General features: G+C 65.9%; 65 protein-coding genes and 1 riboswitch (1 of these 66 running past the window's edge). Of the genes, 17 read left to right on the top strand and 48 right to left on the bottom strand.

The features are described 5' to 3' along the window. Positions 1–75: 75 nt before the first annotated feature. A complete protein-coding gene (locus MARPU_RS03980) occupies positions 76–465 on the top strand; it encodes a VOC family protein (protein ID WP_005224383.1) in 390 nt (129 codons plus the stop codon). Here MARPU_RS03980 and MARPU_RS03975 read toward each other — a convergent pair. Genes MARPU_RS03975 through cmoA form a run of 3 tightly spaced genes read right to left on the bottom strand, consistent with a single transcriptional unit; the run spans position 423 to position 2,866 of the window. Then, entirely contained in the window at positions 423–1,112 is a 690-nt protein-coding gene (locus MARPU_RS03975; protein ID WP_005224382.1) for a helix-turn-helix domain-containing protein, read from the bottom strand. The genes MARPU_RS03980 and MARPU_RS03975 overlap by 43 nt on opposite strands. A 51-nt stretch (positions 1,113–1,163) precedes the next feature. Next, positions 1,164–2,144 (bottom strand): tRNA 5-methoxyuridine(34)/uridine 5-oxyacetic acid(34) synthase CmoB, encoded by a 981-nt coding sequence (gene cmoB / locus MARPU_RS03970; RefSeq protein WP_005224381.1) that lies wholly within the window; start codon positions 2,142–2,144, stop codon positions 1,164–1,166. Further along, entirely contained in the window at positions 2,135–2,866 is a 732-nt protein-coding gene (gene cmoA / locus MARPU_RS03965) for a carboxy-S-adenosyl-L-methionine synthase CmoA (protein WP_005224380.1), read from the bottom strand. The genes cmoB and cmoA overlap by 10 nt, the downstream gene beginning before the upstream one ends. A gap of 118 nt (positions 2,867–2,984) precedes the next feature. Here cmoA and ppk1 point away from each other — a divergent pair, with 118 nt between their 5' ends. Both ppk1 and MARPU_RS03955 read left to right on the top strand, forming a co-directional pair. Then, the gene (ppk1, locus tag MARPU_RS03960; protein ID WP_005224379.1) at positions 2,985–5,216 is read left to right on the top strand and encodes a polyphosphate kinase 1; all 2,232 of its coding nucleotides are present in this window, start codon (positions 2,985–2,987) and stop codon (positions 5,214–5,216) included. Between the two features lie 137 nt (positions 5,217–5,353). After that, positions 5,354–7,057, top strand: a complete 1,704-nt coding sequence (locus MARPU_RS03955) for an FAD-dependent oxidoreductase (RefSeq protein WP_005224378.1) — start codon at positions 5,354–5,356, stop codon at positions 7,055–7,057. Positions 7,058–7,372: 315 nt separating this feature from the next. Here MARPU_RS03955 and MARPU_RS03950 read toward each other — a convergent pair whose 3' ends face one another. From MARPU_RS03950 to MARPU_RS03920, 7 genes are all read right to left on the bottom strand, one after another. Then, complete coding sequence (locus MARPU_RS03950; RefSeq protein ID WP_005224377.1) at positions 7,373–7,660, bottom strand: encapsulin-associated ferritin-like protein; 288 nt, start codon at positions 7,658–7,660, stop codon at positions 7,373–7,375. A gap of 165 nt (positions 7,661–7,825) precedes the next feature. After that, entirely contained in the window at positions 7,826–8,581 is a 756-nt protein-coding gene (phoU, locus tag MARPU_RS03945; protein WP_005224376.1) for a phosphate signaling complex protein PhoU, read from the bottom strand. 94 nt (positions 8,582–8,675) lie between these two features. Further along, positions 8,676–9,539: a phosphate ABC transporter ATP-binding protein PstB gene (pstB, locus tag MARPU_RS03940; RefSeq protein ID WP_025275093.1), complete on the bottom strand. Its 864-nt coding sequence runs from the start codon at positions 9,537–9,539 to the stop codon at positions 8,676–8,678. Positions 9,540–9,581: 42 nt separating this feature from the next. Continuing rightward, on the bottom strand, positions 9,582–10,889 hold the full coding sequence (pstA, locus tag MARPU_RS03935) for a phosphate ABC transporter permease PstA (protein ID WP_005224374.1): 1,308 nt from the start codon (positions 10,887–10,889) through the stop codon (positions 9,582–9,584). Next, positions 10,882–12,273 carry a phosphate ABC transporter permease subunit PstC gene (gene pstC / locus MARPU_RS03930; protein ID WP_005224373.1) on the bottom strand — a complete coding sequence of 464 codons (1,392 nt, stop codon included), beginning with the start codon at positions 12,271–12,273 and terminating at the stop codon, positions 10,882–10,884. Before pstC ends, pstA begins: the two co-directional genes overlap by 8 nt. 97 nt (positions 12,274–12,370) lie before the next feature. Continuing rightward, positions 12,371–13,408 (bottom strand): PstS family phosphate ABC transporter substrate-binding protein, encoded by a 1,038-nt coding sequence (locus MARPU_RS03925; RefSeq protein ID WP_005224372.1) that lies wholly within the window; start codon positions 13,406–13,408, stop codon positions 12,371–12,373. A gap of 98 nt (positions 13,409–13,506) precedes the next feature. Then, positions 13,507–13,899 carry a hypothetical protein gene (locus tag MARPU_RS03920; protein ID WP_005224371.1) on the bottom strand — a complete coding sequence of 131 codons (393 nt, stop codon included), beginning with the start codon at positions 13,897–13,899 and terminating at the stop codon, positions 13,507–13,509. A 523-nt stretch (positions 13,900–14,422) separates the two neighbouring features. On the opposite strand from MARPU_RS03920, the gene MARPU_RS03915 reads away from it, so the two are divergent. Further along, complete coding sequence (locus MARPU_RS03915) at positions 14,423–15,658, top strand: glycosyltransferase (RefSeq protein ID WP_005224370.1); 1,236 nt, start codon at positions 14,423–14,425, stop codon at positions 15,656–15,658. 2 nt (positions 15,659–15,660) lie between these two features. On the opposite strand, the gene MARPU_RS03910 is transcribed toward MARPU_RS03915, so the two are convergent. The 4 genes from MARPU_RS03910 to apbC all read right to left on the bottom strand — a co-directional run bounded on the left by MARPU_RS03910 (position 15,661) and on the right by apbC (position 19,175). Next, complete coding sequence (locus tag MARPU_RS03910) at positions 15,661–15,894, bottom strand: hypothetical protein (RefSeq protein WP_005224369.1); 234 nt, start codon at positions 15,892–15,894, stop codon at positions 15,661–15,663. A 133-nt stretch (positions 15,895–16,027) separates the two neighbouring features. After that, the gene (locus tag MARPU_RS03905) at positions 16,028–16,795 is read right to left on the bottom strand and encodes a queuosine precursor transporter (protein ID WP_005224368.1); all 768 of its coding nucleotides are present in this window, start codon (positions 16,793–16,795) and stop codon (positions 16,028–16,030) included. A gap of 43 nt (positions 16,796–16,838) precedes the next feature. After that, a complete protein-coding gene (dcd, locus tag MARPU_RS03900) occupies positions 16,839–17,405 on the bottom strand; it encodes a dCTP deaminase (protein WP_005224367.1) in 567 nt (188 codons plus the stop codon). Positions 17,406–18,083: 678 nt separating this feature from the next. Further along, on the bottom strand, positions 18,084–19,175 hold the full coding sequence (gene apbC, locus MARPU_RS03895; RefSeq protein WP_005224366.1) for an iron-sulfur cluster carrier protein ApbC: 1,092 nt from the start codon (positions 19,173–19,175) through the stop codon (positions 18,084–18,086). A 400-nt stretch (positions 19,176–19,575) separates the two neighbouring features. Here apbC and metG point away from each other — a divergent pair, with 400 nt between their 5' ends. The 11 genes from metG (at position 19,576) to MARPU_RS03840 (ending at position 32,376) form a co-directional block, all read left to right on the top strand. Continuing rightward, complete coding sequence (gene metG, locus MARPU_RS03890) at positions 19,576–21,627, top strand: methionine--tRNA ligase (RefSeq protein WP_005224365.1); 2,052 nt, start codon at positions 19,576–19,578, stop codon at positions 21,625–21,627. A 299-nt stretch (positions 21,628–21,926) separates the two neighbouring features. Beyond that, positions 21,927–22,508 (top strand): electron transport complex subunit RsxA, encoded by a 582-nt coding sequence (rsxA, locus tag MARPU_RS03885; protein WP_005224364.1) that lies wholly within the window; start codon positions 21,927–21,929, stop codon positions 22,506–22,508. A 17-nt stretch (positions 22,509–22,525) separates the two neighbouring features. Next, complete coding sequence (gene rsxB / locus MARPU_RS03880; RefSeq protein WP_005224363.1) at positions 22,526–23,077, top strand: electron transport complex subunit RsxB; 552 nt, start codon at positions 22,526–22,528, stop codon at positions 23,075–23,077. 16 nt (positions 23,078–23,093) lie between these two features. Beyond that, positions 23,094–24,689, top strand: coding sequence for an electron transport complex subunit RsxC (rsxC, locus tag MARPU_RS03875; RefSeq protein WP_005224362.1), 1,596 nt, complete (start codon positions 23,094–23,096; stop codon positions 24,687–24,689). A gap of 56 nt (positions 24,690–24,745) precedes the next feature. After that, positions 24,746–25,792 carry an electron transport complex subunit RsxD gene (gene rsxD, locus MARPU_RS03870; protein ID WP_005224361.1) on the top strand — a complete coding sequence of 349 codons (1,047 nt, stop codon included), beginning with the start codon at positions 24,746–24,748 and terminating at the stop codon, positions 25,790–25,792. Then, entirely contained in the window at positions 25,789–26,460 is a 672-nt protein-coding gene (gene rsxG, locus MARPU_RS03865) for an electron transport complex subunit RsxG (protein WP_005224360.1), read from the top strand. Before rsxD ends, rsxG begins: the two co-directional genes overlap by 4 nt. Next, positions 26,460–27,164, top strand: coding sequence for an electron transport complex subunit E (locus MARPU_RS03860; protein WP_005224359.1), 705 nt, complete (start codon positions 26,460–26,462; stop codon positions 27,162–27,164). The genes rsxG and MARPU_RS03860 overlap by 1 nt, the downstream gene beginning before the upstream one ends. A gap of 368 nt (positions 27,165–27,532) precedes the next feature. Next, positions 27,533–27,681: riboswitch (FMN riboswitch) on the top strand. A gap of 99 nt (positions 27,682–27,780) precedes the next feature. Then, positions 27,781–28,485 carry a 3,4-dihydroxy-2-butanone-4-phosphate synthase gene (ribB, locus tag MARPU_RS03855; protein WP_005224358.1) on the top strand — a complete coding sequence of 235 codons (705 nt, stop codon included), beginning with the start codon at positions 27,781–27,783 and terminating at the stop codon, positions 28,483–28,485. A gap of 217 nt (positions 28,486–28,702) precedes the next feature. Further along, on the top strand, positions 28,703–29,893 hold the full coding sequence (locus MARPU_RS03850) for an LbtU family siderophore porin (protein WP_005224357.1): 1,191 nt from the start codon (positions 28,703–28,705) through the stop codon (positions 29,891–29,893). A 112-nt stretch (positions 29,894–30,005) separates the two neighbouring features. Then, on the top strand, positions 30,006–30,965 hold the full coding sequence (gene dmeF / locus MARPU_RS03845) for a CDF family Co(II)/Ni(II) efflux transporter DmeF (RefSeq protein ID WP_005224356.1): 960 nt from the start codon (positions 30,006–30,008) through the stop codon (positions 30,963–30,965). A 151-nt stretch (positions 30,966–31,116) separates the two neighbouring features. Continuing rightward, positions 31,117–32,376 (top strand): NAD(P)/FAD-dependent oxidoreductase, encoded by a 1,260-nt coding sequence (locus tag MARPU_RS03840; protein WP_005224355.1) that lies wholly within the window; start codon positions 31,117–31,119, stop codon positions 32,374–32,376. A gap of 13 nt (positions 32,377–32,389) precedes the next feature. On the opposite strand, the gene MARPU_RS03835 is transcribed toward MARPU_RS03840, so the two are convergent. Further along, positions 32,390–32,977 carry a YfbR-like 5'-deoxynucleotidase gene (locus tag MARPU_RS03835; protein WP_005224354.1) on the bottom strand — a complete coding sequence of 196 codons (588 nt, stop codon included), beginning with the start codon at positions 32,975–32,977 and terminating at the stop codon, positions 32,390–32,392. A 398-nt stretch (positions 32,978–33,375) separates the two neighbouring features. On the opposite strand from MARPU_RS03835, the gene MARPU_RS03830 reads away from it, so the two are divergent. Together MARPU_RS03830 and MARPU_RS03825 are read left to right on the top strand one after the other, a co-directional pair. After that, positions 33,376–33,621 (top strand): DUF2835 domain-containing protein, encoded by a 246-nt coding sequence (locus MARPU_RS03830; RefSeq protein ID WP_005224353.1) that lies wholly within the window; start codon positions 33,376–33,378, stop codon positions 33,619–33,621. Positions 33,622–33,675: 54 nt separating this feature from the next. Then, entirely contained in the window at positions 33,676–35,037 is a 1,362-nt protein-coding gene (locus tag MARPU_RS03825; protein WP_005224352.1) for a DEAD/DEAH box helicase, read from the top strand. An 18-nt stretch (positions 35,038–35,055) separates the two neighbouring features. On the opposite strand, the gene MARPU_RS03820 is transcribed toward MARPU_RS03825, so the two are convergent. The 33 genes from MARPU_RS03820 to rpsG all read right to left on the bottom strand — a co-directional run. Further along, a complete protein-coding gene (locus MARPU_RS03820) occupies positions 35,056–35,793 on the bottom strand; it encodes a tellurite resistance TerB family protein (protein ID WP_005224351.1) in 738 nt (245 codons plus the stop codon). An 80-nt stretch (positions 35,794–35,873) separates the two neighbouring features. After that, entirely contained in the window at positions 35,874–36,617 is a 744-nt protein-coding gene (locus MARPU_RS03815; RefSeq protein WP_005224350.1) for an SAM hydrolase/SAM-dependent halogenase family protein, read from the bottom strand. Between the two features lie 87 nt (positions 36,618–36,704). Then, positions 36,705–37,091, bottom strand: a complete 387-nt coding sequence (rplQ, locus tag MARPU_RS03810) for a 50S ribosomal protein L17 (protein ID WP_005224349.1) — start codon at positions 37,089–37,091, stop codon at positions 36,705–36,707. Positions 37,092–37,147: 56 nt separating this feature from the next. Next, entirely contained in the window at positions 37,148–38,158 is a 1,011-nt protein-coding gene (locus tag MARPU_RS03805; protein WP_005224348.1) for a DNA-directed RNA polymerase subunit alpha, read from the bottom strand. 21 nt (positions 38,159–38,179) lie between these two features. Continuing rightward, complete coding sequence (gene rpsD / locus MARPU_RS03800; RefSeq protein ID WP_005224347.1) at positions 38,180–38,800, bottom strand: 30S ribosomal protein S4; 621 nt, start codon at positions 38,798–38,800, stop codon at positions 38,180–38,182. A gap of 19 nt (positions 38,801–38,819) precedes the next feature. Next, positions 38,820–39,209 (bottom strand): 30S ribosomal protein S11, encoded by a 390-nt coding sequence (gene rpsK / locus MARPU_RS03795; protein ID WP_005224346.1) that lies wholly within the window; start codon positions 39,207–39,209, stop codon positions 38,820–38,822. Between the two features lie 36 nt (positions 39,210–39,245). After that, positions 39,246–39,602 carry a 30S ribosomal protein S13 gene (gene rpsM, locus MARPU_RS03790; protein WP_005224345.1) on the bottom strand — a complete coding sequence of 119 codons (357 nt, stop codon included), beginning with the start codon at positions 39,600–39,602 and terminating at the stop codon, positions 39,246–39,248. A gap of 83 nt (positions 39,603–39,685) precedes the next feature. Beyond that, positions 39,686–39,799, bottom strand: coding sequence for a 50S ribosomal protein L36 (gene rpmJ / locus MARPU_RS16985; RefSeq protein WP_005224344.1), 114 nt, complete (start codon positions 39,797–39,799; stop codon positions 39,686–39,688). Between the two features lie 28 nt (positions 39,800–39,827). Next, entirely contained in the window at positions 39,828–41,180 is a 1,353-nt protein-coding gene (gene secY, locus MARPU_RS03785) for a preprotein translocase subunit SecY (protein ID WP_005224343.1), read from the bottom strand. A gap of 19 nt (positions 41,181–41,199) precedes the next feature. Further along, positions 41,200–41,634 (bottom strand): 50S ribosomal protein L15, encoded by a 435-nt coding sequence (gene rplO, locus MARPU_RS03780; RefSeq protein ID WP_005224342.1) that lies wholly within the window; start codon positions 41,632–41,634, stop codon positions 41,200–41,202. 1 nt (position 41,635) lies between these two features. Beyond that, entirely contained in the window at positions 41,636–41,827 is a 192-nt protein-coding gene (rpmD, locus tag MARPU_RS03775) for a 50S ribosomal protein L30 (protein ID WP_005224341.1), read from the bottom strand. 3 nt (positions 41,828–41,830) lie between these two features. Then, complete coding sequence (gene rpsE, locus MARPU_RS03770) at positions 41,831–42,337, bottom strand: 30S ribosomal protein S5 (RefSeq protein ID WP_005224340.1); 507 nt, start codon at positions 42,335–42,337, stop codon at positions 41,831–41,833. Positions 42,338–42,347: 10 nt separating this feature from the next. Further along, on the bottom strand, positions 42,348–42,704 hold the full coding sequence (gene rplR, locus MARPU_RS03765) for a 50S ribosomal protein L18 (RefSeq protein WP_005224339.1): 357 nt from the start codon (positions 42,702–42,704) through the stop codon (positions 42,348–42,350). Positions 42,705–42,716: 12 nt separating this feature from the next. Continuing rightward, positions 42,717–43,250, bottom strand: a complete 534-nt coding sequence (gene rplF / locus MARPU_RS03760; protein ID WP_005224338.1) for a 50S ribosomal protein L6 — start codon at positions 43,248–43,250, stop codon at positions 42,717–42,719. Positions 43,251–43,264: 14 nt separating this feature from the next. Further along, positions 43,265–43,660, bottom strand: coding sequence for a 30S ribosomal protein S8 (gene rpsH / locus MARPU_RS03755; protein WP_005224337.1), 396 nt, complete (start codon positions 43,658–43,660; stop codon positions 43,265–43,267). Between the two features lie 98 nt (positions 43,661–43,758). Further along, on the bottom strand, positions 43,759–44,064 hold the full coding sequence (rpsN, locus tag MARPU_RS03750; protein WP_005224336.1) for a 30S ribosomal protein S14: 306 nt from the start codon (positions 44,062–44,064) through the stop codon (positions 43,759–43,761). Positions 44,065–44,074: 10 nt separating this feature from the next. Beyond that, on the bottom strand, positions 44,075–44,617 hold the full coding sequence (gene rplE / locus MARPU_RS03745; protein ID WP_005224335.1) for a 50S ribosomal protein L5: 543 nt from the start codon (positions 44,615–44,617) through the stop codon (positions 44,075–44,077). A gap of 14 nt (positions 44,618–44,631) precedes the next feature. Further along, a complete protein-coding gene (gene rplX / locus MARPU_RS03740; protein ID WP_005224334.1) occupies positions 44,632–44,949 on the bottom strand; it encodes a 50S ribosomal protein L24 in 318 nt (105 codons plus the stop codon). Between the two features lie 12 nt (positions 44,950–44,961). Next, positions 44,962–45,330, bottom strand: a complete 369-nt coding sequence (gene rplN, locus MARPU_RS03735; protein WP_005224333.1) for a 50S ribosomal protein L14 — start codon at positions 45,328–45,330, stop codon at positions 44,962–44,964. A gap of 114 nt (positions 45,331–45,444) precedes the next feature. After that, positions 45,445–45,705, bottom strand: a complete 261-nt coding sequence (gene rpsQ / locus MARPU_RS03730; protein ID WP_005224332.1) for a 30S ribosomal protein S17 — start codon at positions 45,703–45,705, stop codon at positions 45,445–45,447. Beyond that, entirely contained in the window at positions 45,702–45,899 is a 198-nt protein-coding gene (gene rpmC, locus MARPU_RS03725) for a 50S ribosomal protein L29 (protein ID WP_005224331.1), read from the bottom strand. Before rpmC ends, rpsQ begins: the two co-directional genes overlap by 4 nt. Then, entirely contained in the window at positions 45,899–46,312 is a 414-nt protein-coding gene (rplP, locus tag MARPU_RS03720; RefSeq protein WP_005224330.1) for a 50S ribosomal protein L16, read from the bottom strand. Before rplP ends, rpmC begins: the two co-directional genes overlap by 1 nt. A 3-nt stretch (positions 46,313–46,315) precedes the next feature. Continuing rightward, positions 46,316–46,993, bottom strand: coding sequence for a 30S ribosomal protein S3 (rpsC, locus tag MARPU_RS03715; protein ID WP_005224329.1), 678 nt, complete (start codon positions 46,991–46,993; stop codon positions 46,316–46,318). 19 nt (positions 46,994–47,012) lie between these two features. Further along, on the bottom strand, positions 47,013–47,345 hold the full coding sequence (gene rplV, locus MARPU_RS03710) for a 50S ribosomal protein L22 (RefSeq protein ID WP_005224328.1): 333 nt from the start codon (positions 47,343–47,345) through the stop codon (positions 47,013–47,015). Between the two features lie 13 nt (positions 47,346–47,358). Beyond that, the gene (rpsS, locus tag MARPU_RS03705; RefSeq protein WP_025275092.1) at positions 47,359–47,637 is read right to left on the bottom strand and encodes a 30S ribosomal protein S19; all 279 of its coding nucleotides are present in this window, start codon (positions 47,635–47,637) and stop codon (positions 47,359–47,361) included. A 19-nt stretch (positions 47,638–47,656) separates the two neighbouring features. Beyond that, a complete protein-coding gene (gene rplB, locus MARPU_RS03700) occupies positions 47,657–48,484 on the bottom strand; it encodes a 50S ribosomal protein L2 (protein ID WP_005224326.1) in 828 nt (275 codons plus the stop codon). 32 nt (positions 48,485–48,516) lie between these two features. Further along, a complete protein-coding gene (rplW, locus tag MARPU_RS03695; protein ID WP_005224325.1) occupies positions 48,517–48,810 on the bottom strand; it encodes a 50S ribosomal protein L23 in 294 nt (97 codons plus the stop codon). Next, complete coding sequence (rplD, locus tag MARPU_RS03690) at positions 48,807–49,418, bottom strand: 50S ribosomal protein L4 (RefSeq protein ID WP_005224324.1); 612 nt, start codon at positions 49,416–49,418, stop codon at positions 48,807–48,809. The genes rplW and rplD overlap by 4 nt, the downstream gene beginning before the upstream one ends. Before the next feature lie 4 nt (positions 49,419–49,422). Next, the gene (rplC, locus tag MARPU_RS03685) at positions 49,423–50,073 is read right to left on the bottom strand and encodes a 50S ribosomal protein L3 (RefSeq protein ID WP_005224323.1); all 651 of its coding nucleotides are present in this window, start codon (positions 50,071–50,073) and stop codon (positions 49,423–49,425) included. A gap of 10 nt (positions 50,074–50,083) precedes the next feature. Further along, positions 50,084–50,395 carry a 30S ribosomal protein S10 gene (gene rpsJ, locus MARPU_RS03680; protein ID WP_005224322.1) on the bottom strand — a complete coding sequence of 104 codons (312 nt, stop codon included), beginning with the start codon at positions 50,393–50,395 and terminating at the stop codon, positions 50,084–50,086. 4 nt (positions 50,396–50,399) lie between these two features. Next, on the bottom strand, positions 50,400–51,590 hold the full coding sequence (gene tuf / locus MARPU_RS03675; RefSeq protein ID WP_005224655.1) for an elongation factor Tu: 1,191 nt from the start codon (positions 51,588–51,590) through the stop codon (positions 50,400–50,402). A gap of 25 nt (positions 51,591–51,615) precedes the next feature. Then, a complete protein-coding gene (fusA, locus tag MARPU_RS03670; protein WP_005224644.1) occupies positions 51,616–53,709 on the bottom strand; it encodes an elongation factor G in 2,094 nt (697 codons plus the stop codon). Positions 53,710–53,750: 41 nt separating this feature from the next. Further along, positions 53,751–54,152 carry the 3' portion of a 30S ribosomal protein S7 gene (gene rpsG, locus MARPU_RS03665; RefSeq protein WP_005224645.1) on the bottom strand. 69 nt of this gene lie beyond the right edge of the window, so only the last 402 of its 471 coding nucleotides appear in the window; the start codon falls outside the window, past its right edge; it ends in the stop codon at positions 53,751–53,753.

Below are 54,152 nucleotides of genomic sequence, written 5' to 3'. Positions count from 1 at the left end.
GCGCATTCGTTCAAGCCTGGACACCCCACACGATGATCCACTGACCGCTCCATCGTCACCAGGGAGATCGCCACCATGCGCTTCGCATACACCATCCTCTATGTCGAGGACGTCGCCCGCAGCCTCGCCTTCTTCCACAACGCCTTCGGGTTCGACTCCGGCTTCGTCGACGAGAGCGGCGACTATGGCGAACTCGACACCGGTGGGACCCGGCTCGCCTTCTCCTCGCGGGCACTGATGCGCCAGCTCGGCAAGGTGGCGGGCATTGCGGATCCGAACGCGCCGGTGTTCGAGATCGCCATCGAGACCACCGACGTCGCCACGGCCCTGGAGCGCGCGTGCACCGCCGGGGCCGTGGTGGTCCAGGAGCCGCGAGAGGAGTCCTGGGGGCAGACGACGGCCTATGTCCGGACCCCCGACGGCTATCTGGTCGAACTCTGCTCGCCGGTCCCCATGCCGTCGTAGCCCGGCTGTCCGAGTTGCCAACGCAGCTCGGGGGCACGCGCGAGCCGTGCCGGCGAGAGCCCGAACCAGCGACGGCACGCCCGGCTCAGATGCGCCTGGTCGGCGAACCCGGCGCACAACGCCACCTCGGCCAGCGACCGCTCGCCGCCGAGCATCCGTCCGGCACGGCGGATGCGCGCGAGCTGATGCCAGAAGACCGGCGGGCGGCCACTGCGCTCGCCGACGAGCCGCTGCAAGCTGCGCAGGCTCAGGCCGCACTGCCGCGCGCTCTGGACGAGCGGGCGCGGCGCATCGGCGAGACAGGCGAGCGCCTCGGCGAGCGCGGGATCGCGGCACGCATGCGCCGCGAGCGCCGCCTCCACCGCCACGCGGTCGTCGGGGTCGCGCCCGGCCACCGCACCGAGCAGGGCGCCCTGATCGAGCCGGACATCGGGATGCAGTCGATAGCCGATCATCCGCGTCTCGGCACACGCCAGACGCGGCAGGTGCGCATGATCGAACAGCGGCGTCACCATCCAGCGCGGCGCAAGACCCCGCACCTGGACGCAGATCAGGTCGCGACACCCGTCCGGCAGCACCGGGATCGGGACACCGTGAGGAGCAAAATCATGACGCCACTGAGCGGTCACCACCTCGGGGATCGACATCTTCACCCTCCATCAAGCGCCGACGGCCCCGCCGAACCGAGGGCCGCGTCATCACCCGGCGCGACGCGCCACCAGCACCGCGCGCACCGGCGCCGGGTGGCCCTCCCGGGTCAGGGTCGGGTCGTCAGGGTCGAGTTGGTCCGGGAGCGACTGGAAGTGCATCCAGTCGGTGGCGCGCTGCTCCTCGATCGTGGTCGGACTGACGTCGGCGACCCGGATGTGGTCGAAACCACAGCGCGCCACCCACACCCGCAGCGCGGCCACGGTGGGGATGAACCAGACGTTGCGCATCGCCGCATAGCGCCCCGGCGGCACCAGCACCTGCTGCCCCTCCCCTTCGAGCACCAGGGTCTCGAGCACCAGCTCGCCCCCCGGACGCAGCAGCCGGCGCAGATCGACCAGATGATCGATTGGCGAGCGACGATGGTAGAGCACCCCCATCGAGAACAGGGTGTCGAAACCGGTCAGGTGCGCGGGCAGATGCTCGATGCCGAGCGGCAGCACGCTCAGCCGCTCGCTGCCAAGATAGCGGTTGATCGCCTGGAACTGCATCACGAACAGCTGGGTCGGATCGATCCCCAGCACCAGCCGGGCGCCGGCACCGAGCATCCGCCAGCCGTGATAGCCGTTGCCGCAACCGACGTCGAGCACCAGCCGATCCTCGAGCGGCGAAATGGCATCGACCAACCGATCCCACTTCCAGTCCGAGCGCCACTCGGTGTCGATGTGCAGACCGTGCAGGCTGTAGGGTCCCTTGCGCCACGGGTGAAGGACCATCAGCGCCTCGCGCAGTGCAGCGCGCTGCTCGGGCGTGAGGGTCGCGCCATCGAGCCCGACGCGGGCGGCGTCCAGCAGCACCTCGCCCGGCGGCAGCTCGGGGAGTTGCGCCAGCGCCGCCTCCCAGCGTGGCAGATCGCCGTGGGCGCTGCGTCCAAGACGCTGCGCGACCCGCTCGGCCAACGCAGTGCGCCAGGGTGCCAGCGGGGTCTCGGCGAGATGATCGAGAAAGGGAGCGAAGGCGGTCAGGTCCATGCGGCCCAGGCGACGAAGTTGAGATGTTGATAGAGTCGGGTGACGCGCACGAAGCCGACCTTGCGCAAGCGCTGCTCGTGGACCTCGGCGCGCTCCGGCACCAGCACCCGCTCGAGCGCGGCGCGCTTGCCGGCGATCGCCAGCTCGCTGTAACCGTTGGCGCGCTTGAGATCCTCGTGCAACGCGGTCACGAAGGCCGCCTCGGCGGCATCGTCGAAACGCACCTTCTCGGCCAGCACCAGCACCCCGCCCGGAACCATCCCGGCCCGGATGTGCGCGAGCAGCCCGGCCCGCGCCTCCGGTGGCAGGAACTGCAGGGTGAGGTTGAGCGCCACCACCGAGGCGTCGACGATCTCGACCTCGCGCACGTCGGCACAGCACACCCTGACCCGCTCGCCCCCGGGCACCTCGGCGAGCCGGCGCGCGAGTCCGTCGACCATCGCTTGGGCATTGTCGACGGCGACGATCTCGACCCCGGGCGGGGTGCGGGCGAGCATCGCCAGACTGACTGCGCCGAGCGAACAGCCGAGGTCGTAGCAACGGGTGCCGGGTCGCGCCACGCGCCGCGCCACCAGCCCGCAGAGCGCGACCAGATCGGCATAGCCGGGCACCGAGCGACGCACCATGTCGGGGAAGACACGGGCGACGTCGGCATTGAATTCGAAGGGAGCGACCGGCATCTCTGCGCGGTCGAAGAGGTCGTCGGGATCGCTGTGCTGCATGGCGCGATTGTATACCCGAATGTCGGCGCACGGGGCTGTAACCCAACGGTCATGGGCTTTCGGGATAAAATGGAGGATTGGATTCCATGATTCACGTCGCATCGCCAGGGAACACGCAATGAGCACCAGCGCAGATCCGCAGGCCGTCGAGGCCGAGATCCCGATCGAGACGATCGGCGAGCCACCACCGGCGATCCACGAAGAGGTCGATCTCGACGATCCCGCCCTGTACCTCAACCGCGAGTTCACCTGGTTGTCGTTCAACCACAGGGTGCTGCACGAGGCCGAGGACCCGCGTACCCCGCTGCTCGAACGCATCAAGTTCCTGGCGATCGCCAGCAACAATCTCGACGAATTTTTCATGAAGCGCATCGGCGGGCTCAAGCAGCAGATCGCCGCCGGCGTGCACGCGCAGAGCGTCGACGGCCGCACGCCGAGCGAGCAGTTGCGCGAGTGCCAGGCGGCAGTGCGTGCCTTCCACAGCGACCTCAAGCGCATCCACGACACGCTGATGGCGGAGCTGGCCGCGCACGACATCCGCATCGTCCGCTACGCCGCCCTCGCCGAGGACACCCGCAAGCGACTGCGCGAGCACTTCCGCGCCAACATCTTCCCGATGCTCACGCCGCTGGCGGTGGACCCGGCGCACCCCTTCCCGTTCATCTCCAACCTCACCCTCAACCTGCTGGTGACCCTGCGCTTCCCCGGCGGCGGCGAGGTCTACATGGCGCGGGTCAAGGTGCCGGTGAACAAGGACGTCTCCAAGCGACTGATCGCGATCGACGCCAGCACCACCTTCGTCACCCTCGAAGACCTCATCGTCAACAATCTCGACATGCTCTTCCCGGGCATGGAGATCGACTCCTGCGCGCTGTTCCGGATCACCCGCAACGCCATCGTCGAGCCCGACGCCGAGGCGGCCAACGATCTGCTGGAGATGATCGAGACCGAGCTGCGCGAGCGTCACTTCGCCCCCATCGTCCGACTCGAGATCGATCCCGGCATGCAGCCGATCCAGCGCGGCATGCTCGCTGCCGAACTGGGGCTCGACGAGGTCGCCGATGTCTTCGAGATCGAAGGCATGATGGCGCTGCGCGATCTCTTCGAGATCGCCGCGCTCGACCGTCCCGAACTCCACGACCGCCCGCACCGCCCGGTCGACCATCCGCTGCTCGCCAACGACCGGCGCAACATCTTCCACATCATCCGCGAGAACGGACCGATCCTGCTCCAGCACCCCTATCAGCCCTTCAGCACCTCGGTCGAGCGTTTCCTGCGCACCGCCGCCGAGGATCCCAAGGTGCTGGCGATCAAGATGACCCTCTATCGCACCTCCGCCGGGGCCATCCTCGACTCGCTGATCAAGGCCGCGCGCAACGGCAAGCAGGTGGCGGTGCTGGTCGAACTCAAGGCGCGCTTCGACGAGGCGGCCAACATCCAGTGGGCGCGCCGGCTCGAGGGTGAGGGCATCCATGTCAACTATGGCGTCATGGGACTCAAGACCCACAGCAAGCTGATCTTCGTCGTCCGTCGCGACTACTCCCAGCTGCGCCGCTACTACCACGTCGGCACCGGCAACTATCACCCCGGCACCGCCAAGCTCTACACCGATCTCGGCATGCTCGGCTGTGACGAGGAGATCGGCCAGGACCTCACCGAGCTGTTCAACTACCTCACCGGCTACTCGCCACCGCCGAGCTACCGCAAGATCCTCGCCGCGCCCTATACCCTCAAGCGCGCGCTCGTCGACAAGATCAACCGCGAGATCCGCCACCACCAGCACGCCGGCAACGGCTTGATCCAGATGAAGATGAACGCGCTGGAGGACGCCGAGATCACCCGCGCGCTCTACAAGGCCAGTCGCGCCGGGGTGCAGGTCGACCTGATCATCCGCGACACCTGCCGCTTCCGCCCCGGACTCCCCGGGGTCAGCGCGCGCGCACGCGTGGTGTCGATCGTCGGGCGCTTCCTCGAGCACGCACGCATCATCTACTTCCACAACGATGGCGACGAGGAGTACTTCATCGGCTCGGCCGACATGATGCGCCGCAACCTCGACAGCCGGGTGGAGGTCCACGCCCCGGTCGACGACCCCGAGCTGCGCCAGGAGCTGCGGTTGATCCTCGACGTCCAGCTCGCCGACTCGCGCACCGCCTGGGACATGGACGCCAATGGCAACTACACCCAGCGCATCCCGCCAGACGACCATACCAAGGGGGCTCAGGAGATCCTCGCCGGGGTCGCCGAGAAACGGCTCGCTGCCGCCGCCAAGCACAAGGAGAAAAAGGTGCGCTCACGACTGTTGAGCCACTTCCAGTGGCGACTCAGGGACAAGAATCTGATGACCTGAGTCAGCCGCCCGCCGGGTCACCGGGAACCGATTGCGATTCGTCACGTCGATCCCGGTGGGCGGCGGGCACACTCCCCCGCCTCTCGCGCACCGACGCGAACGCGTTCCACCACCTCACCTTCCTGAAGGATCCGACAATGTCCTCGCAACCGCTCAAGATCGTGGTCATCGGCGGCTCGGCCGCCGGCCCCAAGGCCGCCGCCAAGGCCCGCCGTCTCGACGAGCACGCCGCCATCACCCTGATCCAGAAGGAGGCCGACCTGTCGATGGCCTCCTGTGGCTTCCCCTATTACGTCGGCGGTGTCTTCGACGACCGCAATCAGCTCATCTGCACCCCGGCGGGCATCGTCCGCGATCCCAACTTCTTCCAGAAGGCCAAGGCGATCGAGGCGCTGGTCGAGACCGAGGCGACGCACATCGACCGCGCCGCCAAGACCGTCACCTGCACCCATCTGCCGAGCGGCGAGACCCGCACCCTCTCCTACGACCGGCTGGTGATCGCCACCGGCGCCACTCCGCTGCGCCCCCCGGTGCCGGGCACCGAACTCGACGGCATCCACACCCTGCAGTCACTCGGTGACGCCGACGCGCTGCGCGCCATCCGCGACGCCGGCAAGGTGCGCAAGGCGGTGATCGTCGGTGGCGGGCTGATCGGCTTCGAGGTCTGCGAGGCATTGCATCTGGCTGGCATCCAGACCACGGTGATCGAGAAGACCGACTCGATCCTGCCCTTCCTCGATCGCCAGCTCGCCCACCTGGTCGAGAACGAGGTGCGCCGTCAGGGTGCCGACATCATCACCGGCAACGGCGTGGCCGCCTTCCTCGGCGAGGACGGCAAGCTCGCCGGGGTCAAGCTCGACAACGGCACCGAGCTGCCCTGCGAGCTGGCGGTGGTCGCCGTCGGGGTGCGCCCCAACGTCGCCCTGGCCGAGGCCGCCGGGCTGGAGATCGGCGCACTCGGCGGCATCAAGGTCAACGCGCGGATGCAGACCTCCGATCCCGCCGTCTACGCCGCCGGCGACTGCGTCGAGTGCCGCTCGCTGATCACCGGCGAGGCGGTGCGCGCGCCCTACGGCGACCTAGCCAACCTTCAGGGTCGGGTGATCGGCCAGAACCTGATCGAGCCCGACAGCGCCAGCTTCCCCGGCATCACCCACACCGGCATCTGCAAGGTGTTCGACTACACCATCGGCTTCACCGGCCTCAACGCCGAGCAGGCCCGCGCCAGCGGTATCAGCGACATCGAGACGGTGACCATCTCCGGGCTCGACATCCCCGGCTACATGGGCGGCAAGGTGCTGATCAGCCAGATGGTGGCCGAGCGTGCCACTGGCCGCATCATCGGCTTCCAGTGCATCGGCCCGGGAGATGCCAGCAAGCGGGTGGCGACCGTGGCGATGGCCATTCGCGGCGGTCTCGGCATCGAGGAGCTGGCCAATGCCGATCTGCCCTACGCCCCGCCCTACTCGCTCGCGCTCGATCACGTGATCGTCTCGGCACACGTGCTCGAGAACAAGCTCAAGGGGCTCATGCGGGGGCTCTCGGCCGTCGAACTCAAGGAGCGTATCGACAGCGGCGCCGAGTGCTTCATCATCGACACCCGCACCCCGCAGGAGTACGAGGAGGAACGTCTCGGCATCGGCGAGCACCTGATCCCGGTCGGCGCACTGCGCTCGCGGCTCGACGAGCTGCCCGCGGACAAGTCGCAAGAGATCATTCTCTATTGCAAGGTCTCGATGCGTGGCTACGAGGCCGCTGCGGCGCTCAAGGCCAACGGCTGGACCAACGTCAAGGTACTCGAGGGCGGCGTCCTCGCCTGGCCCTATCCGCGCGAGAAGTAGCGCGCAGCCGTCAGCCGTCAGCCGTCAGCCGTCAGCCGTCAGCCGTCAGCCGTCAGCCGTCAATGGAGGATGAGCGCACGGATGGCGCGCTGACGGCGTTGCTGGCGCCACCGGCAATGGACGAGCACAGACTCGGCCCGCCTTCGTTCGCGACCTCTTCATGTCGGTGGGGATGGGTTCGGAACACGCCCTATGCCAGCGCAAGGGGGAATATGAAAACGCCCCTGGCGTGATCGCCAGGGGCGTCTTCGTTGAACCAGTCGGCACCAAGGCGCCTCGCCGGCTCGATGCTCCCGACCAGTGGCCGGGACCGGGTCAGTGGTGGGCGATCTGCTTCTCGGTGAACAGATAGTCCTTGAGTTCCTTGTCGAAGGTCGGATCACGGCGACGGATCCACTCCAGCACCATGGCCGCGTGCTCCTTCTCCTCGTCGCGATTGTGGGCGAGGATCGCCCGCAGCTCGTCGTCCTTGCAGGCGTCGACACGCTGGTTGTACCAGTCGACCGCCTCCAGTTCTTCCATCAGCGAGACGATGGCCCGGTGCATGTCGCGGGTCTCGTCGGTCAGCTCTTCGATGGGCTCGTGATAGCCTTCACTCGACATGAATGCATGCTCCCCTGTTTCGCAGTGAGTGCAGTGGTCGGACGGCGCGCCGACACCGCCGGCGCGTCCCGGCCCGCAGACCATTGTCTGGGTGGCAGCCGGCAAAAACAATGGTGCCACTGAGCAAAACCACCATCGCCTGATCCGGCACAATCAGGCGGCGTGCTACAGCATCCGATGGCGCAGGGTCTCGATCAGGATCTCGCGATTGCGAAAGCGCACGTCCTGACCCTCGGCGACATAGATCACCTGCTCGGCGACGTTGGCGGCATGGTTGCCGATACGCTCGAGCGCATGAGCGCAGGTGAGCACGCAGACGGTCTGGCGCGCGCTCAACCCCTCCTGCCCCTCGTCGCCGAGCAGCGCGCGCACGGCGTGCGAGGCCTCGTAGAGCGTCGGCTCGCGCTCGAAGACATCGAGCGCCACGCGCACATCAAAGCGAGCGACCCCATTGATACTGTGCTCGAACATACCGCAGGCGCAGGCGTCGAGTGCCCCCAGCGCCTCGCGCAGCCTGGCGCTGAGCAACTCCTCGCCACGTCCGAGGGCATCAAGTTCGATCGTCTGACGGGCGATGCGCGCGGCCTTGTCGCCGGCGCGCTCCACATCCCCGGCGATCTTCGAGAGCGCCAGCACGATACGCAGGTCGATCGCCGTCGGCTGACGCCGCGCGATCACCCGGAACACCTCCTCGTCGGCATCGAGTGCGAGGAAATCGATCTGCGGTTCACGATCGAGCACCCGGAAGGCCTGACTCTCCTCGCGCGAGACCAGTGCCGAGACCGCCGCCTGGATCTGCTCGACCACGTGCTCGCCCATCTCGAGGATGATGCCGCGCAGCTTGGCCAGCTCCTGGTCGTAGCGACTGACGGTATGACCGCGGGCGGGGTCCGCGGGGACCTGGATGGTCGGCTCTGTCATCTGGGGCCTCATGATGGTGCGGGCGGACGAGATCGACTCCGGCGCCCATGTGGACGCCGGGGCGACGAGATGGGTGCTCCCTGCCCTAGCCGGATCAGCCGAAGCGGCCGGTGATGTAGTCCTCGGTCAGCCGGTGCTGGGGATTGGTGAAGATCTGATTGGTCTCGCCGACCTCGATCAGGTCGCCGAGGTGGAAGTAGGCGGTACGCTGCGAGACGCGCGCGGCCTGCTGCATCGAGTGGGTGACGATGGCGATCGAGTAGTTGGCGCGCAGCTCGTCGATCAGCTCTTCGATGATCGCCGTGGCGATGGGATCGAGCGCCGAGCAGGGCTCGTCCATCAGGATCACCTCGGGGGAGACGGCGATGGTGCGGGCGATGCACAGACGCTGCTGCTGACCGCCGGAGAGCCCGGTGCCGGGGGCATCGAGCCGGTCCTTGACCTCGTCCCACAGCCCGGCCTTGCGCAGGCTGGTCTCGACCAGCGCGTCGAGTTCGGTCTTGTCGTTGGTCAGGCCGTGGATGCGCGGCCCGTAGGCGACGTTCTCGTAGATCGACTTGGGAAAAGGGTTGGGCTTCTGGAAGACCATGCCGACGCGGGCGCGCAACGGCACCGGGTCGAGCGCGCGATCGTAGATCTCCTCGCCGTCGAGCTGGATCGAACCGCTGACTCGACAGCCGTCGATGGTGTCGTTCATGCGGTTGAGACAGCGCAGGAAGGTCGACTTGCCGCACCCCGAGGGACCGATCATCGAGAGCACCTCGTTGCGTCCCAGGTCGAGGCTGACGCCGTGGATGGCACGCTTGTCCCCGTACCACACCTCGACGTCGCGACAGCGCATGCGCGCGTCGGGCACGCTGTAATCGCCAACGGTCTCGCGCGATTCTTGCGAACGCGCCAGCTCGCCAGAGCGCATTGCGGTGGTGCTCCGTTGGATCTCTTCTACCGTGGTAATCATAGCGGGTCTAGCCTCGGGGAAAACTCAGGACAGGGCGCCGGCTCACCAGCGCCGCTCGAACCGGCGACGCAGCAACACCGCGGCGAGGTTCATCAGGATCAGGAAGGCGAGCAGCACCATGATCGCGGCCGAGGTGCGCTCGACGAAGCCACGCTCCGGGCTGTCGGCCCAGAGGAAGATCTGCACCGGCAGCACGGTCGCCGGATCGGTGAACCCGGCGGGCACGTCGACAATGAAGGCGATCATGCCGATCATCAGCAGCGGCGCGGTCTCGCCGAGCGCCTGCGCCATGCCGATGATGGCGCCGGTGAGCATGCCCGGCAGCGCCAGCGGCAACACATGGTGGAACTGGGTCTGCAGCGGCGAGGCACCGACGCCGAGCGCGGCCTCGCGGATCGAGGGCGGCACCGACTTCAGCGCCGCGCGGCTGGAGATGATGATCGTCGGCAGGGTCATCAGGGTCAGCACCAGCGCCGCCACCAGGGGAGTCGAGCGCGGCACCCCGAAGATGCCGATGAACACCGCCAACCCGAGCAGGCCGAAGACGATCGAGGGCACCGCCGCGAGGTTGTTGATGTTGACCTCGATCAGATCGGTCCAGCGGTTCTTCGGCGCGAACTCCTCGAGATAGATGGCCGCGCCCACGCCGATCGGGAAGGACAGCAGCAGGGTCAGCGCCAGGGTGTAGAAGGACCCGGCGAGCGCCCCGGCGATGCCGGCGAGTTCGGGCTCGCGCGAGGTGCCATTGGTGAAGAAGATGGTGTTGAAGCGCTTGGCGATGCGTCCCTCGGACTCCAGTCGCTCGATCCAGCCGAGGACATGATCCTTGACCCGACGCTCGGATTCGGGCAGATCGCGATCGATATAGCCCTTGACCACCATGTCGATGTCGTCGTCGGCGAGCAGCCAGACCTCGGCGGTGGTACCGATCAGCGCCGGGTCGGCGAGCACCTGGTCGCGCAGCAGTTGCGGCGCACCGACGCTCACCATCTGATAGAGCGTGCGCTTGTCGCGCCGGGCCGTGACCTCGGGGAAGTGCTCGCGCAGCGCCGCGCGGATGATGCCGAGATAGTTGGCGCGGGCGATGACCTCGGCCGAACCGCTGCCCTCGGGGTCGATCTGCGCGCGCTCGAGCGCGATCGGCAGCTTGATATAGGTCTGCTGGAAGGCGGTATGGCCCTTGGCGATGATGTCGGTGAACAGCAGCGCCACGAACAGCAGGCCCAGGGCCACCGCCGCAGCGCCGAGACGACGGAAGCGGCGTTCCTTGGCGCGGCGACGCTTGAGGCTGGCGTTGACGGCATCGATGGTGCGCTTGTTCGGCGCGCTCGCCGGGGTCTGATCAGTCATATTGCTCACGGTATTTGCGCACGATGTGGAGGGCGACGACGTTGAGCACCAGGGTCACGGCGAACAGCGTCAGGCCGAGGGCAAAGGCGGCGAGCGTCTTGGCGCTGTCGAACTCCTGGTCGCCGGTGAGCAGGGTGACGATCTGCACCGTGACCGTGGTGACGCTGTCGAGCGGATTGGCAGTGAGGTTGGCTGCCAGCCCCGCGGCCATCACCACGATCATGGTCTCGCCGATGGCGCGCGAGACGGCGAGCAGGACGCCGCCGACGATGCCCGGCAGCGCCGCCGGGATGATCACCCGTTTGATGGTCTCGGACTCGGTCGCGCCGAGCGCATAGGAGCCGTCACGCAGCGACTGCGGCACCGCGTTGATCACGTCCTCGGAGAGCGAGGAGACGAAGGGGATGATCATCACCCCCATCACCAGCCCAGCGGCGAGCGCGCTCTCGGAGGCGACATCGAGGCCGAGCGACTGGCCCAGTTCGCGGATGAAGGGGGCGACGGTGAGCGCGGCGAAGAAGCCGTAGACTACCGTGGGGATACCGGCCAGCACCTCCAGCACCGGCTTGGCCACGGCGCGCAGACGCCGGGGCGCGTATTCGGAGAGATAGATCGCCGAGAGCAGACCGATGGGGACGGCGACCAGCATGGCGATCGCCGAGACCATCAGCGTCCCGGTGAACAGCGGCACCGCGCCGAAGGCCCCACTGGCGCCGACCTGATCAGCACGCAGCGCCGTCTGCGGGCTCCACAGGGTGCCGAGGAAGAACTCCAACGGCGAGACCATGGAGAAGAAGCGCAGCGACTCGAACAGCACCGAGAGCACGATCCCCAGGGTGGTGAGGATGGCGATCGAGGAGAAGATCACCATGATCGCCATCACCATGGTCTCGACCTGATTGCGCGCCTTGAGCCGTGGATGCGTGCGCCCCCAGGCGACCCAACCGCCGGTCAGCGCCAGGGCCAGCACCGCGGTCCACATCGACCACTGTCCCAGCTGGTCGAGTCGGGCGTACTGATCGGCGGCGGCCTGCAACTCCGGGGTGATCTCGGTCGAGAGCATCGCACCCGAGGCGAGGTTCCTGATGTCGTTGACCAGCAGCCCGAGCCGTCCCTCGGAGAGCCCGGCGGTCATCTCCTGGGGCAGCTGCGCCTGCAGCAGCATCAGCACCAGCTGGTCCTGCAGACCGATCCACAGCGCCAGCAGCAACAGCGCCGGCAGCCCCGCCCAAAGCGCGGCATAGAGACCGTAGTAGGCGGGCAGCGAATGCAGGCGGTGGACCTGCGACGGACCACCGGCGCCGGTGACCGCGCGGCGACGTCCGAGATGATAGGCCGCGGTCATGACCGCGAGCAGCACGAGGAGAAGGATCCAGTCTTGCATTGGGTTCCCGGCAGGCTAGACGAACGACGATCAGCGCCCCGCGGGACGCCGATCCAGGATGGGCGACCATCCCTGGTCGCGATGCTCAGGACTCGACTCAGGGCCGGGACATCGGCGCGAACGACTGAGCGGCGCTGGCAACCTCGGCGCGCATGGCGTCGGGCAGCGGAATCAGGCCCTTGTCGACCAGATAGCCCTCGGGGCCCCAGGCCTGCTCGCCGGTGAACTCGGCGACGAACTCCTCGATGCCGGGGATGGTGCCGACGTGCGCGTTCTTGACGTAGAAAAAGAGCGAACGCGAGACCGGGTAGTCGCCATCGGCGATGCTCTCGAAGGTCGGCTCGACGCCGTCGACCTTGGAGCCCTGCACCTGGTCGGCGTTCTGGTCGAGGAAGCTGAAGCCGAAGATGCCAAGCGCATCGGGGTTGGCCACCAGCTTCTGCACGATCAGGTTGTCGTTCTCGCCGGCCTCGACATAGGCGCCGTCCTCACGGATGCCGTGACAGACCGCCTTGTACTTGGACTTGTCCTCTTTCTTCATCGCCTTGATGAAGTCGTAGGTCTTGCAGCCGCCCTCCATCGCCAACTCGACGAAGGCGTCACGGGTCCCGGAGGTCGGGGGCGGACCCAGCACCTCGATGGCAACCTCGGGCAGATCCGGGTTGACCTCGTTCCAGGTCTGGTAGGGGTTGGGGATCAGCTCGCCGGCCTCGTTGGGCACGTCCTTGGCCAGGGCCAGCCAGATGTCGCGCAGCGACAGGTTGAACTGATCGGCCTCGCGGGAGTTAGCCAGGGCGATACCGTCGTAGCCGATCTTGACCTCGGTGATGTCCTCGACGCCAGCCTCCTGGCAGCGCTCGAACTCAGAGGCCTTCATCCGCCGCGAGGCGTTGGTGATGTCGGGGTGATCGACGCCGACACCGGCGCAGAACAGCTTCAGCCCGCCCCCGGAACCGGTCGACTCGACCTTGGGGGTGGCAAAGTCGGTATTGCGACCGAAGGTCTCGGCGACAGCGGTCGAGAAGGGGAACACGGTCGAGGACCCGACGATATAGATGGAGTCGCGGGCCATGGCCTGTGACGACAGGGAGGCCGCGGCAAGGGTGACGGCCGCGGCAACGAGCGTCTTGTTCATGGAAAGCTCCCAGTGGGCGTTGAATGGCAGCGCCGTATTGTGGTCGGCGGCGATGCACGTTCCATGAACGCGATATGACCATTTCGTGACGACCGAACTCAGCTGTCAGACTGCTGACCCTTTTGAAGAGCGCGCAACAGACGCAATGCGGCGTTGAAGAAGTCCTGTCTGGGGTCGTCCTCGCAATAGGCCTGTACTCGCGCCAGCGCTGCATCCAACTCGGCGCCACGCAACACATCACCACCGGTGGCGAGGTTCAACCCCGAGATCAGCCCGGCGAGCCACTCGCGATAGTGCAGATACTCCGAATCGGCCAGTGCCGGCGGCGCCTCCGCCCCGGGCGCCACCATCAGGAACTCGCCACAGGGCTTGACCCCATAGCCCCAGAGCGCCGCCGAGGGTGCCCGCCCCCAGGCCGCCGCGGACCCCAGCGTCAGGACCAGCATCAAGACAATGGCGCCCGAGGCGCCGGTACGGGATCGATCGTGCATGGATTCGGTTTCCTTGTGAAAGTGGACCAACACCCGAGGCCGTACGCGCCGGGCAAGGCCTGGATTGAAGCGCAAAGGAGCCCGCCAGGTGAAGGCCAGCGGCCAGGAGATTGAACCGCAAAGCCGCAAAGGACGCGAAGGAGGGAAGAGCTTCCAGCGATCAGCCTCCAGCTGCCAGTGGCTGTCTGTCTTCGAGTGTTGGTCGGAAACGCACGCCAACCGGTGGCCGACAGTGAATGGCGCGTGGCGCTATCGTCGAGGGCGTCCCCCCACTGGCGGCTGGCCACTGATCGCTGGCAGCTTGAATCCCTTCGCGTCCTTCGCGGCTTTGCGGTTCAAATTTCCTGGCGGCTGGCGGCTGGCGGCTGGCGGCTGGCGGCTGACGGCTGGCGGCTGACGGCTGGCGGCTGACGGCTGACGGCTGATATCGCTCGCTCATGCCCTGGCGGTTCGATCCCGCTGGCGACTGGCGATCTCCTGAGGCTATGATTGCGCGGTTTGTCGGCTGCCCAGCGGAATCGCCATGCGCGTCTTGATGATCTCGGATGTCTATTTTCCCCGCGTCACCGGTGTCTCGACCTCGATCCAGACCTTTGCGCGCGAGTTCATCGATCAGGGACACAGCGTCACCCTGATCGCCCCCGAATACGCCGGATCGGGCAGTGACGACGAGCCCTTCGAGATCCTGCGCATCCCTTCGCGCTATCTGCCGATCGATCCCGAGGATCGGATCCTGCGCCCCCGCAGGCTGCGGCGTCATCACGACTACCTGGCCGCTGCCGAGTTCGACCTGGTACACATCCAGACCCCCTTCCTCGCCCACTATCTCGGGCTCGGGTTGGCGCAGCGACTCGACGTACCGGTGATCGAGAGTTACCACACCTTTTTCGAGCAATATCTGCATCACTATGTGCCCTGGCTACCCTCGGCATGGATGCGCTGGGCCGCGCGGCGCTTCTCCGCCGCCCAGTGCAACGATGTCGACGCCATCGCCGTGCCCTCGCGAGCGATGCTCGAGGTGCTCGAGCGCTATGGCGTGCACACCCCGGCGCGGGTGATCCCCACCGGGATCGAGCTTGACCAGTTCAGTCGCGGCGATGGCGCGCGTTTTCGCGCACGTCACGGCATCGCAGCCGACCGCCCGGTGCTGGTACATGTCAGCCGTCTGGCCTTCGAGAAGAACATCGACTTCGTGCTGCGCGTGCTGGCACGGATCAAGACGCGCATCCCCGAGGTGTTGCTGGTGGTGGTCGGCGAGGGTCCGGCGCGTGCCGAACTCGAGGCCCAGGCACGCGACCTGGGGCTGGCCGACAACACCCTGTTCACCGGCTATCTCGACCGCGATGGCAGCCTCGAGGACTGCTATCGCGCCGGTGAGGCCTTCGTCTTCGCCTCGCGTACCGAGACCCAGGGGCTAGTACTGCTCGAGGCGATGGCGCTCGGCGTCCCCGTGGTCTCGACCGCAGTGATGGGGACGGCTGAGGTGCTCGCCGGAGCCGACGACAAGGGCGCGCTGATCGTCCCGGAGGACGAACAGGTCTTCGCCGACCAGGCGGTACGGGTCCTCAGCGACACCGAGTTGCGCACGCGTCTGGCGCGCGGCGCCGAGGCACACGCGCAGTCTTGGTCGGCGCCGGCGCTGGCCGAGCGGATGCTGGGGTTCTATGCGGAGGTCTGCGGGGGCGGTTGCGACGGACGTGGACAACAATCGTCCGACATGGCGGGGCGCGGGACGCCCGAGGGGCAATTCGGCGGCTGAGGTCAGGCCATCACGTCGATCAGGCTGCCGATCATCTCGTCGCCGGCCGCGACCACCTTGCTCGAGGCCTCGACCTGGCGCAGGTTCTGGGTCTGCTCGACCAACGGCTCGGTCAGCTCGCGGGTCGAGCCCTGACCATTGAGGGTCTCTGCGCTGGCGATCTCGGCGGCGTTCCGGCGCACGCCCTCGGTGCCGACACGGATGCCCTGCAGCCCTTGGTTGATACCTGAGATCATCTCGTCCTCCGTCCTCGACCTGTTCGATCCGGACGACTATCGCGCCGTCCTGCCCACCCCGGAAAGCCGGGCCTCACCAGTCACCATAGCCGAGCCGGGCGACGAACGGGGCATGGCCGGTACGTTGTGCACATCAGTTCTCGATTCCGGCGGCGCGCGCGCGCAGGGTCTCGGCGCGGGCCGCGCCGAGATAGCGCTCGATCAGCGCACGCGCCAGATAGATCACCGGGGTGAGCGCCACCGCGACCACGAACTTGTAGAGATAGTTGACTGTGCCCACTGCCAGGAACAGCTCCAGTGACCAGCGCTGCGGCCCCAGCACGAAGGCGATGTAGAGCACCACGAAGCTGTCGATGAGCTGCGAGACCAGGGTCGAGCCGGTGGCCCGCGCCCACACCCAGCGCGGCCCGGTGGCACGACGGATGCGGTGGAACACCATCACATCGATCAACTGACCGATCAGGAAGGCAATCACCGAGCCGGCGATGATCCACATCCCCTGACCGAAGATCACCGCGAAGGCCGCCTGCATGTCCGGCACTCCACGCTCGGACTGGATCCCCACCCACCACTCGGCCGGAACCAGCTGGATCGCCAGATAGGCGAAGACGAAGGCGTAGAGGATCAGCCCGACGGTGAGATAGGAGAGCAGCCGCACTCCGCGCCGCCCGAAGTACTCGTTGATGATGTCGGTCATCACGAACACCACCGGCCACAGCAACACCCCGGCGGTGAAGTTGAGCGAACCACTCTGACCGAACAGCTGCCAGTCGAGTGGCGCGATCCCCAGGGTCGGCTCCAGGGCGAAGATCTTCACCCCGAGCAGCTCGGCGATCAGCGCATTGCAGACGAAGAAGCCGCCGAGGACGACGAACAGCTTGGTCGATCGATCGAAGGTCATCGGCGGGTTCCTCCCTGTGGGGCGCGCCTCCCGCCCGGCTCGATCAGGACTTGGGCAGGGTCACCCCGCGCTGGCCCTGATACTTGCCGCCACGGTCCCTGTAGGAGGTCTCGCAGACCTCGTCGGACTCCAGGAAGAGGATCTGCGCCACACCCTCGTTGGCATAGATCTTCGCCGGCAGCGGCGTGGTGTTGGAGAACTCGAGCGTGACATGGCCCTCCCACTCGGGTTCAAGCGGGGTGACGTTGACGATGATCCCACAGCGCGCATAGGTGCTCTTGCCCAGACAGATGGTGAGCACGTTGCGAGGGATCTTGAAGTATTCCACCGTCCGCGCCAACGCAAAGGAGTTCGGCGGGATGATGCAGACATCGGACTTGAGGTCGACGAAGCTGTTGGAATCGAACGCCTTGGGATCGACCACCGCCGAGTTGATGTTGGTGAAGATCTTGAATTCGTCGGCGCAACGGACGTCATAGCCGTAGCTCGAGGTCCCGTAGGAGATCATGCGCCCGCCCTCGCCCTCGCGCACCTGCCCGGGCTCGAAGGGATCGATCATCCCCTGCTCGACGGCCATGCGCCGAATCCAGCGATCTGATTTGATGGCCATCGCGGCATCCTCGTACGTGAAAAAACCGGTTACTTTAACCTGTTAGCGCACGCCAAGGAAGCCGCCAGCATGGATAGAACCGCGAAGACGCGAAGAACACAAAGCAAGCGAATGGTCATCGGATTCATCGGCCTGGCAAAGCGCAGCCGTGCCCGGCGGGAAGCCAGCGGCCAGCGGCCAGCGGCCAGCGGCCAGCGGCCAGCGGCCAGCGGCCAAGAGATTGAACCGCAAAGCCGCAAAGCACGCAAAGGGGTTCAAGCTGCCAGCCATCAGCGGCCAGCTGCCAGTGGAGGGACTGACCTCGACGATAGCGTCCCCCATTCACTGCCGGCTATCGGTTGGCGTGCGTTTCCGACCAACACTCGAAGACAGGCAGCCACTGGCAGCTGGAGGCTGATCGCTGGAGGCTGCTTCCGCAAAGCCGCAAAGCACGCAAAGGGGTTCAAGCTGCCAGCCATCAGCGGCCAGCCGCCAGTGGAGGGACTGGCCTCGACGATAGCGTCCCCCATTCACTGCCGGCTATCGGTTGGCGTGCGCTTCCGGCCAACACTCGAAGACAGGCAGCCACTGGCGGCTGGTGGCTGATCGCTGGAAGCCCTTCCCTTCTTCGCGCCCTTCGCGGCTTTGCGGTTCAAACGTCCCAGCGGCTGGTCGCCGACCGCTGGCGACCCTCGAGCCTCAGTTGTTCTCGATCACGATGCGCGGGAACTTGGCCGCATAGTCCTTGGCCTGGAGCGAGAGCTTGGCGGCGGTCTTGCGCGCGACCTCGCGATAGATCTCGGCCGAGCGCGACTCGGGGGCGGCGACCACCGTCGGCTTGCCGCCGTCGGCCTGCTCACGAATGGCGATGTCGAGCGGCAGCGCGCCGAGCAGCTCGACGCCGTACTGCTCGGACATCGCCTGCCCGCCACCCTCGCCGAAGATGTGCTCCTCATGGCCGCACTTGGAGCAGATATGCATGCTCATGTTCTCGACGATACCGAGCACCGCCACCTCGACCTTCTGGAACATCTTCAGCCCCTTGCGCGCGTCGAGCAGGGCGATGTCCTGCGGCGTGGTGACGATCAGCGCGCCCGAGACCGGCACCTTCTGCGCCAGGGTCAGCTGGGTGTCGCCGGTGCCCGGCGGCAGGTCGATCACCAGATAGTCGAGCGCCGACCAGTTGGTGTCCTTGAGCAGTTGCTCGAGGGCCTGGGTGACCATCGGGCCACGCCAGATCATCGGCGTCTCCTCATCGATCAGAAAACCGATCGACATCGCCTGCAGGCCATAGCGCTGCATCGGCTCCAGGGTATTGCCGTCGCGCGACTCGGGCTGGCCGGTGATACCGAGCATGCGCGGCTGCGAGGGACCGTAGATGTCGGCATCGAGCAGCCCGACCTTGGCGCCCTCGGCGGCGAGCGCCAACGCCAGATTGACCGCGGTGGTCGACTTGCCGACACCGCCCTTGCCCGAGGCCACGGCGATGATGTTCTTGACGTTGTCGATCGGCTTGAGCGATTTCTGCACCGCGTGCGCCTTGATCTCGCTGACGACCTCGACCTCGGCCCCCGAAACCTCGGGCAACGCGACGACGCGCTCGCGCACCGCCTCGGCGATCTGCGCGCGCACTCCGTCGGCGGGGAACCCGAGGGAGATGGCGATGCGCACTTGCCCCCCGTCGATGTTGATATCACGCACGGCGTGCGCGGCCACCAGGTCGCATCCCAGGTGCGGCTCCTGGTAGGACTTGATGGCGGTCTCGATGGCTTCTCTGCTGGGTTCGGACATGCGGTACTCCGTGTCAGGACAGATCCGCGCGCCGGTGGGTGAGTCGGGGCGGGCGCGCGGAGAATGCGTCGGCGACGCCGCCGCGCGGGTTTGACGCCAGTGTTGGTATCAGAAACCGTTAATTCAAGCGCAAAGCCGCGCGACGGAGCAAGCAAATCCATCAAGTGGGCAGCCATCAGCTGCCAGCCTCCAGCTCGCAGCCTCCAGTGGGGAAACTTGGCGCCAGCGGCTGGTGGCTGGTGACTGACGGCTGGTGGCTGGTGGCTGTCAGCTGGCGGCTGGCGGCTGGCGGCTGGTCGCTGGAAGCTGACCGCCGACGCCCCCCATGGCCGCTATCGCGCCAGTCGTGGAATAATAGCGGGCATTCACCCCCCGTTCCCGAATCATCCGAGCCCATTCCATGAGCACGCCCCGCGACATCCTGATCACCAGCGCCCTCCCCTATGCCAACGGCCCGATCCATCTCGGCCATCTGGTGGAGTACATCCAGACTGACATCTGGGCGCGCTTTCAGAAGATGCGCGGGCACAATTGCTGGTACGTCTGCGCCGACGACGCCCATGGCACCCCGATCATGCTGCGCGCACGCCAGGAGGGGATCGAGCCCGAGGCGCTGATCGCGCGCATCAGCGCCGAGCACCAGGCCGACTTCGCCGCCTTCCGCGTTGGCTTCGACAACTATCACTCGACCCACTCCGAGGAGAACCGGCACTACGCCGGGCTGATCTATGCCCGCAACCGCGACGCCGGCCACATCGAGCGGCGCACCATCACCCAGGCCTATGACCCGGTCGAGCAGATGTTCCTGCCCGATCGCTTCATCAAGGGCGAGTGTCCCAAGTGCGGCGCCGCCGACCAGTACGGCGACAACTGCGAGGCCTGCGGCGCGAGCTACTCGCCCAACGAGCTGAAGACCCCCCGCTCGGCCGTCTCCGGCGCCGTGCCCGAGCAGCGCGAGTCCGATCACTACTTCTTCAAGCTCGGCGACTTCGAGGAGATGCTCAAGGGCTGGACCCGTGGCGGCGGGCTGCAGAACCAGGTGGCCAACAAGCTCGACGAGTGGTTCGAGGCCGGGCTGCAATCCTGGGACATCTCGCGCGACGCCCCTTACTTCGGCTTCGAGATCCCCGATCATCCAGGCAAGTTCTTCTACGTCTGGCTCGACGCCCCGATCGGCTACATGGCCAGCTTCCAGAACCTCTGCGACCGCCTCGGCGCCAGCCAGCCCGGGCTCGACTTCGAGCGCTTCTGGGGCAGCGACTCCGAGGCCGAGCTCTATCACTTCATCGGCAAGGACATCGTCTACTTCCACGCCCTGTTCTGGCCGGCGATGCTCCACGGCGCCGGGTTCCGCACCCCCGACGCGGTGTTCGCCCACGGCTTCCTTACCGTCGACGGACAGAAGATGTCGAAGTCGCGCGGCACCTTCATCAAAGCGCGCACCTATCTCGACCATCTCGACCCCGAGTATCTGCGCTACTACTTCGCCGCCAAGCTCGGCGCCGGGGTCGACGACATCGACCTCAACCTCGAGGACTTCACCGCCCGGGTCAACGCCGATCTGGTCGGTAAGGTGGTCAACATCGCCAGCCGTTGCGCTGGTTTCATCACCAAGCGCTTCGACGGCAGGCTCGCCGACACCCTGGCCGCGCCCGAGCTGTTCGCCGAGTTCACCGCCGCAGGCGAGCACATCGCCGCCGCCTACGAGGGCCGCGAATACGCCCGCGCGGTGCGCGAGATCATGGCCCTGGCCGATCGCGCCAACCAGTACATCGACGAGCAGGCGCCCTGGGTGGTCGCCAAGCAGGATGGGCGCGAACAGGAGCTGCACGACATCTGCTCGATGGGGATCAACCTGTTCCGGCTGCTGATCGGCTATCTGCGCCCGATCCTGCCCGGCACCGCTGCCGACGCCGAGGCCTTCCTCCAGGTCGAGCCGCTGACCTGGTCGGCGCTCGCCACGCCACTGCTCGGCCATGAGATCGCCCGCTTCAAGCCATTGATGCGGCGCATCGAGTCGGCCCAGGTCGAGGCCATGATCGAGGCATCGAAGGAGGACCTAGCGGCCACCGCGCAACAGCAATCGGCGCCGGCCAACCCGCACCTCGAGGCCGACCCGATCGCCGAGACCATCGACTTCGACACCTTCGCCAAGCTCGACCTGCGTATCGCCCGCATCGCCGCGGCCGAGCAGGTCGAGGGCGCGAAGAAGCTGCTGCGCCTGACCCTCGACCTCGGCGGCGAGACCCGCAACGTCTTCGCCGGCATCCGCGCCGCCTACGACCCGGCCGACCTCGAGGGCCGACTGACGGTGATGGTCGCCAACCTCGCCCCGCGCAAGATGCGCTTCGGCGTCTCCGAGGGCATGGTGCTCGCTGCCGGTCCCGGCGGCAGCGACCTCTTCATCCTCTCGCCCGACAGCGGCGCCGAGCCGGGGATGCGGGTGAAGTGATCGCGCGGCCGGGGCCACGCGCCCCGGCCATGATCGGGAACCTGCGGCCACCACCGGTTGACGAATGCGGTGGAGCCCGCCCGCACCAATCCCCACAATCGGCACGGTGACAGCCCGAACCCGACAGGTTCAGACTGGATGTCGCGTCCGACATCCCGGCAGAGAATGCGCGGTCGGTTGCAGCGGTTGTCGCGGTCCATGCGGGCGCGTATTCTTAGAGAATTTCGCCCGCCCCGTCGGGGCCCCTCGCGCGCGAGCGCGTCATCGACCCCGAGTCTCAATTCCGATACGAAGACGGCATGACTGAATACGCGCTCATCCTGGTCGGGACGGTCCTGGTCAACAACTTCGTCCTGGTCAAGTTCCTCGGCCTGTGTCCCTTCATGGGGGTGTCGAAGAAACTCGAGACGGCCGCCGGCATGGGCCTGGCCACCACCTTCGTGCTGACCCTCTCCTCGATCAGCTCCTGGCTGGTCAACGAGTACCTGCTGGTACCGCTCGGCATCGAGTATCTGCGCACCATCGCCTTCATCCTGGTGATCGCCGTGGTGGTGCAGTTCACCGAGACGGTGATGCACAAGACCAGCCCGGTGCTCTATCAGGTGCTCGGCATCTTCTTGCCGTTGATCACCACCAACTGCGCCGTGCTCGGTGTCGCGCTGCTCAACTTGCAGGCCGATCACACTCTGGTCGAGGCCACCCTGTACGGCTTCGGCGCCGCGCTCGGCTTCTCGCTGGTGCTGACCCTGTTCGCCTCGATCCGCGAGCGAGTGGCCGTCGCCGACGTCCCCGAACCCTTCCAGGGCAGCGCCATCGCCCTGGTCACCGCCGGCCTGATGTCGCTCGCCTTCATGGGCTTCGCCGGCCTGGTCGCGAACTGAATAGACGCCCGAGAGCCATGCTGACCGCCATCCTCGCCTTTGCCGCACTCTCCGCCGTGTTCGGGCTGCTGCTCGGCTACTCGGCGATCCGCTTCCACATCGAGGGCGACCCGATCGCCGACCAGATCGACGCCCTGCTACCGCAGACCCAGTGCGGCCAGTGCGGCCACCCCGGTTGCCGTCCCTATGCCGAGGCCGTCGCCCGCGGCGAGGACGACATCAACAAGTGCACCCCGGGCGGCGAGGCCACGGTACAGGCACTGGCCGACCTGCTCGGTCGCGACCCAGTGGCACTCGACGCCGAGGAGAAGCTGCCGGCGGTCGCCCATATCGATCCGCAGAACTGCATCGGCTGCACCAAGTGCCTGCAGGCCTGCCCGGTCGACGCCATCGTCGGCGCGGCCAAGCAGCTCCACGCCGTGCTCGACGAGGCCTGCACCGGCTGCGAGCTGTGCCTCGCACCCTGCCCGGTCGATTGCATCAGCATGGTGCCGGTGGCCACCGATATCCGCTCCTGGCGCTGGCCCTATCCGCAGCAACAGGACGACTCCCGGCGCGCGGCCGCCTGATCCACGAGGAGCCGACATGGCAGCCAACCCCATACCCTCCAGCGAGCGTCGTCTGTGGACCTTCCACGGCGGCATCCACATCGCCGACGAGAAGGCGCTATCGAACGCCAGCGAGATCACCGTCGCGCCCGTCCCGAAGCAGCTGGTGATCCCGCTGCAGCAGCACATCGGCGCCTCGGCGCGGGTGCTCGTCGCAGTCGGCGATCGCGTCCTCAAGGGCCAGTGCATCGCCGCCGCCGACGGCTATGTCAGCGCCCCGGTGCACGCCTCGAGTTCGGGCACCGTGGTCGCCATCGAGGAGCGCCCGGTGCCGCACCCCTCGGGGCTCTCGGCACTCTGCGCGGTGATCGAGACCGATGGCGAGGATGCCTGGGCCGAACTGCCCGACCCCATGACCCACTATGCCCAGCTCGATCCGGCCGAGGTGCGCGAGCGTATCCGCTGGGCCGGCGTGGTGGGCATGGGCGGGGCCTCCTTCCCCACTGGGGTCAAGCTCAACCCCGGCCCGGACCGGCGCATCGACACCCTGGTGATCAACGGCGCCGAGTGCGAGCCCTACATCACCTGCGATGACCGGCTGATGCGCGAGCGCGCCAGCCGCATCCTCGAGGGGGTGCGGATCATGCGCCACCTGCTCGGCGGCCCCGAGGTGCTGATCGGCATCGAGGACAACAAGCCCGAGGCGATCGCGGCGATGCGCTTCGCCCTCGGCGAGAGCGATCTGCGTGCCGGCGCCGAGGTGGTGGCCATCCCCACGCTCTACCCGAGCGGCGGCGAGAAGCAGCTCATCCGCATCCTCACCGGCAAGGAGGTGCCGAGCCACGGCATCCCGGCGCAGATCGGCATCGTCTGCCAGAACGTCGGCACCGCACACGCGGTGGCCGAGGCGGTGCTCGACGGACGCCCGCTGATCGCGCGCGTGGTCACCGTCACCGGGCGCGCGATCACCGCGCCGCGCAATCTCGAGGCGCGCATCGGCACCCCCGCGGCCGACCTCATCGCCTGCTGCGACGGTTATCGCGAACAGCCGCGCAAGCTCGTCTGTGGCGGCCCGATGATGGGCTTCGAGCTGGGGGAGCAAGGGGTTCCGGTGACCAAGCCGGTCAACTGTCTGCTGGCACTCACCACCGCCGAGGCCCCGGACCCCGGCCAGGCGCTCGCCTGCATCCGCTGCGGGCGCTGCGCCGACGCCTGCCCGGCCAACCTGCTGCCCCAACAGCTCTACTGGTTCGCCCGCGCCAAGGACTTCGACCACGCCCAGGACTACAACCTGTTCGACTGCATCGAGTGCGGCTGCTGCGCCCAGGTCTGTCCCAGTCACATCCCGCTGGTGCAGTACTACCGCTACGCCAAGACCGAGGTGTGGGCGCGCGAGCAGGAAAAGCGCAAGGCCGAGGAGGCGCGCGAGCGCCACGCCGCCAAGCAGGCCCGTCTCGAGCGTCAGGAGCGTGAGCGTCAGGCGCGGATGCGCCAGAAGAAAGAGGCGCTCGCCGCCAAGGCCAAGGCCGAGAGCGGCGCCGGCAGCGAGGCCAAGCAGGCGGCGATCGCCGCGGCACGCGCCCGCACCGCAGCCAAGCAGCAGGGCGCCAGCGAACCGACCGACGGCGCCTGAGCGCCGCCGGCGGCGTCCACAGATCCCGCAACCCCTTTCGAGCTTCTTGAATCCGCATGACTAGCACACTGATCTCCTCCCCCCACGTCCCTCGGGTCAACCGGGTCGATCGCGTCATGCTCCAGGTGCTGCTCGCGCTGGTGCCCGGGGTGCTGGCGATGACCTGGTTCTTCGGCTGGGGCGTGCTCGTCAACGTCACCCTCGCGGTCGGGTTCGCGGTGCTCGCCGAGGCACTGGTGCTGCTGCTGCGTCGCCGTCCGGTGCTGCCGGCACTGGGCGATCTCAGCGCGGTGGTCACCGCGGTGCTGTTCGCCATCTCGGTACCGCCGACCCTGCCCTGGTGGATGACGCTGCTGGGGATGCTGTTTGCCATCGTGCTGGTCAAGCAGCTCTACGGCGGGCTCGGCTACAACCCCTTCAACCCGGCGATGGCCGCCTATGTCTTCCTGCTGGTCTCCTACCCGGTGGCGATGACCAGCTGGCTCGCCCCCGAACTGCTCTCGGGGATCGACCTGTCGTTCGGCGACTCGCTGGCGATGATCCTCCATCAGGTGCTGCCCGCCGGGATCGACTGGGACGCGGTGACCGCCGCCACCCCGCTCGACGAGATGCGCACCCAGCTCGACGAGCAGCTGACCATTGCCGAGATCCGCAACCAGAGCGCGCTCTGGGGGATATTCGGTGGTCGCGGCTGGGAGTGGGTCAACGCCGCCTTCCTGCTCGGTGGCGGCTATCTGCTGTGGCGGCGCACCATCACCTGGCACATCCCGGTGTCGATGCTCGCCGGGCTGCTCTCGCTGGCCACCCTGTTCTGGCTGATCGATCCGCAGACCCACCCCTTCCCGGCCTTCCACCTGTTCAGCGGCGCGGCCATCCTCGGCGCCTTCTTCATCGCCACCGACCCGGTCACCGCCACCACCACCCGCCGCGGCCAGCTGATCTATGGCGCCTGCATTGGCGCCACGGTGTTCGTGATCCGCACCTGGGGCGGCTATCCCGACGCGGTCGCCTTCGCGGTGCTGTTGATGAACATCGCCGCCCCCACCATCGACTACTACACCCAGCCACGCGTCTTCGGACACGGTAGAGAACGCGCCCGATGAAGATCAGACCCATCCTGCTCGCCGCCTTCGTACTCAGCGCCTTCGCGGTCAGTGGTGTCGCCCTGGTGGTGATCACCCATACGGTGATGGACGACCGTATCGTCGAGAACCAGCGCCAGGCCATGGAGCGCAAGCTCGCGGCCATCCTCCCCGCCGGTCGCGCCGACAACGACCCGCTCACCGACACCATCGAGGTCAGCGCCCGCGAGCTACTCGGCGCCGACACCACCCGCGTCTACCGGGTACGCCAAGGTGACGAACCGGTCGCGGTGATCCTCGAGCCGGTGGTCCCCGACGGCTATGCCGGCCCCATTCGCCTGCTGGTCTCGGTGCTCACCGACGGCACCGTCGGCGGCGTCCGGGTGCTCTCGCACCACGAGACCCCCGGACTCGGCGACAAGATCGAGGAGGCCAAGTCCGACTGGGTCTACGGCTTTGCCGGCACCTCGCTCGGCGACCCGCCGATCGAGCGCTGGGGCGTGAAGCGCGATGGCGGCGACTTCGACCAGTTCACCGGCGCCACCATCACCCCGCGCGCCATCGTCAAGGCGGTCAAGAACACCCTGATCTATGTCGATCAGCAGGGCGCGCGTCTCTATCAGGAGGCCACCCCGCAGGCCCAGACCGCCAATCGACCCACCACCACAACCGACCAGGAGGCCTCCTGATGGCGAAGGACCAGGGCTATCTGCCACTCGTCACCGAGGGGCTGTGGCACAACAATCAGGCGCTGGTCGCCCTGCTCGGGCTGTGCCCGTTGCTGGCGACCACCACCAGCGCGACCAACGGGCTCGGCATGGGGCTGGCGACCACCGCGGTACTGGTGCTCTCCAACATCACCATCTCGCTGATCCGCAACCTGGTGCGTCCCGAGGTGCGACTGCCGGTGTTCGTGCTGGTGATCGCCTCTTTCGTCACCGCCGTCGAGCTAACCATCCAGGCGCACTTCTACGAACTCTATCTGGTGCTCGGGCTATTCATCCCGCTGATCGTCACCAACTGCGCGATCATCGGCCGCGCCGAGGCCTTCGCCTCGAAAAACCGCGTCGACCGCGCCCTGGTCGATGGTCTGGCGATGGGGATCGGCTTCACCCTGGTGCTGATGGCGCTCGGCGCCTTGCGCGAACTCGCCGGCCAGGGCACCCTCTTCTATCAGGCCCATCTGCTACTCGGCGAGGCCGCACGCGGACTCACCCTGACCCTCGGCGACGACTTCCAGGGCGCACTGATCGCGATCCTGCCGCCCGGGGCCTTCATCGGTCTGGGGCTGCTGATCGCGTTCAAGAACCTGATCGACAAGTGGGCAAGCCTGTTCGCCCGTTGGCGCGCCCGGGACACGGCCGCGGCGAGCGCCGAGCCGAGCCTGGGCTGAGGCCGCACGCCGCCCGATTGCCAAAGCCCGGCATAGCCCCCATAGTATTCTGGGGAATGTGATCTATGCACTCCCTTGGCGCCGGTCCGTTCCGGCGCCAGCGCGATGCACGGAGGCATCGTCCGGACGACCCACCAGGGTCGGTATCGCGATGGACCGACGGGGCAAGGTCCCCGTTCAGCGTTGCGGCGAGGGCCTCCGGCCATCGATCGCCGCCAGCCATGCAACCATTGAGTGAACGATCGCGCGCGGGATCCTAGGATTCCGCACTCAGCACCTTGGGAAGCGACGTCTCCGGCCGTCTCGGCCAGTGCCGTCGCCGCCGGGGCCTGCGCCATGCGGCCCCGGCTCGATCAGACTCAAGGCGCACCTATTCTCGGGGCAGGGTGAAATTCCCGACCGGCGGTGACTCCGCAACAGTGGACAGCCCGCGAGCGCCTGCCGTGACACGGCAGGGTCAGCAGACCCGGTGAGACTCCGGGGCCGACGGTTAGAGTCCGGATGACAGAGGATAGGGTCGCGACCCGGTCCGTCCCCTCGCGGGGGCGCGATCGCGCTGTGCCCGCTCCCCTTCACTGCCCTGATTCAGATCACTCGAACGTCGTTTCAGCGAGCCATGAATCAGATTCAAGCCTTTCCCCTACTCAACCGCTTCGGTGATCCCGAAACGCGTGTCGCCAACGCCATCGCCGCCCTGCGCGCAGGTTCCGGCGTCCTGCTCGTCGACGACGAAGACCGCGAGAACGAGGGCGACCTCATCTTCCCGGCCGAGACCATCGAGCCGGCACAGATGGCCATGCTCATCCGCGAGTGCAGCGGCATCGTCTGTCTCTGTCTCGAGGAGGCGCGGCTGCGCCAGCTCGAGCTGCCGATGATGGTCGAGGACAACACCAGTCGTAACGGCACCGCCTTCACCGTCACCATCGAGGCCCGCGAGGGCGTGACCACCGGCGTGTCGGCGGCCGATCGCGTCACCACCATCCGCACCGCGATCGCCCCGGACGCCCGCCCCGAGGACCTCGCGCGTCCCGGTCATGTGTTCCCGCTGCGCGCCCGCCCCGGCGGCGTGCTGGCGAGACGCGGTCACACCGAGGGCACCGTCGACCTGATGCGTCTGGCCGGCTTCACCCCCGCCGGCGTGCTCTGCGAGCTGACCAACCCCGACGGCACCATGGCACGACTGCCGGAGATCGTCGACTTCGCGCTGCGTCACCAAATGCCGGTGCTGACCATCGAGGATCTGGTCGCCTACCGTCAGCGCACCGAATCGGCCCCATCGATCGACCAGCTGGATGCCGCACTGACCCGCGAGTCGGCCTGACCTCTCTCCGTCGCGGCGTCCCCACGCCGCGACTGCTCCAACCCCATCGTACGATCGAGACCGCCCCGCAACCGCGGGGCGGGTCTTTGACAATCGCCATCTTGCTAATGTATAAACGAAAACGATTTGCGTTTGTGCATTCTCCGCGCATCGAACGCCGATCATGCTTTGCTTTGCGCCTTTCCGTTCGTGATTGTTTCTCAGGGGAAATAACAAGATGTCAGTTCGTACACTCTCGGCCGCGGTCGCGCTCGCGATCGCCGGTCAGGTCCCGGCCTATGCCGATACGCTCGAGCAGCGGGTCGCGCGCCTGGAGCAGCAGAATCAGGCCCAGGCGAAACTGATCGCCGAGCAGCAGGCCGCCCTTGAGGGTACACCCGAGCGGGTCAAGAAACTCGAGACCGCACTCGAGGAGCGACGCACGGAACAGAACTGGGGGACCGGCTGGTTCCAGCGCATCGAGATCGCCGGCCTGATCGAGGTCGAAGCCAACCACACCAGCCCTTATGTCGGCAGCGACGAGAGCGACATCGTGCTGGCGACCTTCGAGCTCGGCATCTCGGCACAGGTCAACGACTGGGTCGAGGCCAACGTCTCGCTACTCTACGAGGAGGATGACACCGACCTCGAGGTCGACAATGCCTTCGTCACCATCGCCAACCTCGAGCACAGTCCGCTGTTCCTCACCGCAGGTCAGTTCTACGTGCCCTTCGGCGCCTACGAGACCAACCTGGTCTCCGACCCGCTGACCCTGGAGATCGGCGAGGCGCGCGAGACCGCACTGCAGGTCGGCTTCGTCCACGGCGACTTCAACGGTAGCGTTTACGCCTTCAACGGCGACCGCAAGATCGACGGCGAGAACGAGATCGGCAGCTGGGGCGCCAACCTCGGCTTCGCCCAGGCGTTCGATGATCGTGCCTGGAGCCTCGGCCTCGGCTATATCAGCGATCTCGGTGACTCCGATACCCTGCAGGACGTGATCGCCGACAACCGCGCCGGCCTGGGCGATGCGAGCGAGCGCACCGGCGCCTGGACCGCCAACGCCGCGGCCACCTTCGGTCCCTTCAATCTGATCGGTGAGTACCTCGCCGCGACCGACGAGTTCGAGGCCAGCAGCCTAAGCTTCAAGGGCGAAGGCGCCAAGCCCAGTGCCTGGAACATCGAGGCCGGCTACACCTTCGAGGTGATGGGCAAGGAAGTGGTCGCCGCCGCAGCCTACCAGAGCACCAGCGAGGCGGTCGCGCTGGAGCTGCCTGAGGAGCGCTGGCTGGTCGGCGTCTCGGTCGGCGTGCTCGACAACACCGCGCTGTCGCTGGAGTGGTCGCACGACACCGACTACGATCGTCGCGAGGGCGGCACCGGCGAGTCGGGCAACACCATCCTGGCACAGCTCGCCGTCGAGTTCTGAGCCACGACGAAAACCGCACCGCCTCGTCGTCGGGGGGCGGCGGGCGCGGCGCGGCAACCCGGGACCGATCGAGCCGGTCCCGCTGATCGCAACCCGCAGGAGCCACCTCGACATGCACGTCCATACCCTCGAACACTGGCAACACAGCCACGACTTCGCGGTCCACAACGACCGTGGCGAGCGCCACACCTACTACGTGTTGCTGCTGACTGCCGTGGTGATGGTGATCGAGATCCTCGCCGGCAGCCTCTACGGCTCGATGGCCCTGCTCGCCGACGGCTGGCACATGGGCACCCATGTCGCCGCCTTCCTCATCGCTATCCTCGCCTATCGCTACGCCGCCCGCCACGCCAACGACCCCACTCATAGCTTCGGCACCGGCAAGGTCAATGTGCTCGGCGGCTTCGCCAGCGCCATCGCGCTCGGTACCGTGGCGCTGATGATGCTGATCGAGTCGCTGCAGCGGCTGATCGATCCCCAGACCATCCACTTCAACGAGTCGATCCTGGTCGCCCTGCTCGGGCTCGCGGTCAACATCGCCAGCGCCCTGCTGCTCAAGGACGCGCATCATCACCATCACGGCCACGCCCACCACCATGACCATGCGCGCGACGCGCGCCACGATCACGACCACAACCTGCGCGCGGCCTATGTACACGTCATCGCCGATGCCATGACCTCGCTGCTGGCCATCGCCGCGCTGCTCGCCGGCAAGCTGCTCGGCTGGCACTGGCTCGACCCGGTAATGGGCGTGGTCGGCGCCACCATCATTGCCGTCTGGGCCTATGGACTGCTGCGCGAGACCGCCCCGATCCTAGTCGACGCAAGCATTGAGGCGCCCTACCGCGAGGCGATCCGCGCGACGATCGAGGCCGACGCAGACAACCGCGTCGCCGATATCCATGTCTGGCGAGTCGGTGCCAATCACTATGCCGCCATCGTCTCGCTGGTGACCCACGAGCCACGACCGGTGGAGCACTACAAGCACCTGCTCGTCGACTTCGACCGCATCGCCCACCTCACCATCGAGGTCAACGCCTGCGCCGGTCCCTCCTGCCTGAGGTCTCGCTGAGATCCCCACACGACCGGCACGCGCGGCGCTGGAACTCGACGACGATCGCCACAACCTGAGATCCAGGGTCACCCACATTCACGCGCCGCGCCGCCCTGCCCCGCCCGAGACGGAGCCCTCCGGTCGCGGCGCAATCAGATCGAGGCATTCCATGGACGCAGACGTCATCGTCATCGGCGCCGGACTCTCCGGTCTCGCCTGCGCCATCCATCTTCGCAAGGCCGGTCTCGAGCCCCTGGTGCTCGAGGCCGGCGACCAGGTCGGTGGCCGCGTCGCCACCGAGCGACGCGACGGCTTCCTGCTCGACCGCGGCTTCCAGGTCCTGCAGACCTGGTACCCCGAGGCCCGGCGCATGCTCGACTATCAGGCTCTCGACCTGCGTCCCTTCTACCCCGGCGCGTTGAGTTGGTTCGACGGTCGGCTGCACCGCGTCAGCGACATCTGGCGACGCCCACTACGCCTGCCCCAGATGCTCGTCTCGCCGGTCGGCACCACAGCCGACAAGTTACGGCTGCTGCGACTCCGTCACCAGGCACTCACCGGTGATCTCACCGCACTCTATGCCCGTCCCGAGACCAGCGCGGCGGCGCGACTCGAGGCACTCGGCTTCTCGCCACGGATCCGCGAGCGCTTCTTCCTGCCGTTCTTCTCCGGGGTCTTCTTCGACCCGGAACTCGCGGTCTCGAGCCGGGCCTTCGAGTTCGTCTTTCGCGCCTTCGCGCTCGGTGACACCGCGTTGCCGGCCGGGGGAATGGCGCAGATTCCACGCCAGCTCGCTGCCCGGCTACCGAGCGGGACCATCCGGCTCGGCAGCCGGGTGGAGCGGATCGAACGCGATCGGGTACTGCTCGAGTCTGGACAGCGGCTACGCGCCTGCGCCGTGGTGATCGCCACCGACGCCAACGCCGCCGCGCGCCTGCTCGACGAGCCCCAGCACCCGATGCGCGCCACCACCTGCTTCCATTTCTCCGCGCCGCAACCCCCGATCGAGGACAACGCGCTGGTCATCAATGGCAGCGGCCACGGGGTGGTCAACAGCCTGCTGTGCCCGAGCAATCTCTCCGAGCACTATGCGCCGCCCGAGCGCGCCCTGGTGACGGTCAACTGCCTCGGTGCGACCCATAACCCGGATACTCTGGAGACACAGATCAGACAGGAGCTGGCGGCCTGGTTCGGAGAGGCAGTCGGCGGCTGGGAGCGACTCGCGGTCCATCGCATCCCCCAGGCGCTGCCACTCCAGCAGCCATCGGTGCAGCCACCGCGAGCGGCCCCGCAACGCGGCGAGCGAATCTGGCTGTGCGGAGAGGTGGCGGCCCCGACTTCAATCCACTGGGCGCTGAGCAGCGGCCGACTCGCCGCCGAGGCGGTGGTCGGCAGCGTCCGACCACGCGCGATACGTCAGCACGTCTGAACGTGCCTGCCGCTCACTCGAACAGCAGACGGTTGTCGGTACCGGCGCAACCGGCCATCTCGGCATAGAGACGCTCGACCTGGGTCCAGTCGAGCGCGGGGAAGACCGCCCGCGCCTCGGCGAGCTTGTCGCGCAGCGCTGTCTCGCTCTTGTCGGCGACCACCGCGGCATGGGCGCCGATACCTTCCTCGCGGATGAACAGACAGGCATCCATCAGGTCGGCGAGCTTGACGATGAAGGCCAGCGGGGTATGGCGCAGCGCCTGCTTGCGCGCGACCACCTCGGGGGCGATCTCGCGCTCGATCCGCTCCAGCGGGTCGGCGCGCCCCGCGACCTCGGCCACGCGACGCTTCAGTGGCGAGGGCATGTCGCCCATCAGCAGCTCCGGGGCATCGTGGAGCAAGGCATATTCCAACGCCTGCAGCCGCACCTCGGGAGCAGGCTCTTCGGGCATCACCCGCGAGAGCAGCTCGCGGGTGATCATCGCGACCAGATAGTGGTGCTCAGCAAGCGTCTGGTTGCGGGCACAGCGCACCGAGTGCCAGCGCGTGACATGACCGGAGCGGGCGATGTCACGCATGTTGAGCTTGAGGTCCTGCATCACGGCCATCCATCAAACGAGGGTCGGCCCATGCTGACCGAGTCGGGCGATGGGTGCAACGGCGTCAGAACCCGGTGACCGCCGCTTCGACCCCCTGGGTCCACCCCAGCCCCATCAAGGACACCAACACCATGCCAGCGGCCATTGAACCACTCAGGAACGCACGCATTTCTCTGTCTCCCTCGGGGACGCCCCCGTTCGATCGATTCTCTTCTCGTCAGCGACGGCGAGATGTCGCAGCGAATCGCTGCCGACACCCACACCAATACAGATAACGCCTCTCATTTCATTTTTCAATGACCACCATGTTCGGCACAACGGGGGAGCGGCCGGACAGGAGCCGACGGTACGGCTACAATGTGCCGATCACCGCGCCACGGCGCGCTCCAGACCCAACGATGCAACGCTACTACTTCACTCTCGACATCCCGGCCAGCGAGTATCTGCGCTACTACAGCGGCGCCGCGGCACGGGCGCTGGTCAAGACGCACGACGGGCGCACCCTGTCACTGCCGGCGGTGAACCTGCGTCGCTTTGTCACCAACGCGGGGATTCGAGGCACCTTCTGTCTCACCGTCGACGACGATCAGCGCTTCGTCTCCCTCGAACGCCAGGACCACGCCACGCCCGGCGTGCGCGCCTGAGCCGCTGCCCAGATCCAGCCCATCCCGGGCATGTCAGAACATCAGGTCTCCCCCATGAACATGCATTTTTCCGACTACCCGCTCGATCCCTCGCTGCTGCGCGGCCTCGAGCAGGCAGGCTATGAGCAACCGACCCCGGTCCAGGAGGCGGTGCTCGAGCCCGCCCTTGATGGTCGCGACCTGATGGTCTGCGCCGCCACCGGCTCGGGCAAGACCGCCGCCTTCCTGCTGCCGATGATGCAGCACATGCTCGAGACCCCCAAGGCCGACGGCGGCACCCGCGCGCTGATCCTGGTGCCGACCCGCGAGCTGGCGCGTCAGGTACGCGAGCACTTCATGCGCATCGGCGGTCACACCCGCCTCGGCGTCGACGTCATCACCGGCGGTGACTCGCGCGCCCACCAGATCGCCACCCTGCGCAGGAACCCGGAGTTCCTGATCGCCACCCCGGGACGGTTCCGCGAGATGCTCGAGCACGGTCGCACCGAACTCGACGACCTCGAGTTCCTGGTGCTCGACGAGGCCGACCGGATGCTCGAGATGGGCTTCGTCGAGGACGTGGTGACCATCATCGAGAACAGCAATCCCGACCGTCAGTCGCTGCTGTTCTCCGCCACCCTGGAGCGGCGCGGACTGGAGCGGATCACCGCACTCCTGCTCGACGACCCGCTGGCACTGACCCTGGACGCGGTGCGCGAGGCTCATCCCGACATCCGTCACCAGTGCTTGCTCAGCGACGAGGTCGCGCACAAGCGCGAGCAGCTGCGCTGGCTGCTCGCCAACGAGACCTTCGAGAAGGCACTGGTGTTCGTCAACAGCCGCGACCTGGCCACCGAGCTTGGCGGCTGGCTCGGCGCCCAGGGCGAACGGGTCGCCGTACTCCACGGCGAACTCGAGCAGCGCGAGCGCAACCGGGTGATGGGACTGCTCCAGCAGGGCAAGGTACGGGTGCTGGTCGCCACCGACCTGGCCGCACGCGGGATCGACGTCCCCGGGGTGGAGCGGGTGTTCAATCTCGAGGTGCCGCGCAACGGCGAGGACTATCTGCACCGCAGCGGACGCACCGGACGCGCCGGTGAGCAGGGCGTCGCCGTGAACCTGGTCGGGCCGACCGAATGGAACCGCATGGAGAGCATCAGCCGCTTCCTCGGCCTCACGCTCGAGTGGCGGGCGATCGATGAGCTGGCGGCACGCTTCAAGGGACCGGCGGCGAAGAAGCGGCGCAAGACCCCGGCCAGCCGGGTCAAGGCCAAGAAGACTCCGGCACGCGCCGCCAGCAAGACCAAGGACAAGCAGCGCCACCGTGATCGCAAGAACATCGGCAAGCGCCGCGCACCCTCGGGCAAGCCGATCGAGGCCGGTCATGCCCCACTGAGTCGCAAGCGTCGCGACGAGGGCGGGACCGAGGAGCGCTGAGTCGAGTCGGGCGCGCCCTCAGCCAGCAACCCCGAGGGCGCGCCGGAGCTGGGCGGTGACCTCTGGCGTCAACCCGGTGCGCGCAGCCAAGCCGTCGAGATAGGCGTGCTCCTCCGGGGTATCGACCTCGATCGCCAGCAGCGAGGCGGCATAGACCTCGGCGGCCGTCTCCCGATCGGGAATCTCGGCGGCGAAGGCGTCGAGGTCAAGCGGGCGCACCAGTTCATCGGCGAGCCACTGACGCACCTGCGCCTCGAGTCCGCTCGCCGCAGCCTGATCGACGATCCGCTGCATCTCGTCGACCCCGATCTGGCCGTCGCACTTGGCGGCATTGATCATCGCTCGCACCAGCAATCGCGCCTTGTCATCACGTGCCGTATCAGCCTGCGCCGGCTCGGGTTGCGCCGCCGGTGGCACCGACGACTGGGCAGCACCCTCCCCCTCGGGGTTGGCCAGCGCCTTGTAGGCCACCCCGGCGAGCATCGCCAGGGCACCGCCGGTGAGCGCGCCACGTACCGCATCCCCGCCGCCACCGAGTACCGAACCGAGTGCCGCCCCCAGCCCGCCGGCCTGGAGCGGATTATCGGCGGCCTGACCGAGCACCCCGCGCGCGCCGTCGAGCAGCGCGCTCAGACCGCTGCCACCCTCGCCGGGCGTGGTGGAGAACTGCCCCAACCCCTGGGTGAGACGTTGTACACCGCTGCCGGAGAGGTTGTTCTGCAGCAGTGAACCGAGTAGATCGCCGAAACCTGCCATGCCTTGACTCCCGCCGAGTTGGGCGCGACGCATGCCGCGCACGGATGCCATCACTCTAGCACCCAGAACGCGCGGCGCTGTCACCCCGGCATGACGAATGGCCCGATCGAATCGCCGGGAACCAGCCCCAGGGCATGATCAGCACGTCCCTGGTTGACCGCGATCTCGACCAGCCCGAGCGCATTCTCGTACCAGAAGGCTTCCCCCGGCTCGACCGCACAGAAGGTTCGCGCCCAGGGCAGCAAACGCGCACCGACACGCAAGGACTGCGCATGGTCGACCGGTCGCAGACCGGTCATCAGGTTGCCATAGTGATCGGCATAGAGGATCCGGCTGAGCATCTCCGGCCAGTCATGCCCCACGGGTCGATCGAGCCGGGTGGCGCCGATGTCCTCGCCCCGGCACAACCGCGCAGCCACCGGCAGGAACCAGTCGCGCCCGTGGAAGGTCGCGCTGCGCTGCGGCGGCAGCCAGCCGATCTGCCAGCACTGCCCTGCCCCGGCCATCAGGTGCGGCGCGAGCAGTCCATTGTCCGGGGCGACGAACCAGTCCTCGCCGACCTGCGCGACGACACCGTCGCGCGCGCCACCGACACCGGGATCGACGACACAGAGATAGAGGGTGCGCGGGGGCATGTCGCGCACCAACGCCGACAACAAATAGGCGGCGAGATCGGGACGAAAGGGCGGCAGATCGTGGACCAGGTCGATCACCGCATGATCGGGCAGGCAGGCGTCGAGCAGAGCCTGCATCTGCCCGAGATAGGGGCCGGCGCCAAAGTCGGTGACCAGGGCGATGCGTTCGACGACCGGAGCTTCGATCACGATGGACCTCGCACAGCGAATTCGAGACGAAAAAAAACCGGGCGGATGCCCGGTTTTTTCATGCGGCAACGCCGGAGACGTCGGAACTCAATCCTCGTCCTCGACCTCGGTCTGCACCGGACGGTCGACCAGCTCGACGTAGGCCATGGGGGCCGCGTCGCTGGAGCGATAACCACACTTGAGGATACGCAGATAGCCGCCGGGGCGACCCTGGTAACGCGGGCCGAGTTCGGCGAACAGCTTGCCGACGGCATCCTTGTCGCGCAGACGCGCGAAGGCCTGACGACGCGCGTGCACCGAGTCTTCCTTCGCCAGGGTGATCAGCGGCTCGGCGACCCGACGCAGCTCTTTGGCCTTGGGCACGGTCGTCTTGATCAGCTCGTGCTCAAACAGCGAAGCCGCCATGTTGCGAAACATCGCCTCGCGGTGCGAGCTGGTGCGATTCAGATGCCTTCCGGCTTTGCGGTGACGCATGATCCTTTTCCCGAATATCTTGTGATCGAGTGTTGTGTTCTAGAACCTGAGCGCGCTCAGCGGACGCTCAGTTCGGCGATGTTTTCAGGCGGCCAGTTCTCGAGCCGCATCCCCAGCGAGAGACCGCGCGTGGCGAGCACGTCCTTGATCTCCGTGAGCGACTTCTTGCCGAGATTCGGGGTCTTGAGCAACTCCACCTCGGTACGCTGGATCAGATCGCCGATCAGGTAGATGTTCTCGGCCTTCAGGCAGTTCGCCGAACGCACCGTCAGCTCCAGATCGTCGACCGGGCGCAGCAAGATCGGATCGTAGGGCGATTCATCGCGCTGCTCGACGGACTGGCTGTCCGCGGCACCCGTACCCTCGAGCACGACGAAGCTCGAGAGCTGGTCGCGCAGGATGGTCGCGGCGCGCTGGATCGATTCCTTGGGATCGATGGTGCCGTTGGTCTCCAGATCGATCACCAGACGATCGAGATCGGTGCGCTGCTCGACACGGGCCGACTGCACCTCGAGCGCGACACGACGCACCGGGCTGTAGGAAGCATCGAGCGGCAGCTTGCCGATCGGACGGTCCTCGCCCTCTTCGCTCTCACGCGCGGTCGCCGGCTCGTAGCCACGACCACGACGCACCGTCAGGGTCATGCTCAGCTCACCCTCGGTGAGGTTGGCGATCACCAACTCGGGGTTGGCGATGGTGGCCGAGTGATCGAGTTCGATGTCGGCGGCGGTCACCGGACCGGGACCGGACTTGCTCAGGGTGAAGGTCGCCTCGTCCTTGCCGTCGAGCGAGATCGCAAGCTGCTTGAGGTTGAGCAGGATCTCGAGGACGTCTTCCTGCACGCCCTCCATGGTGGTGTACTCATGGAGGACGCCCTGGATCTCGACCTCGGTGACGGCATAGCCATCGATCGAGGAGAGCAGAATGCGCCGCAGCGCATTACCCAGGGTGTGCCCGAAACCACGCTCCAGGGGCTCTAGCGAAACCTTGGCGTGGTTCGGGCTGCCATCGACCAGGTCGACCTTGACGATGCGTGGTTTCAGAAATTCGCCAATAGCGTCAGTCATTAGTGCCCCTCTGGAAGCGCCTTACTTGGAGTACAGCTCGACGATCAGCGATTCATTGATGTCCGCCGGCAGATCGGAACGATCGGGAACACGCTTGAAGACGCCTTTCATGGCCTTGGTGTCGACCTCGACCCAGTCGGAGAAGCCGTACTGCTCGGCCAGCGACAGCGCGTTCTGCACGCGCACCTGCTTGCGAGCGGCCTCACGGACCTCGATCTCGTCATCGACGCCGACCTGGAAGGAGGCGATGTTGACGATACGGCCGTTGACCAGGATGGCCTTGTGGCTGACCAGCTGACGTGCCTCGGCGCGAGTGGCGCCAAAGCCCATGCGATAGACGACGTTGTCGAGACGACGCTCGAGCAGCTGGAGCAGGTTCTCGCCGGTTGCACCCTTGGTGCCGGCGGCCTTCTTGTAGTAGTTGCGGAACTGCTTCTCGAGCACGCCGTAGATGCGACGCACCTTCTGCTTCTCACGCAGCTGCAGACCATAGTCGGAGAGGCGCCGACGACGGTCGGTGGTCTGTCCGGGCTGCTTCTCGAGGTTGCACTTGGTGTCCAGAGCGCGCGCGCGGCTCTTCAAGGAGAGATCGGTCCCCTCGCGACGCGCCAGCTTGCAGGTTGGGCCTGTGTAACGTGCCATGTCTCTTCCTGTTGATCTGTCAGACGCGCCGCTTCTTGGGCGGACGGCAGCCGTTGTGCGGGATCGGGGTCACATCGGTGATGCTGGTGATCTTGAAACCCGCGTTGTTGAGTGCGCGCACGGCGGACTCACGACCCGGCCCCGGCCCCTTGACGTTCACGTCCAGGTTGCGCAGGCCGTATTCCTTGGCAGCCTGACCGGCACGATCGGCGGCAACCTGAGCCGCGAAGGGCGTGCTCTTGCGCGAACCGCGGAAGCCCGAACCACCGGCGGTGGCCCAGGCCAAGGCGTTGCCCTGACGATCGGTGATCGTGATGATGGTGTTGTTGAAGGAGGCGTGGACGTGCGCAATGCCGTCTGCAACCTGCTTCTTGACCTTTTTCTTGGTGCTGCGAATCGGTTTAGCCATTCGACGTAATCCAGCTAATCTGCTGCGCCAGGGCGCTTAGCGTTTGATCGGACGACGCGGCCCCTTGCGGGTCCGTGCGTTGGTGCGCGTGCGCTGACCACGCAGGGGCAGGCCGCGACGATGACGGATGCCGCGGTTGCAGCCGAGGTCCATCAGGCGCTTGATGTTCATCGACACTTCACGACGCAGATCGCCCTCGACGGAGAATCTGGCGACCTCGCCACGCAGCTTCTCGACCTCTTCCTCGGTGAGGCTCTGGATCTTGGTGTCACGCGGAATACCTGCCGCGTCGCAGATCTCGCCCGCGCGGGTGCGGCCGATGCCGTAGATCGCGGTCAACGCGATCACGGCGTGCTTTTTGTCGGGAATGTTGACGCCGGCGATACGGGCCATAGCTACGAACCCCTCAGTCCTAAATGCTCAGCGGGTAAACCGCGCAGTATAACAAATTGCTTACTGTAGTCAACGGGAGTCCGTCAACCCTGGCGCTGCTTGTGACGGGGGTCGGAACAGATGACCCGCACCGTTCCATTCCGCTTGATCACCTTGCAGTTTCTGCACAACTTCTTGACCGATGCACGCACTTTCATTCTTGTCTCCTAAGAGTCGGGGCCTTCTTCAGCGCAACATGCCGGCGCCGGGTGACTTCAGGTTGGCCTTCTTCATCAGGCCCTCGTACTGATGCGACATCAGGTGAGCCTGAATCTGCGCCATGAAGTCCATGACCACGACCACTACGATTAACAGTGAGGTGCCGCCGAAATAGAACGGCACGTTGTAACCCACGATCAGGAACTCAGGCAGCAAGCAGACAGCGGTGATGTAGATCGCGCCTGCTGCCGTCAACCGGGTCATGACGGTATCGATGTAGCGCGCCGTCTGCTCCCCCGGACGGATCCCCGGAATGAAAGCCCCAGAGCGCTTGAGGTTGTCGGCCGTCTCCTTCGCATTGAACACCAGCGCGGTGTAGAAGAAGCAGAAGAAGATGATCGCCGTCGCGTAAAAGAGCACGTAGACCGGCTCACCGGGCGAGAGCTTCGCGGTGATGTCGGCCAGCCAACGCAGATCCTCGTTGCTGCCGAACCACTGCCCCAGCGTCCCTGGGAAGAGGATGATGCTGGAGGCGAAGATCGGCGGGATGACGCCGGCCATGTTGAGCTTGAGCGGCAGGTGCGTGCTCTGCGCCTGCATCATCCGCCGCCCCTGCTGGCGACGTGCGTAGTTGACGGTAATCCGCCGCTGCCCGCGCTCGACGAACACCACGAATGCGGTGACCGCCAATGCCAGGGCGAACAGCGCGAGGACCGCCAGCGAGTTCATCTCACCGGTGCGCGCCAGCTCCAGGGTGCCGCCGAGCGCCGAGGGCAGACCGGCGACGATACCCGCGAAGATGATCAGCGAGATGCCGTTGCCGATACCGCGCTCGGTGATCTGCTCGCCGAGCCACATCAGGAACATGGTGCCGGTCACCAGCGACACGGTCGCAGTGAACACGAACCCGGGACCGGCGTGGGAGACCAACGCCGAACCACCAGCGGTCTGACCCTGCAGCGCCATCGAGATACCGATGGCCTGAAAGGTCGCGAGCACCACGGTACCGTAGCGGGTGTACTGAGTGATCTTGCGGCGACCGGACTCGCCTTCCTTTTTCAACTGTTCGAGCTTCGGCAACACCGCCGTCATCAACTGCATGATGATGGAGGCGGAGATGTAGGGCATGATGCCCAGCGCGAACAGACTGGCGCGCTCCAGGGCACCTCCCGAGAACATGTTGAACATGTCCAGGATCGACCCCTGGTTCTGATCGAACAGGATGGCCAAGGCCTCGGGGTTGACGCCCGGGACCGGGATGAAGGTACCGATACGATAGACGAGCAGTGCGCCGAGCACGAACAGCAGGCGCTGACGCAACTCTGTCAACCGCCCCATACCGCCGAGCGCACTTCCCATGGATCCGACGTTCTTGGCCATCTGCTACGCGCCTTCCCGATTAGTCCTCGACCTTGCCGCCCGCCGCTTCGATCGCCGCGCGCGCACCCTTGGTCACGCCCAGGCCACGTACGGTGACAGCCCGCGAGATCTCGCCCGAGGCGATGACCTTGACCGACTTGATACGGTGGTTCAATACCCCGGCCGCGACCAGCGCAGCGAGATCGACGGTGTCGCCCTCGACCAGGGCCAACTCGTTCAGGCGCACCTCAGCCTGGACCAGCGCCTTGCGCGACCGGAAACCGACCTTCGGCAGACGACGCTGCAGCGGCATCTGACCGCCCTCGAAGCCGACCTTGTGGAAACCACCGGAACGCGACTTCTGACCCTTGTGGCCGCGGCCACAGGTCTTGCCGAGTCCGCTGCCGATCCCGCGACCGACGCGCTTGGCAACCTTGCGGCTGCCCTCGTCGGGCTTCAGCTCATTGAGTCGCATCTCAAGACTCCTCCACGACCTTAACCATGTAGGACACGGTGTTGACCATGCCGCGGGTGCAAGGGGTGTCCTCGACCTCGACGACCTGGTGCATGCGCCGCAGACCGAGGCCGCGGACGCAGGCCTGGTGACGCTCGAGGCGTCCATGGACGCTGCGCACCAGCTTGACCTTCATCATCTTCTTGTCAGCCATCGCTTACCCCAGAATCTCTTCGACGGTCTTGCCGCGCTTGGCAGCGACGAGCTCGGCGTCGTTCATCTTGCGCAGGCCTTCGATGGTCGCCTGGACGACGTTGATCGGGTTGTTGGTGCCGATGCACTTGGCCAGCACGTTCTGCACCCCGAGCACCTCGAAGACGGCACGCATCGCGCCGCCGGCGATGATACCGGTACCCTCGGAGGCCGGCTGCATGAACACGCGGGCCGCGCCGTGACGCCCCTGCAGCGGGTACTGCAGCGTGGTGCCATTGAGCTTGACGTCGATCATGTTCTTGCGGGCATTCTCCATCGCCTTCTGGATCGCCACCGGCACCTCACGCGCCTTGCCGCGACCGAAGCCGACCCGACCCTTGCCGTCGCCGACCACGGTCAGCGCCGCAAAGCCGAACTGACGTCCGCCCTTGACCACCTTGGCGACCCGATTGACGGTCACCAGCTTTTCCAGAAGCTCGTCGCCTTCTGTCTTTGGATTGAAGTTCGCCATGATCGAGTCCTTAGAATTTCAGTCCGTGTTCACGGGCGGCATCGGCGAGCGCCTTGACACGGCCGTGATAGCGGAAGCCGGAACGATCGAAGGCGACCGATTCCACACCAGCGGAGCGCGCGCGCTCGGCGATCGCCTGACCGATGACGGCCGCGGCTGCGACGTTACCCTTGTGGCCCTCGATCGCTTGACGCAGGTCCTTGTCGAGGGTCGAGGCGCTGGCCACGACCTTGTCGCCCTCGGGAGCGATGACCTGGGCGTAGATGTGCCGGGGCGTACGGTGCACGCACAGACGGAAGACACTGAGCTCCCGGATCTTGGCACGAGCCCGCGCCGCACGGCGCAGACGAGCTTGTTTCTTATCCATTGCCTAGACCCCTTATTTCTTCTTGGCTTCCTTACGCAGGACGTTCTCGTCCGCGTAACGCACGCCCTTGCCCTTGTAGGGTTCCGGCGGACGGAACCCACGGATCTTCGCCGCGACCTGACCGACCTGCTGCTTGTCGGCACCGCTGACGACGATCTCGGTCTGACTCGGGGTCTCGATGGTGATGCCCTCGGGCACCGGAAAATCGATCGGGTGCGAGAAGCCGAGGTTGAGGTTGAGCACCTTGCCCTTGGCCTGAGCGCGATAGCCCACGCCGACCAGGGTCAGCTTACGAGTGAAGCCGGTGCCGCAGCCCACGACCATGTTATTGATCAGCGCCCGAGTGGTGCCGGCCATGGCCCAGTCCTTCTCGTACCCTTCGGCACGAGCGACCAGCAGCTGACCGTTTTCCTCACAGACGCGGACCGCCGGATGCACGGTCCACTCCATCGAACCCTTGGGGCCGGAGACCTTGACGTCCTGACCTTGGAGTTCGACTTTAACCCCATTGGGGATGGCGACCGGTGCCTTTGCAACGCGAGACATAGTTCCGACCTCCCTTAGGCGACGTAGGCGATGATCTCGCCGCCGTGACCCGCCTTGCGGGCCTCGCGGTCGGTCATCAGACCCTTGGAGGTGGAGACGATCGCAACGCCGAGACCGGCCCAGACCTGGGGCAGCTCGTCCTTGCTGCGATAGATGCGCAGACCGGGGCGCGAGACGCGCTTGAGGTACTCGATCACGGGCTTGCCGCGATAGTACTTGAGCCTGAGAACCAGCTGGGGCTTACCCTCGTTCTCTTCGACCTGCGCGTCGGCGATGTAGCCCTCTTCCTTCAGCAGGTTCGCGATCGCGATCTTCTGCTTGGAGGACGGCATCATGATGGTGAACTTGCCGCGCTGCTGGCCGTTACGGATACGCGTTAGCATATCCGCAATCGGATCCGACATACTCATTGGCTTCTCCTCGGGTCAATCCATCGTTGCCGATGTGATACCCATTGGGGGGACTTGGTTTTCAGGATGCTCGGGCCGGAAGGCCCGAGGGGGGAATTCTACCAGCTTGCCTTGACGACGCCAGGGACATCGCCACGCATCACTGCCTCGCGCAGCTTGTTGCGCGAGAGACCGAACTTGCGATACACGGCATGCGGACGGCCGCTGACACGGCAGCGACGCTGCTGACGCGAGGGGCTGGCGTCGCGCGGAAGCTTCTGCAGCTTCAGCACGGCTTCGTCGATCTGCTCGGGAGTCGCGTTACGGTCGTTGATCACCGCCTTGAGCTCGGCGCGCTTGGCGCTGAACTGGGCCGCGACCTGGGCGCGCTTGCGATCGCGCGCGATCATGCTCTTTTTCGCCATGGTCTCTACCTCAGGTACGGAAGGGGAAGTTGAACGCCTCGAGCAGAGCCCGTCCTTCTTCGTCCGTCCGAGCCGACGTGGTGATGGTGATGTCGAGCCCGCGCAGTGCATCGATCTTGTCGTAATCGATCTCGGGGAACATGATCTGCTCGCGCACGCCCATCGAGTAGTTGCCACGCCCGTCGAACGCCTTGGGGCTGAGCCCACGGAAGTCGCGGATACGCGGGATGGAGACGCTGATCAGGCGGTCGAGGAACTCGTACATGCGCTCGCGACGCAGGGTCACCTTGCAGCCGATCGGCCAACCTTCGCGGATCTTAAAGCCTGCGACCGACTTGCGGGCGTAGGTGACGATCGGCTGCTGGCCGGCGATGGCACGCATGTCGGCGACGGCGTTGTCCATGACCTTCTTGTCGGCCACGGCCTCGCCAACGCCCATGTTCAGCGTGATCTTCTCGATGCGCGGCACCTGCATCACGCTCTTGAAGCTGAAACGCTCCTTGAGCTGACCGACGATGCGCTGTTCGTATTCTGTCTGTAGTCTGGTGGACATCTCGCTTCCTTCGGTCAGACGTCGACGACTTCGCCGTTCGACTTGAACACGCGAACCTTGCGACCGTCTTCCAGGATCTTGAAACCGACGCGGTCTGGCCCGCCCTTCTGCGGGTTGTAGAGCGCCACGTTCGAGACGTGCATCGGCATCGGCTTGTCGACGATACCACCAGGCTCGCCGACCTGCGGGTTCGGCTTCTGGTGCTTGCGCGCGATGTTCACGTTCTCAACGATGATGTGCTCGGCGTCGACGACGCGCAGCACGGTACCACGTTTACCCTTGTCTTTGCCGGTAATGACGGTGACGTCATCACCCTTCTTGATCTTTTGCATGCCGTCGTCTCCTTACAGCACTTCGGGCGCCAGCGAGATGATCTTCATGAAGCGCTCGCCACGCAATTCACGCGTGACGGGGCCGAAGATGCGGGTGCCGATGGGCTGGAGCTGGTTGTTCAGTAGCACGGCGGCATTGCCGTCGAAGCGGATCAGGGAACCGTCGGGACGACGCACGCCCTTGCGGGTGCGAACGACAACGGCGTTGAACACGTCGCCTTTCTTGACCTTGCCGCGCGGGATTGCGTCCTTGACCGTGACCTTGATGACATCGCCGATGCCCGCGTAGCGCCGATGCGATCCGCCAAGCACTTTGATGCATTGCACGCTCCGGGCGCCGCTGTTGTCAGCGACGCTGAGATTGGTCTGCATCTGAATCATGTTGTTTACCTACGCCTATTGCTGATTCCGGGCTAAACCGGCTGCTGAGCGAATCGCGAGACGGACGAGCGACAAAACGAGCGAACGTCCGGGACCTTGTCGAAGCGCGTCGCCTCAGCGCGCCTTTTCGATGACCTCGAGCAGACGCCACGTCTTGGTCTTGGAGAGCGGCCGGCACTGCTCGACACGGACGAGATCACCCTGGTTACAGGTGTTCTCTTCATCGTGGGCATGAATCTTGGTCGAACGACGCATGAACTTGCCATAGAGCGGATGCTTGACGCGACGCTCAATGAGCACGGTCACGGTCTTGTCCATCGCGCTGCTGATGACGCGCCCTTCCTGGATGCGGTTGCTGTTGTTCTCGTCGCTCATGCTTGCTTGCCCGCCATTTCCGCCATCACCGTCTTGATCCGGGCGATATCCCGGCGCACGGCCTTCATCTGCGAGGGTTTGGACAGCTGACCGGTGCCCTGCTGCATGCGCAGGTTGAACTGCTCGCGCAACAGGTCCATCAACCGCGCCTGCAGCTCGTCGAGGCTGCTCTGTCGGAGTTCGTTAGCCTTCATCACAGGATCGTCCGCTTCTCAAAGGTGGTCTGCACGGGCAGCTTGGCAGCGGCGAGCTTGAAGGCCTCACGTGCCAGCTCTTCGCTGACGCCCTCGATCTCGTAGAGCATCCGGCCGGGCTGGATCGGCGCGACCCAGTACTCGACGTTACCCTTACCTTTACCCATTCGAACCTCGAGAGGTTTCTTGGAGATCGGCTTGTCGGGGAAGACGCGAATCCACAGCTTGCCGCCACGCTTGACGCGACGGGTGATGGTACGACGGGCCGCCTCGATCTGACGCGCGGTCACCCGGCCACGGCTCACGGCCTTGAGACCGAACTCGCCGAAGCTGACCTGGTTGCCGCTCTGGGCGAGGCCACGGTTGCGGCCCTTGTGTTGCTTTCGGAACTTGGTGCGTTTCGGTTGCAGCATGACTTAACCCTTTCTTCCGGCGCTCTTGGATGCCGGCTCCTCAGGGACCTGGTCGCCGAACACCTCGCCCTTGAAGATCCACACCTTGACGCCGATCACGCCATAGGTGGTGCGCGCCTCGGCGAAGCCGTAATCGATGTCGGCACGCAGGGTGTGCAGCGGCACGCGACCCTCACGGGCCCACTCGCTACGGGCGATCTCGGCGCCGTTCAAACGGCCCGCGACGTTGACCTTGATGCCCTCGGCACCCAGACGCATGGTGTTCTGCAACGCGCGCTTCATCGCGCGACGGAACATGATGCGACGCTCGAGCTGCTGGGCAATGCCCTCGGCGACGAGCTGGGCGTCGAGTTCGGGCTTGCGGATCTCCTCGATGCTGATGTGCACCGGAATCCCCATCATCTTCGAGACCTGCACGCGCAGCTTGTCGATGTCCTCGCCCTTCTTACCGATCACCACGCCAGGACGCGCGGTGTGGATGGTGATGTGGGCGTTCTTCGCCGGACGATCGATCTGGATGCGGCTCACCGAGGCCTTTGCAAGCTTCTTGCGCAGGAAATCGCGCACCTGCAGGTCGGTGTTGAGCAGGTCGGCATAATCTTTCGAACTTGCATACCACTTGGAAGTCCAGTCCTTGACGATGCCAAGTCGGATGCCGTTCGGATTAACTTTCTGTCCCATACTGGTCCCCTGAAATTCCTTACGCTTCCGACACCGTCAAGCTGATATGGCTGGTACGCTTCATGATGCGGTTGGCGCGGCCCTTGGCACGCGCGCGAATCCGCTTCATGGTCGGACCCTCGTTGACCTGGATCGCAGCGACCTTCAGCTCGTCGATGTCAGCGCCTTCGTTGTGCTCGGCGTTGGCGATCGCGGACTCCAGGACCTTCTTGATGATCTCGGCGCCCTTCTTGTTGCTGAAGGCCAGGGTGTTCAGGGCCTCCTCGACGCGCTGACCGCGGATCAGATCGGCGACCAGCCGGGCCTTCTGGGCAGAGACCCGTGCGTATTTCAATGTTGCTTCGGCTCGCATTGCGGGTCTCCGACTAGCGCTTCTTCGCCTTGCGATCGGCGGCGTGCCCACGGAAGGTGCGCGTCAGCGCAAACTCGCCGAGCTTGTGGCCGATCATGTTTTCATTGACGAGCACCGGCACGTGCTGACGCCCGTTATGGACTGCGATGGTCAGCCCAACCATTTCCGGCAACACCATGGAGCGACGCGACCAGGTCTTGATAGGCCGTTTACTGTTCTGGGCGACCGCCTCTTCCACCTTCTTGATCAGGTGGTGGTCCACAAAGGGTCCTTTTCGAATCGAACGTGGCACTTGCTCAACCTCGCCTTATTTACTTGCGGCCGCGACGACGCACAATCATGCCATCGGTCCGCTTATTCTTGCGCGTTTTATGGCCCTTAGTCGGCACACCCCAGGGGGTGACCGGGTGACGACCACCGGAAGTCCGGCCCTCACCACCGCCGTGCGGATGGTCGACCGGGTTCATGACGACACCACGCACCGTGGGACGCACGCCACGCCAGCGGGTCGCGCCGGCCTTGCCGAGCTTCCGCAGGCTGTTCTCGGAGTTGCCGACCTCGCCGATCACCGCGCGGCAATCAGCATGCACCTTGCGCATCTCACCGGAGCGCAGACGCAGGGTGGCCATCGCGCCTTCACGCGCGACGAGTTGGGCCGATGCACCGGCCGAACGGGCGAGCTGGGCGCCCTTGCCCGGACGCATCTCGATGCAGTGCACCAAGGTACCGACCGGGATGTTGCGCAGCGGCATGCAGTTGCCGACGCTGATCGGAGCGGCCTCACCGGCCTGCACGCGATCGCCTGCGCTCAACCCCTTGGGGGCGATGATGTAGGCACGCTCACCATCGGCGTACTTCAGCAGCGCCAGATGAGCCGTGCGGTTCGGGTCGTACTCGAGCCGCTCGACCACGGCCGGTACGCCTTCCTTGTTACGCTTGAAATCAACAACACGGTAACGCTGCTTGTGACCACCACCCTGGTGGCGCACAGTGATGCGTCCGAAGTTGTTGCGTCCACCGTTCTTCGTCTTTTTCTCGATCAGCGGCGCGTAGGGGGCGCCCTTGTGCAGTTCGGGGGACTGCACCTTCACGACAAAGCGGCGCCCGGCGGACGTCGGTTTGGTCTTTACGATTGCCATCTTGGTCTATCCGTTGCTGTCCGCCGCTGCGCTCACGCGCCGCCGCCGAAATCGATATCCTGACCAGCTTCCAGACGCACATAGGCCTTGCGCCAGTCCTGACGCTTGCCGTGGCGCTGACCGAAACGCTTGGTCTTACCCTTGACGTTGAGGATCTGCACGCTGTCGACCTTGACCTCGAACAGCAGCTCGACGGCCTGGCTCACCTCACGCTTGGTCGCGTCGGTCGTAACCCGGAACACGACCTGGCCGGACTCGGCGATACGGGTCGACTTCTCGGAGACGATCGGCGCGAGCAGCACCTTCATCAGACGCTCTTTGTTCATGCCAGGCGCTCCTCGAGTTTCTTGATCGCCGCCTCGGTCGCGAGCACGTTCTCGAAAGCGATCATGCTCACCGGGTCGACCTCCTGAGCCGCCATCACGTCAACACCGTTGACGTTGCGCGCGGCCAGGAACAGGTTCGGCTCGATGCCGTCGGTGAGGATCAGCACGTCCTTCAGACCCTGGCCCTCGAGCAGTGCGAGCAGCTCCTTGGTCTTGGGTGCCTCGAGCGCGAACTCGGAGACCACCACCAGACGCTCGGTACGCACCAGCTCGGAGAGGATCGAGCGCACGGCACCGCGGTACATCTTGCGGTTGACCTTCTGGCTGTAGTCGCGCGGCTGCGCGGCGAAGGTCACACCACCGGAGCGCCACAGCGGGCTGCGGCTGGTACCGGCACGAGCACGACCGGTGCCCTTCTGACGCCACGGCTTGGCACCGCCGCCAGAGACGGCTGAGCGGTTCTTCTGAGCCTTGGTGCCGGCGCGCGCGCCGGCCAGGTACGCGGTAACCACCTGGTGAATCAGACCGGGCTTGAAGTCGGCCCCGAAAACGGTGTCCGAGACCTGCACGCTGGCACCGCCGTTGTCATTTCGAATGGCGAGTTCCATGGACTTAACCCTTGTTCTTCTGCTTCACGGACGGCAGCACGACCACGCGACCACCCGCCGGACCGGGCACACCGCCACGGACCAGCAGCAGGTTGCGCTCGGCATCGACACGCACCACCTCGAGACCCTGCTGGCAACGATTGGCGGCACCGAGGTGACCGGCCATCTTCTTGCCCTTGAACACACGGCCCGGGGTCTGGTTCTGACCGATGGAACCCGGCGCGCGGTGCGACAGCGAGTTGCCGTGGGTCGCATCCTGACCACGGAAGTGGTGGCGGCGGATGGTGCCGGCGAAGCCGCGACCCTTGGTCACGCCACGCACGTCCACCTTCTGGCCGGCCTCGAACATGGAGACCGAGATCTCCTGACCGACTTCGATGTCGGCACCTTCTTCGCCCTCGAGACGGAACTCGCGCAACACTTCACCGGCCTCGATACCGGCCTTGGCGAAGTGCCCCGCCATCGGCTTGGTCACACGCGAGGCGCGACGCGATCCGAAGGCAACCTGAATGGCGCGGTAGCCATCGGTCTCGGCGGACTTGACTTGGCTCACACGGTTGGGCTGGACCTCGATCACGGTGACCGGGATGCTCTCCCCGTCCTCGTTGAACAGCCGGGTCATGCCAGCCTTACGCCCGATAACTCCGATCGTCATCGTTTCGTCCTCAGCTCAGCTTGATCTGGACGTCGACGCCCGCGGCCAGATCCAATTTCATCAGCGCATCGACCGTCTTGTCGGTCGGATCGACGATGTCCATCAGGCGCTTGTGGGTGCGCAGCTCGTACTGGTCACGCGCGTCCTTGTTGACGTGCGGGGAGACCAGGACCGTGAAGCGCTCCTTCTTGGAAGGCAGCGGAACCGGACCACGAACCTGAGCGCCGGTACGCTTGGCGGTATCGACGATCTCGCGTGCGGACTGATCGATCAGACGATGATCGAACGCCTTCAGTCGAATACGAATTCTTTGGCTGCTCATATCCTTACTCGATGATCTTGGAGACCACGCCGGCGCCGACGGTACGACCACCCTCGCGAACAGCGAAGCGCAGGCCCTCTTCCATCGCGATCGGCGCGATCAGCTGGACGGTCATCTTGACGTTGTCGCCAGGCATGACCATCTCGATGCCCTCGGGCAGCTCGCAGGCACCAGTCACGTCGGTGGTGCGGAAGTAGAACTGCGGACGATAGCCGTTGAAGAAGGGCGTGTGACGACCACCCTCTTCCTTGCTCAGCACGTAGACTTCGGCCTCGAAGTTGGTGTGCGGGGTGATGCTGCCGGGCTTGGCCAGCACCTGACCACGCTCGACGTCCTCACGCTTGGTGCCGCGCAGCAGCACGCCGACGTTGTCACCGGCCTCGCCCTGGTCGAGCAGCTTGCGGAACATCTCCACGCCGGTGCAGGTGGTCTTGGTGGTGTCCTTGATGCCGACGATCTCGACCTCTTCACCGACCTTGATCACGCCACGCTCGACACGACCGGTCACCACGGTGCCGCGACCCGAGATCGAGAACACGTCCTCGATCGGCATCAGGAAGGCGCCGTCGACGGCACGCTCGGGCTCGGGGATGTAGCTGTCGAGCGCCTCGACCAGCTTGTCGATGGACGGACCGCCGATCTCCGAGGTGTCGCCCTCGAGGGCGAGCTTGGCCGAACCGGTCACGATCGGGGTGTCATCACCCGGGAAGTCGTAGCTCGAGAGCAGCTCGCGCACTTCCATCTCGACGAGTTCGAGAAGCTCGGCGTCGTCGACCATGTCGGCCTTGTTCAGGTAGACGATGATGTAGGGCACGCCGACCTGACGGGAGAGCAGGATGTGCTCGCGGGTCTGGGGCATCGGGCCGTCGGCGGCCGACACCACCAGGATCGCGCCGTCCATCTGCGCCGCACCGGTGATCATGTTCTTCACGTAGTCGGCGTGGCCGGGGCAGTCGACGTGCGCGTAGTGACGGGTATCGGACTCGTACTCGACGTGCGCGGTGGCAATGGTAATGCCACGCTCGCGCTCTTCGGGTGCGTTGTCGATCTGGTCGTAGGCACGTGCCTCACCACCGTACTTGCGCGCCTGGTGCGTGGTGATCGCAGCCGTCAGCGTGGTCTTGCCGTGGTCGACGTGGCCGATAGTGCCAACGTTGACGTGCGGCTTGCTACGTTCGAATTTTTCTTTGGACATCCCGCTCTACCCTTAACAATCGTTACTATTTCTTGGAGACCGCTTCGGCAATGCTGGCGGGCACCTCGTTGTACTTGGAGAACTCCATGCTGTAGGTCGCACGACCCTGGGTCGCCGAGCGCAGATCGGTTGCATAACCGAACATCTCGGACAGCGGGACCTCGGCACGGATGACCTTGCCGGAAGGCGCATCCTCCATCCCCTGAATCATGCCGCGACGGCTGTTCAGGTCGCCCATGACGTCGCCCATGTTCTCCTCGGGGGTCACCACCTCGACCTTCATGATCGGCTCGAGCAACACCGGCTTGGCCTTGGCGGCACCTTCCTTGATGGCCATCGAGCCGGCGATCTTGAACGCCATCTCACTCGAGTCGACCTCGTGGTAGGAACCGTCGTAGAGGGTGACCTTGACGTCGACCATGGGGAAGCCGGCGATAATGCCGTTCTGCATGGCCTCCTGGATACCTTTGTCGACCGAAGGGATGTATTCCTTCGGCACCACGCCACCGACGATCTGGTTGACGAACTCGTAACCGGCACCGGCCTCCTGCGGCTCGATGCGGATGTGCACGTGACCGAACTGACCACGACCACCGGACTGACGAGCGAACTTGGTCTCCTGCTCGACGGTCGCGCGGATGGTCTCGCGATAGCTGACCTGGGGCGCGCCGACGTTGGCCTCGACCTTGAACTCGCGACGCATGCGGTCGACGATGATCTCCAGGTGCAGCTCACCCATACCGGAGATGATGGTCTGACCGGACTCCTCGTCGGTGTGGACACGGAAGGAGGGGTCTTCCTGCGCCAGCTTCTGCAGCGCGATACCCATCTTCTCCTGGTCGCTCTTGGTCTTGGGCTCGACCGCGACCGAGATGACCGGCTCGGGGAACTCCATGCGCTCCAGGGTGATGATCTCGTTGAGATCGCACAGAGTGTCACCCGTAGTGACATCCTTCAGACCGACCGCCGCGGCGATGTCGCCGGCACGGACTTCCTTGATCTCCTGACGATCGTTGGCGTGCATCTGCAGGATACGGCCGACGCGCTCTTTCTTGCTCTTGACCGGGTTGAACACGGTGTCACCGGACTTGATGACGCCCGAGTAGACACGGAAGAAGGTCAGGGTACCGACGAAGGGGTCGGTCGCGATCTTGAACGCCAGCGCAGCGAAAGGCGCGTCGTCGTTCGACTCGCGGACCGCCTCGGTCTCGTCCTTGTCGTCGAGGATGCCGCGGATGGCGGGCACGTCGATCGGCGAAGGCATGTAGTCGAGCACGGCGTCGAGCATCGCCTGCACACCCTTGTTCTTGAAGGCCGAGCCGCACATCATCGGCACGATCTCGCTCTTCAGGGTGCGCTCACGCAGCGCGGCCTTGATCTCGTCCTCGCTGAGCGACTCGCCCTCGAGGTACTTATCCATCAGCTCTTCGTTGGCCTCAGCCGCAGCCTCGACCATCTTCTCGCGCCACTCGTCGCAGAGATCGACCAGGTCGGCGGGGATGTCGCGCGCCTCGTACTCCATGCCGCGGCTGGCTTCATCCCAGTAGATCGCCTTCATGCGCACCAGGTCGACCACGCCCTGGAAGTCTTCCTCGGCACCGATCGGGATCTGGATCGGCACCGGGTTGGCGCCGAGACGCTCCTCGACCTGACCGACGACACGCAGGAAGTTGGCACCCATGCGGTCCATCTTGTTGACGAAGGCGATACGCGGCACGCCGTACTTGTCGGCCTGACGCCACACCGTCTCGGACTGGGGCTCGACGCCGCCGACGGCGCAGAACACGGCGCAGGCGCCGTCGAGCACACGCAGCGAACGCTCGACTTCGATGGTGAAGTCGACGTGCCCGGGGGTGTCGATGATGTTGACGCGGTGCTCAGGGCGGTCACGGTCCATGCCGCTCCAGAAGCAGGTGGTTGCCGCGGAGGTGATGGTGATACCACGCTCCTGCTCCTGCTCCATCCAGTCCATGGTGGCGGCACCATCATGCACCTCACCAATCTTGTGAGAGATCCCGGTGTAGAACAGGATGCGCTCTGTGGTGGTGGTCTTCCCGGCATCGATATGCGCCATGATGCCAAGGTTGCGATACCGCTCGATTGGGGTGCTACGTGCCACGACTGAATCCGCCCTGATTGATCAAAAAATGCTTTGCGAAACTACCAGCGGTAGTGCGAGAAGGCCTTGTTGGCCTCGGCCATGCGGTGCGTGTCTTCTTTCTTCTTAACCGCAGAACCACGCGACTCGGCGGCATCCATCAGCTCACCGGCCAGACGCTGCGCCATGGACTTCTCGGAGCGCTTGCGCGCAGCATCGATCAGCCAACGCATTGCCAGCGAGTTGCGACGGGTAGGACGCACCTCGACCGGCACCTGATAGGTTGCACCACCGACACGGCGGGACTTGACCTCAACCGCGGGGCGGACATTCTCCATCGCCTGCTCGAGCAGCTCGACGGGCTCTGCGCCCTTCTTCTCGGCGATCTGGTCGAGCGCGTTGTAAATGATGCGCTCGGCGACGGATTTTTTTCCGTCTTCCATCATCATGTTGATGAACTTGGT

The organism is Marichromatium purpuratum 984 (assembly GCF_000224005.2).
In the GTDB taxonomy this organism is placed as follows: Bacteria; Pseudomonadota; Gammaproteobacteria; order Chromatiales; family Chromatiaceae; genus Marichromatium; species Marichromatium purpuratum.
This window is presented reverse-complemented; position numbering and strand designations above follow the sequence as displayed.

Bases quoted from the DNA above. Each gene is read 5' to 3' on its own strand.
- MARPU_RS03980 (WP_005224383.1), top strand. From the start codon at position 76: ATGCGCTTCGCATACACCATCCTCTATGTCGAGGACGTCGCCCGCAGC.
- MARPU_RS03975 (WP_005224382.1), bottom strand. From the start codon at position 1,112: ATGTCGATCCCCGAGGTGGTGACCGCTCAGTGGCGTCATGATTTTGCT.
- cmoB (WP_005224381.1), bottom strand. From the start codon at position 2,144: ATGGACCTGACCGCCTTCGCTCCCTTTCTCGATCATCTCGCCGAGACC.
- cmoA (WP_005224380.1), bottom strand. From the start codon at position 2,866: ATGCAGCACAGCGATCCCGACGACCTCTTCGACCGCGCAGAGATGCCG.
- ppk1 (WP_005224379.1), top strand. From the start codon at position 2,985: ATGAGCACCAGCGCAGATCCGCAGGCCGTCGAGGCCGAGATCCCGATC.
- MARPU_RS03955 (WP_005224378.1), top strand. From the start codon at position 5,354: ATGTCCTCGCAACCGCTCAAGATCGTGGTCATCGGCGGCTCGGCCGCC.
- MARPU_RS03950 (WP_005224377.1), bottom strand. From the start codon at position 7,660: ATGTCGAGTGAAGGCTATCACGAGCCCATCGAAGAGCTGACCGACGAG.
- phoU (WP_005224376.1), bottom strand. From the start codon at position 8,581: ATGACAGAGCCGACCATCCAGGTCCCCGCGGACCCCGCCCGCGGTCAT.
- pstB (WP_025275093.1), bottom strand. From the start codon at position 9,539: ATGATTACCACGGTAGAAGAGATCCAACGGAGCACCACCGCAATGCGC.
- pstA (WP_005224374.1), bottom strand. From the start codon at position 10,889: ATGACTGATCAGACCCCGGCGAGCGCGCCGAACAAGCGCACCATCGAT.
- pstC (WP_005224373.1), bottom strand. From the start codon at position 12,273: ATGCAAGACTGGATCCTTCTCCTCGTGCTGCTCGCGGTCATGACCGCG.
- MARPU_RS03925 (WP_005224372.1), bottom strand. From the start codon at position 13,408: ATGAACAAGACGCTCGTTGCCGCGGCCGTCACCCTTGCCGCGGCCTCC.
- MARPU_RS03920 (WP_005224371.1), bottom strand. From the start codon at position 13,899: ATGCACGATCGATCCCGTACCGGCGCCTCGGGCGCCATTGTCTTGATG.
- MARPU_RS03915 (WP_005224370.1), top strand. From the start codon at position 14,423: ATGCGCGTCTTGATGATCTCGGATGTCTATTTTCCCCGCGTCACCGGT.
- MARPU_RS03910 (WP_005224369.1), bottom strand. From the start codon at position 15,894: ATGATCTCAGGTATCAACCAAGGGCTGCAGGGCATCCGTGTCGGCACC.
- MARPU_RS03905 (WP_005224368.1), bottom strand. From the start codon at position 16,795: ATGACCTTCGATCGATCGACCAAGCTGTTCGTCGTCCTCGGCGGCTTC.
- dcd (WP_005224367.1), bottom strand. From the start codon at position 17,405: ATGGCCATCAAATCAGATCGCTGGATTCGGCGCATGGCCGTCGAGCAG.
- apbC (WP_005224366.1), bottom strand. From the start codon at position 19,175: ATGTCCGAACCCAGCAGAGAAGCCATCGAGACCGCCATCAAGTCCTAC.
- metG (WP_005224365.1), top strand. From the start codon at position 19,576: ATGAGCACGCCCCGCGACATCCTGATCACCAGCGCCCTCCCCTATGCC.
- rsxA (WP_005224364.1), top strand. From the start codon at position 21,927: ATGACTGAATACGCGCTCATCCTGGTCGGGACGGTCCTGGTCAACAAC.
- rsxB (WP_005224363.1), top strand. From the start codon at position 22,526: ATGCTGACCGCCATCCTCGCCTTTGCCGCACTCTCCGCCGTGTTCGGG.
- rsxC (WP_005224362.1), top strand. From the start codon at position 23,094: ATGGCAGCCAACCCCATACCCTCCAGCGAGCGTCGTCTGTGGACCTTC.
- rsxD (WP_005224361.1), top strand. From the start codon at position 24,746: ATGACTAGCACACTGATCTCCTCCCCCCACGTCCCTCGGGTCAACCGG.
- rsxG (WP_005224360.1), top strand. From the start codon at position 25,789: ATGAAGATCAGACCCATCCTGCTCGCCGCCTTCGTACTCAGCGCCTTC.
- MARPU_RS03860 (WP_005224359.1), top strand. From the start codon at position 26,460: ATGGCGAAGGACCAGGGCTATCTGCCACTCGTCACCGAGGGGCTGTGG.
- ribB (WP_005224358.1), top strand. From the start codon at position 27,781: ATGAATCAGATTCAAGCCTTTCCCCTACTCAACCGCTTCGGTGATCCC.
- MARPU_RS03850 (WP_005224357.1), top strand. From the start codon at position 28,703: ATGTCAGTTCGTACACTCTCGGCCGCGGTCGCGCTCGCGATCGCCGGT.
- dmeF (WP_005224356.1), top strand. From the start codon at position 30,006: ATGCACGTCCATACCCTCGAACACTGGCAACACAGCCACGACTTCGCG.
- MARPU_RS03840 (WP_005224355.1), top strand. From the start codon at position 31,117: ATGGACGCAGACGTCATCGTCATCGGCGCCGGACTCTCCGGTCTCGCC.
- MARPU_RS03835 (WP_005224354.1), bottom strand. From the start codon at position 32,977: ATGCAGGACCTCAAGCTCAACATGCGTGACATCGCCCGCTCCGGTCAT.
- MARPU_RS03830 (WP_005224353.1), top strand. From the start codon at position 33,376: ATGCAACGCTACTACTTCACTCTCGACATCCCGGCCAGCGAGTATCTG.
- MARPU_RS03825 (WP_005224352.1), top strand. From the start codon at position 33,676: ATGAACATGCATTTTTCCGACTACCCGCTCGATCCCTCGCTGCTGCGC.
- MARPU_RS03820 (WP_005224351.1), bottom strand. From the start codon at position 35,793: ATGGCAGGTTTCGGCGATCTACTCGGTTCACTGCTGCAGAACAACCTC.
- rplQ (WP_005224349.1), bottom strand. From the start codon at position 37,091: ATGCGTCACCGCAAAGCCGGAAGGCATCTGAATCGCACCAGCTCGCAC.
- MARPU_RS03805 (WP_005224348.1), bottom strand. From the start codon at position 38,158: ATGACTGACGCTATTGGCGAATTTCTGAAACCACGCATCGTCAAGGTC.
- rpsD (WP_005224347.1), bottom strand. From the start codon at position 38,800: ATGGCACGTTACACAGGCCCAACCTGCAAGCTGGCGCGTCGCGAGGGG.
- rpsK (WP_005224346.1), bottom strand. From the start codon at position 39,209: ATGGCTAAACCGATTCGCAGCACCAAGAAAAAGGTCAAGAAGCAGGTT.
- rpsM (WP_005224345.1), bottom strand. From the start codon at position 39,602: ATGGCCCGTATCGCCGGCGTCAACATTCCCGACAAAAAGCACGCCGTG.
- rpmJ (WP_005224344.1), bottom strand. From the start codon at position 39,799: ATGAAAGTGCGTGCATCGGTCAAGAAGTTGTGCAGAAACTGCAAGGTG.
- secY (WP_005224343.1), bottom strand. From the start codon at position 41,180: ATGGCCAAGAACGTCGGATCCATGGGAAGTGCGCTCGGCGGTATGGGG.
- rplO (WP_005224342.1), bottom strand. From the start codon at position 41,634: ATGCGACTCAATGAGCTGAAGCCCGACGAGGGCAGCCGCAAGGTTGCC.
- rpmD (WP_005224341.1), bottom strand. From the start codon at position 41,827: ATGGCTGACAAGAAGATGATGAAGGTCAAGCTGGTGCGCAGCGTCCAT.
- rpsE (WP_005224340.1), bottom strand. From the start codon at position 42,337: ATGGCGAACTTCAATCCAAAGACAGAAGGCGACGAGCTTCTGGAAAAG.
- rplR (WP_005224339.1), bottom strand. From the start codon at position 42,704: ATGGATAAGAAACAAGCTCGTCTGCGCCGTGCGGCGCGGGCTCGTGCC.
- rplF (WP_005224338.1), bottom strand. From the start codon at position 43,250: ATGTCTCGCGTTGCAAAGGCACCGGTCGCCATCCCCAATGGGGTTAAA.
- rpsH (WP_005224337.1), bottom strand. From the start codon at position 43,660: ATGAGTATGTCGGATCCGATTGCGGATATGCTAACGCGTATCCGTAAC.
- rpsN (WP_005224336.1), bottom strand. From the start codon at position 44,064: ATGGCGAAAAAGAGCATGATCGCGCGCGATCGCAAGCGCGCCCAGGTC.
- rplE (WP_005224335.1), bottom strand. From the start codon at position 44,617: ATGTCCACCAGACTACAGACAGAATACGAACAGCGCATCGTCGGTCAG.
- rplX (WP_005224334.1), bottom strand. From the start codon at position 44,949: ATGCAAAAGATCAAGAAGGGTGATGACGTCACCGTCATTACCGGCAAA.
- rplN (WP_005224333.1), bottom strand. From the start codon at position 45,330: ATGATTCAGATGCAGACCAATCTCAGCGTCGCTGACAACAGCGGCGCC.
- rpsQ (WP_005224332.1), bottom strand. From the start codon at position 45,705: ATGAGCGACGAGAACAACAGCAACCGCATCCAGGAAGGGCGCGTCATC.
- rpmC (WP_005224331.1), bottom strand. From the start codon at position 45,899: ATGAAGGCTAACGAACTCCGACAGAGCAGCCTCGACGAGCTGCAGGCG.
- rplP (WP_005224330.1), bottom strand. From the start codon at position 46,312: ATGCTGCAACCGAAACGCACCAAGTTCCGAAAGCAACACAAGGGCCGC.
- rpsC (WP_005224329.1), bottom strand. From the start codon at position 46,993: ATGGGACAGAAAGTTAATCCGAACGGCATCCGACTTGGCATCGTCAAG.
- rplV (WP_005224328.1), bottom strand. From the start codon at position 47,345: ATGCGAGCCGAAGCAACATTGAAATACGCACGGGTCTCTGCCCAGAAG.
- rplB (WP_005224326.1), bottom strand. From the start codon at position 48,484: ATGGCAATCGTAAAGACCAAACCGACGTCCGCCGGGCGCCGCTTTGTC.
- rplW (WP_005224325.1), bottom strand. From the start codon at position 48,810: ATGAACAAAGAGCGTCTGATGAAGGTGCTGCTCGCGCCGATCGTCTCC.
- rplD (WP_005224324.1), bottom strand. From the start codon at position 49,418: ATGGAACTCGCCATTCGAAATGACAACGGCGGTGCCAGCGTGCAGGTC.
- rplC (WP_005224323.1), bottom strand. From the start codon at position 50,073: ATGACGATCGGAGTTATCGGGCGTAAGGCTGGCATGACCCGGCTGTTC.
- rpsJ (WP_005224322.1), bottom strand. From the start codon at position 50,395: ATGAGCAGCCAAAGAATTCGTATTCGACTGAAGGCGTTCGATCATCGT.
- tuf (WP_005224655.1), bottom strand. From the start codon at position 51,590: ATGTCCAAAGAAAAATTCGAACGTAGCAAGCCGCACGTCAACGTTGGC.